The organism is Rhodanobacter sp. OK091 (assembly GCF_900142825.1).
Lineage (GTDB): Bacteria > Pseudomonadota > Gammaproteobacteria > Xanthomonadales > Rhodanobacteraceae > Rhodanobacter.
This window is the reverse complement of sequence record NZ_FRCH01000003.1, coordinates 114303-171818: the sequence shown is the minus strand read 5'-3', so window position 1 is coordinate 171818 and position 57516 is coordinate 114303. Positions and strand designations below refer to the sequence as shown.

Below are 57516 nucleotides of genomic sequence, written 5' to 3'. Positions count from 1 at the left end.
TAAACAATTCTTCCGGGAATGGGTTGAACAACTTACCCGAGCTCAGCCCGCTCTCCAGATGTACGACACGAATACCGCAGCGACGTGCTGCAAACGCAGCTATAAGAGTCGAAAGCGTGTCGCCATGAACCAAAACGTATGTTGTGTTTCCATACATTTTTGCAAAATCGCGCAGTTTCTCTCTTATGCCTCTATAAGCCGTAGGGAGCCAACGTAGCAGGGAAAAAACAGTGGAATGTTCTGCTGATTGCATAATTGGAATCTGCGGCGAGGTGATACCGAATTCGTCGATAAGATCCTGCATTGTTTCATGGTGTTGTCCAGTCATTAACAGAATCGACGGGAGTTTATTGCGCTCACACGCCGCTACGACAGGCGCGACCTTGATCAGCTGCGCTCGCGTGCCCACTACAAAAACCAGCCGCCTTGCCATCGACTTCACACATCACGCCTATATGTCAGTGCCGTAATCTGTTCGGATATAAGTCCAATCAGAAATACGATGACCGCCGCGCTCCACATCAACGTGCTACCGTTGGTAAGCCTGCCCTCGTGCATGAACGTCCATGCGTAATTGGCAAAACCCAGTAAAAAGAACATCGCACTAGCTGGCACAAACAACTTCAATGGCGAATACAGCGTAGCGATCTTGAAGATGATCAACAGAAAGCGCACGCCGTCGCGCAAGGGCTTGATGTGGCTCTTGCCGATGCGCTGGGCGGCCTTGATCGGGACGTAGGCGACCGGGTAGGCGCTGCGGAAGAACGCCATGGTGCTGGTGGTGGGGTAGCTGAACCCGTTCGGCAGCAGATGCAGGAATTCGCGGAACTTGTCTGCGCGCACGGCACGGAAGCCGGAGGTGAGGTCCAACACCGGGTGGCCGGTCATACGGGTGGCCAGCCAGTTGTACAGCGTATTGGCCAAACCGCGTCCCACGCCAGCCTGGCTGCTCCAGTCGCGTGCACCGACGACCATGTCGTAGCCCCGGTTCAGTTGATCGAGCAGGCGCGCGATATCGGCCGGGTCATGCTGGCCGTCGCCATCCATGAACACCAGGATGTCGCCGGTGGCAGCGCGGGCGCCACGCTTGATCGCCGCGCCATTGCCCATCGAATACGGTGACGACAGGCATTCGACACCGCAGCTTTTGCAGATGATGCGGGTGTCGTCGGTGGAGCCGTCGTCGACCACGATGATCTCGGCGTCGGGGTGCGTAGCGCGCAGGCGTGGCAGGAGTGCGGCCAGCGCGGGTGCCTCGTTTTTGGCGGGCAGGATGATACTCAAGCGGTTCAACAGATGGCTCCCCGTGTGAAGGGAGATCATAGCGTGAAGGCCAAGTGGAGGTTGAGGATGGGTTGCAGTTTTCAGGGGATCGCCCTACTGCGCCTCCCCCTCGCGTAAATGGACGGACTGCTGGGCGACCGCAAGCACATACGCAAGCCGGGTGGGTACAGCTTGTGCACCGCATCACCCTGCCACCTCCAGCCCGCAGGGAATGGATGACCTGGGGGCCAGACTGCGGTAGATTCAACCACATACAGGGGCAAGGTCGAGTAGGTTATGTCATCTCAGCTGCAACCATCGCTCGTGGGTCTGTCCGGCATGGCCCGCCGTTTGGTATCCGAAGGGGTGCTGCCGGAGGCTGATGTACGCAAGGCGATGGCCGACAGCGGCCAGCAGAAGGCCTCGCTGGGCGCCTGGTTGCTCGATCACAATCTGGTCGACAGCGGCCGGTTGACACAGATCGCCTCGGCCGAATTCGGCATGCCGATGATGGATGTGGCCACGCTGAATCCGGCGACCATGCCGCTGGATCTGATCAGCGAGGCGCTGATCACCAAGCATATGGCGTTGCCGCTGTTCCGCCGCGGCAAGCGCCTGTTTGTCGGTATTGCCGATCCCATGCAGTCGCATGCGCTGGACGAGATCAAGTTCCACTCCAACTGCATGGTTGAGCCCATTCTGGTCGAACGTAACTCGCTACAGCGGGTGATCGAGGGCCTGCTCAACAGCATGCGCGACACCATGCCTGATATGGGGGGTGGCGATCTGGACGGCCTCGAGCTTGAGGTCGGCGACGAGGAGGCCGAGTCGACCGGTATCGACGCGAACGCCAACGACGATGCACCGGTGGTGAAGTTTGTCAACAAGATCCTGGTCGACGCGATTCGTCGCGGCGCCTCGGACATCCATTTCGAGCCGTTCGAAACCCAGTACCGGGTGCGTCTGCGCATGGACGGCATGCTGAAGGCCGTGGCCAGCCCGCCGATGAAGATGGCCAACCGCATTGCCTCGCGCATCAAGGTGATGGCGCAGCTGGACATCGCCGAAAAGCGCGTACCCCAGGACGGCCGCATCAAGCTCAATCTTTCCAAAACCCGTGCCATCGACTTTCGCGTGAGCTCGCTGCCGACCCTGTTCGGCGAAAAGATCGTGCTGCGTATCCTGGACGGCTCGTCGGCCAGGATCGGCATCGAGAAACTCGGCTATGAACCGGAGCAGCAGAAGCTTTACATCGATGCGATCCACAAGCCGTACGGCATGGTACTGGTCACCGGCCCAACCGGCTCGGGCAAGACGGTGTCGCTGTACACCGGCCTGAATATGCTGAACACCGCCGAGCGCAATATCTCGACGGTGGAAGACCCGGTGGAAATCCGCGTCGAGGGCATCAACCAGGTGCAGCAGAACGTCAAGCGAGGCATGACGTTTGCCAGCGCGTTGCGCTCGTTCCTGCGCCAGGATCCGGACGTGATCATGGTCGGCGAAATCCGCGACCTGGAAACCGCCGAGATCGCGATCAAGGCGGCGCAGACCGGTCACATGGTGCTGTCCACCCTGCACACCAACGATGCCGCGCAGACCATCGCGCGCCTGATGAACATGGGTATCGCCCCGTACAACATCACCTCGTCGGTCACCTTGATCATTGCCCAGCGTTTGGCACGCCGCCTGCACGATTGCAAGAAGCCCCAGAATCTGCCGCCGCAGGTGCTATTGGCAGCCGGCTTCAGCCAGTCCGACATCGATGCCGGACTGACCATCTACGAGGCCGGTGGCTGCGAGGGCTGCAACGAAGGCTACAAGGGCCGGGTCGGCATTTATCAGGTCATGCCGATGCTGGAGGATATTCAGAAAATCATCCTGCAAGGCGGCAATGCACTGCAGATCAGCGAGGTGGCCAAGGCCGCCGGGATCAATGACCTGCGCGCGTCGGCCCTGCTCAAGGTGAAACAAGGCCTGACCAGCCTGACCGAGATCGATCGCGTGACCAAGGAATAAACCGGAAATATGGGACATCCGTAGCATCGAACTTGCGTCCGGCGCCACGGTTTGCAGCCGCAAAAATGACATAAGCTGTACAAATACCTTGTCAGCCGCCCGCTTGGGCGGCTCGGGGACCGAACAACAGGGGGAAGATGCTCATGGCCACGGCTACCGCGAAGCTAAACGCAGACAAGACGCGTGCGCTCGGCGCGCAACGTGCCGCGGTCAGCCAGCTGACCACCTACGAGTGGGTCGCACTGGACAAGCGCGGCAAACGCATGAAGGGTGACATGCCGGCGAAGAACGCTTCGCTGGTCAAGGCCGAATTGCGCCGCCAGGGCATGAACCCGCAGACCGTGCGGGAACGTTCCAAGCCGCTGTTCGGCGCCAGCGGCAGCACGGTCAAACCGGGCGATGTCGCGATCTTCAGTCGCCAGATCGCCACCATGATGGCGTCCGGCGTGCCGATGGTGCAATCGTTCGACATCATCGCCGACGGCCAGAAAAACGTCCGCTTCAAGAACATCCTGCTCGACGTGAAGCAGAACATCGAGGGCGGTGCAGCGCTGCATGAGGCGCTGAGCCGCTATCCGGTTCAGTTCGACGAGCTTTACTGCAACCTGGTGCATGCCGGCGAAACGTCGGGTGTGCTGGATACCGTGCTGGACACCGTCGCCACCTACAAGGAGCGTACGGAAGCGATCAAGAAGAAGATCAAGAAGGCCCTATTCTACCCGATGATGGTGCTGGCAGTGGTATTCATGGTCTGCTTGATCATGCTGCTGTTCGTGGTGCCGGTGTTTGCGAAAACCTTTAAGGACGCTGGCGCGCAGCTGCCCGCCCCAACCCAGATATTGGTCAGTGCCTCGGAGTTCATGCAGAGCTACTGGTGGGTGGTGATCGGCGTGATCGTGGGCAGTATTACTGCACTGGTCATCGCCAAGAAGCGCTCGGTGAAGTTTGCGCACTTCCTCGATCGAATGGCTTTGAAGATGCCTGTAATGGGCAATATCGTGCGCAATTCGGCGATCGCCCGCTTCGCCCGCACACTGGGCGTGACGTTTCGCGCCGGTGTGCCGCTGGTCGAGGCCCTGGACGCGGTGGCAGGGGCCACCGGCAGCGTGGTCTATGGCGATGCCGTCAAGCAGATGCGCGACGACATCTCAGTGGGTCACCAGTTGCAGTTGGCGATGAAGCAGACCGGCCTGTTCCCCAACATGGTGGTGCAGATGACTGCGATCGGTGAGGAATCCGGCTCGCTCGACAATATGCTGTTCAAGGTCGCCGAGTTCTACGAGGAAGAAGTCAGCAACGCGGTCGACACCCTGTCCACCTTGCTCGAACCTATCATCATGGTCGTGCTCGGCACCCTGGTCGGCGGCATGGTGGTCGCGCTGTACCTGCCCATCTTCAAGCTTGCCGGCACGTTCTAGGCCTCAAAAAAAACACGACACGAAAACGGCGGGCATTGCTCGCCGTTTTCGTGTTGTAGGAGCGCACTAGTGCGCAATGCTCCGATGTTGATTACTGCGAAGAGCATCGCGCACAAGTGCGCTCCTACAATAAGCGCCGTACCCTACGCCGTACCCGCTCGATCGCGGGAACCTTAAAACACAAGGCTGACGCATGCCCGATCTCCCCTTTGCCCTGTGGATTGCCCTGGCCGGCGTGCTCGGCCTGCTGGTGGGCAGCTTTCTCAACGTGGTGATCCTGCGCCTGCCTGAGCGCATGGCGGCGGACTGGCGGCGGGAGGCGCGCGATGTGCTTGAGCTTGAGGCCGATGCGACACCGCTGCCGCCGGGCATCGTGCGCGAGCCTTCGCATTGCCCTCAGTGCAAGCATACGTTGTCCGCGATGGACAATATTCCGTTGCTCGGCTGGCTGCTGCTGCGAGGGCGTTGCCGCTACTGCAAGGCGAAAATCTCGATCCAGTATCCGTTGGTGGAGCTACTCAGCGGCCTGTTGAGTGCCGTGATCGTATGGAAGTTCGGGCCGTCGTGGGCCGCATTGGCGGGGCTGGTGCTGACCTGGACTCTGATCGCGCTGTCCGGCATCGACTTCCGCACTCAATTGCTGCCTGACCAGCTGACCTTTCCGCTGTTGTGGCTGGGCTTGCTGCTGGCGCTATTGCCCATGTTCGTCGACGCACCTTCGGCGATTATCGGAGCTGCCGTCGGTTACCTGAGCCTGTGGAGCGTGTACTGGGTCTTCAAGTTGCTCACCGGCAAGGAAGGCATGGGCTACGGCGATTTCAAATTGCTCGCCGCGCTGGGCGCATGGATGGGACCGGTGTCGCTGTTGCCGATGATCCTGCTGTCGTCGCTGATCGGTGCGCTGGTCGGCGGCACGTTGATCGCGTTGCGCAAGCATGAGCGAGAAATTCCGATGCCGTTCGGCCCGTTCATCGCCGCCGCCGGCTGGGTCTGGTTCGTGGCCGGCCATGGCTTGCTGCAAGGCTATATGCAACTGACCGGCCTGCGATGAGCGAGCGGCCACATGCGCTGGTGATTGCGTTGACCGGCGGCATCGCCGCCGGCAAGACGGCCGTAGCGCGGCGCTTCGAGGGGCTAGGCGTAGCTGTGCATGATGCCGACGTGGCCGCCCGTGAAGTGATCGAGCCGGGCACGACCGGCCTGGCCGCGGTGGTCGATGCGTTTGGCGTCGACGTGCTGGATGAGGCGGGACGGCTGGATCGCCCGGCCATGCGCCAACGTGTGTTTGCCGACCCGTCCGCGCGCAAGGTGCTGGAAGCGATCATCCACCCGCGCGTGCGCCAGTGGCTGCGCGAGCGCGCACTGGCCGAACGTGGGCCGTATTGCCTGCTGGCAATTCCGTTGCTGGCCGAAAACATCGCGCATTATCGCTGGGTCGATCGCGTACTGGTGGTTGATGTGCCCGAGTCGGTGCAGATCACACGCTTGATCGCCCGCGACGGCATCGACGAAACCCTGGCGCGGCGGATGTTGGCCCAGCAGGCCAGCCGCGCCGAGCGGCTGGCACTGGCCGATGACGTGATCGAGAACAGTGGCAATGAATCCGCGCTGGACCATGCCGTCGCCGAACTGCACCAGCGCTATTTGGCACTGGCCGGCGTGCGCTGATTTGGCGGGGAACGCAACCGCGCCGATTGGAACGAAGAGCATCGCCCGCGAGCGGGCTCCTACATGACGCGGAGTTGGTCGCTTCTAGAGCCAGAATTCCCGGATGCCCGCCACGCCCTGCCCACTGCACTCGCGAGCCTGTGCGACATGCGAAGGTGCCATGCCGCCGAGCGCATAGACCGGCAAGGCGGCGGCTTCAGTCAATGAATGGAATCGAGACCAGCCCAGCGGCGGCGTCTGCGGGTGACTGAGGGTGGCAGCCACCGGTGACAGCGTGGCGAAGTCCGCACCGATACTCGCTGCCCGTGCCAGGTCCTCTGCACCGTGGCAGCTGGCGCCGACCAACTGCAGCAGCGGCAGTGGGCGTTCTGACACGGCGACCAATTGGGTGCTCTTGAGTTGCACCCCGGTACCCAGTGCCAGCGCACCGTCGATGTCGCCATTGAGCAACAACCGGGCGCCATGCCGGCGGGCCAGCGGCAGCAGTGTTGCTGCCAGTTCGCGCACGAGCTCACGCGGCCACAATGGCAGGCGCAATTGCACCAGTTGCGTGCCGTGTTCGATTGCCTGGCCGATACGCTCGAACCAGATGCCGCGTTGATCCGGGCGCACTTCCGCTGGCGTGATCTGATAACGATGGGGCAGCCGCAAAGCCTGCAGGATGGCCCGATCGGCCGGAGCCAGCATCGCCGGATCGATCTGTGCCGGCGGCAGCCATTGCAGCGCCTGCCCTTCCAGCGATTGCGGCGCACCTTCCCATTGCCCGGTTTGCCAGGTATCCAGCAACAGTTCGCGCTCGACGTAGCGGCACGGCACGCGGATCAACGGCTCGGCATGTTGCAAGGCGATGCCCAGCTCTTCGTGGAGTTCGCGTGCCAGCGCCGCCAGCGGTGCTTCGCCGGGTTCGAGTTTGCCGCCGGGAAATTCCCACATGCCAGCCAGGTGCTTGCCAGCCGGTCGCTGCGCCAGCAGCACGCGTCCGTTGGCGTCACGCATGACCGCAGCCATCACATGCATGACTGGCTTCGGCACGGCGGGAGCAGGCATTAACCGTTGCGCAGATATTCGACCATGTCGAAGTCGTAGGCGTGCTCGGCATCGGCCTTGTGATGCACGCGCGAGACTTCCGTCCAGTCGCTGAAATGCACGCCGGGGAAGAACGTGTCGGCACCGTCGATCGCAGCGCTGACCCAGGTCAGATACATGCGGCGGGCGCGTGGCAACGCTTCGGCGAACACCATGCCGCCGCCGATCACCATCAGGCCGGTGTCGCCGATGCGCGCCTGCGCTTCTTCGATCGAGCGCACCGTGATCTGATCGGGGAACGGCGCCTCGTGGCGACGCGACAGCACCAGGTTGACCCGACCCGGTAACGCGCGGCCAATCGATACGGCGGTGTTGTAGCCCATCAACACGTTCTTGCCGGTGGTCAGTTGCTTGAACCAGCGCAAGTCATCGGGCAGATGCCAGGGCAGCTGACCCTTGCGGCCAATGGCAAAATTTTCGTCGAGGGCGGCAATCAGCGAAATAGCCATAACGAGTCCTTGAAAAGCTTGATCAGTGGTGTGGCCTGCGCCCGCGGATGACGCCGCCGATTGCGTCGAATCTTAACAGGGTGCGGCTACCGCGGCGCTCCGCAGGTAGTTGCGAAAGAGGCCCATGGATGGCCGTTCCGCGCACCTCGCCGCGCTCCTATACGGCCACCTCGGCCTTGATCACCGGATGCGGCTGGTAACCCTCGATGGCGATATCCTCGTAACGGAAATCGAAGATCGAGCGCACCTCCGGATTGAGCTTCAGCTGCGGCAGCGACCGCACTTCGCGGCTCAGTTGCAGCCGTGCCTGCTCCACGTGGTTGTTGTACAGATGCGCATCGCCCAAGGTGTGCACGAAATCGCCCACACCCAGTCCGCAGACCTGCGCGACCATGTGGGTGAGCAATGCGTAGCTGGCGATGTTGAACGGCACGCCGAGGAAGATGTCGCCCGAGCGCTGGTACAGCTGGCAACTCAATTTGCCGTCGGCAACGTAGAACTGGAACAGGCTGTGGCACGGCAGCAATGCCATCTTCGACAATTCGCCCACGTTCCACGCGCTGACGATCAACCGGCGCGAATCCGGGTTGCGTTTGATCTCGTCGATCACCCACGCGATCTGATCGACGGTGCCGCCCTCGGCGGTTCGCCACGCACGCCATTGCTGTCCATAGACCGGGCCGAGATCGCCGTTCGAATCGGCCCATTCATCCCATATGCGTACGCCATGCTCTTTCAAATAGGCGATATTGGTGTCGCCGCGAAGAAACCAGATCAGCTCGTGCACGATCGATTTCAGATGCAGCTTCTTGGTGGTGACCAGCGGGAAACCCTGGTTGAGGTCGAAGCGCAGCTGCCAGCCGAACACGCTGCGCGTGCCGGTGCCGGTGCGATCGGTCTTTTGGGTGCCGTAATCGAGAACGTGGCGAAGCAGATCGAGATAAGCGCGCATGCTTCAGGCCTTCGCGGCAACGGGTGCGAGTGGCAGCGTCGGCGCCCGCCGTGACAGTGCGATCAACACCAGTCCGACCGCGATCAACGGCAGCGACTGCATCTGCCCCATCGTCACCCACTGCGTGCCGAACAGATAACCAAGCTGCACATCGGGCACGCGCACGAATTCCACCGCGAAGCGGAAGCAGCCATACAGCAGCGCGAACAGGCCCGACACCAGGTAACGCGGCCGCGGCTTCAGCGACACCAGCCACAGCACCACGAACATCACCAAGCCTTCCAGCAGCATCTCGTACAACTGCGAAGGATGCCGCGGCAACCGGTCCGGCGCGTGCGGAAAGATCATCGCCCACGACACGTCGCTGGGTTTGCCCCACAGCTCGCCGTTGATGAAGTTGCCGAGCCGGCCGAGGCCGAGCCCGATCGGTACCAGCGGCGCCACGAAGTCGACCGTGTCGAAAAAATGCAGCCGCTGCTTGCGCGACCACCACCAGCCGGCCGCCAGCACGCCGAGCAGGCCACCGTGGAAACTCATGCCGCCGTCCCATACCTTGAACAGTGTCTGCGGCGCGGTCCAGATCCAGTCGATGTCGGCATAGAACAGCATGTACCACACGCGTCCGCCCACGATCACGCCCAACATGCCGTAGAACAGCAGGTCGCCCAGCGCGTCGCGGCTGACAGGCAGGCGCCCGCGCCGGCGCCGGTACTCGCCCAGCACGGCGACAAAGAAAAATCCGAGCAGGTACATCAGCCCGTACCAATGCACCTGGATCGGGCCGAGGTGAAAAGCGACCGGGTTGATATCGACGACGAAAGGCTGGGACATAGAGGATGGGGCTGGCCGGTAAAGTCCAAGTGTAGCGGGCCGGGAATGCCTGGCGTCAGCACCTCTTCCGATCGCGCCCGGACGGGGGCTAGAATCGCCCGCAGACGCTGCCCGAGCCGGGGAAGGGAATCGGGCAGTCGTCGACAGCATCGAAAGGATGCCCGAACCCAGTCAGGTCGTTGCGCTCCAGACGAACCGGCTCATCACACGGAGCGTGCCAGGGGGAAACCGATGTCCTACCGTTTTGCGCGGACCATGCTGTCCGCTGTCTGCCTGTTGTTGCCAGCGGCCGCCATCGCTGCCGATCTGATTCCGGTGGAAGATTTCGCGCTTCACCCACTGCTGACCATGCCGCGGCTTTCGCCGAATGGGCAGTACCTCGCCGTAAACATGAACGACCCCAACGGCGAATCGCACTTGCTGGCCATCTACAAGGTGGACGACATGAAGCAGCCGGTGAGCATGTTGCGCCTGCCCAAATATGAGATTGCCGCCGACATCACCTGGGCCAGCAATACCCGGCTGGTGGTGGACAAAGGCAAGATGTACGGTTCGATCGACGAGCCTTTCCTGACCGGTGAAGTGATTGCCACCGATCTGGACGGCAAGAATCAGGACTATCTCTACGGCTATGACAGCATGAAGTACGGTACGCGAGGGGGGACACGCGGCACTGATCGCGGATGGGGCTTCGTCGAAAGCAAACCGCTGCCAGCCAATGGCCATTTCTACATGGGCACGCAGAGTTGGGAGAACACCGATACCAGCACACTGTACGACGTCGACGCAGGCAAGAACACCCGTCATCTGATCGGTCAGATCAACGTCGGCGGCATGAGTTTCATGGTCGGTGCCGATGGTAAGGCCCACTTTGCCTACGGTCGCAACGACGACTACGACTACGTCGTCTATCACCAGCAGGCAGCGGGCTGGGCCAAGATGACGCCCGCCCAGATCGGAGGCAGCTTTACACCGCGCTCTTTCGCCCCGGACAAACAACGCATCTACGCCGAATACAATGCTGGCGGCGGCCCTACCGAACTGGTGGAACAGGACGAGAACGGGGGCAACCGCAAGGTGCTCGCCAGTGACAGCTTCAGCAGTATTGGCAACGTCGAATGGACGCCGTTTCCGAACCAGCCGTTCGCCACCGTGCCTGCCACCGGCATGCCGACATTCACCTATATCGATCCGAATCTTCCCACGGCGAAACTGCATCGCGCGTTGCGCCTGAAATTCCCCGGCAGCTACGTCCATTTCATCGACTTCAGTGAGGATGGCGGCAAGCTGCTGTTCTCGGTCAACAGTGACCGTGATCCGGGTACCTACTACCTGATCGACACGCACACGTACAAGGTGGCCAAGTTGTTTGCCGCGGAGCCGTGGATCGATCCAGCAAAGATGGCTGAGCGCCGCCCGCTGCACTTCAAAACCAGCGACGGCATGGAGCTGGAGGCGATCCTGACGATTCCGAACGGCACCAACCTAGCCAACCTGCCGATGATCCTGCTGCCGCACGGTGGTCCGATCGGCATACGGGACAACTGGGACTACGACAACGACGCCCAGTTCCTCGCCAGCCGCGGCTATCTGGTGCTGCAGGTGAATTACCGCGGCTCCAGTGGCCGCGGCGAGGACTTCCAGGAAGCCGGCTATCTGAAATGGGGCACCCGCATCCAGCAGGATCTGATCGACGGCGTGAAGTGGGCGATCACCGAGAAATACGCCGACCCGCAACGCGTTTGCGTTTACGGCGGCAGCTTCGGCGGCTACTCGGCCATGATGACGACGATCCGCGCGCCGGGCATGTTCAAGTGCGCGGTCGGCTACGCCGGCGTCTATGACCTGAAAATGATGTATCAGAAAGGCGATGTCCGCGAGAGCAAATTAGGCCGCAACTATCTGAAGATGGTTATCGGCAAGGACGACGCCGACCTCGATGCCAATTCGCCCGACAAACTGGCCGACAAGATCGACGTGCCTCTGTTGTTGATTCACGGCGAGGACGACGTGCGTGCGCCATTCGCGCAGGCCAAGGCGATGCGTGCGGCACTGGATGCCGCGCACAAGCCGTACGAATGGATGAGCAAGCCGGGCGAAGGCCACGGTTTCTACGACGAGAAGAACAATATCGAGCGACTCACCCGCTTGCAGGCCTTCTTCGCCAAATACATCGGGCCTGGCAACGCCGCACCCTGATTGGCCCTATGGCATCACTGGAAGAAAGGCGCCGCTGGCGCCTTTCTTTTTGGCTATTTGCCCGTCATCCCAGCAGAAGCTGGGATGACGGTCCAGATCACGGGTTTTTCGAGGTTCTCTATGTATAGAAGCGGGCGCGCATTCGCCCCGCAAAGCGTGAATCAGAGCAGCACAGGCCGATCCGGCAACTCGTCAGGGTTGGACTGGCCGTCGCCAGGGAAATGGCGGGCCAGCAACGCGTTCGCGGCGGCAATGCCTTCGAGGCTGCCATCACGCCATTGTCCTCGCGCGAAGCGCTCCTGCATGCGGGCGCAGATGTCGTTCCATTCGCTGGTCGCTACTTTCGCCGCGATGCCGCGATCGGCGACGATCTCGATGCGATGCTCGGCCATCAGCACGTAGAACAACACGCCGCTGTTGCTTTCCGTATCCCATACCCGCAACTGGGCGAACACCTGTCGTGCGCGCGCAGCCGAATCCAGGCCTTCAAGCACGGCCAGCGGAGCCAGTCGCGATTCGATCGCGAAGCAGACTTCGCCGAGGTGGCTGCGCTCGCCGGCCACGATGGCCGCGGCCATCTCGTCCAGCAGCGTCGCAGGGAAACGGCGGCGCAGTTGAAACCAGCCGCCGAGCAGATTGATCAGCATTCGCCGCATGCGTGCCATCACCAGCTCCCCGAAGCACCGCCGCCGCCGAAGCTGCCGCCACCGCCGCTGAAACCGCCGCCGCCGAGGCCTCCACCACCGCCGCCACCCCAGCCGCCCCCTCCGAATCCGCCCCAGCCGCCACCGCCGATCGAACGTCCGGCACCGCCGGGCAACAGCATCAGCACGCCGCCGACCAGCGCGCCGATGATGCCGGCGCCCATCGAAATCAGCAGCCACAACAGCCCGCCGACCAGCGCCGCACCCAGCGGCGCCCGAACCCAGGGACCGGCCCGACCCAGCATGCCGCGAAGGAACAGCGCCACGAACACGCCGATCATCAGCCCGTTCTGCAAACCGGGACCGGAGCGCTCGTTGCTGGGCGACCCCTGTACCGGCGGCGGCAACGCCTCGCCGTTGATCAGCAAGGTCAGCGCACCGACCGCGTCGCTGATGCCGCCGAAATAGTCGTTGCTGCGGAACTTCGGTGCGATGTATTCGCGGATGATGCGCGCGGTGGCCGCATCGGGAATCGCGCCTTCCAGGCCATAACCCACTTCGATGCGCACGCGGCGATCATTCTTCGCCACCAGCAGCAACACACCGTCATCGACGCCCTTGCGGCCGACCTTGTTCGCCTCGGCCACGGCCAGCGAATAACTGTCGATGTCCTGCTCCGCCGTGCTGTCGACCATCAGGACCGTCAGCTGTGCGCCCTTGGCCTTCTCCAGCGCGACCAGTTGCGCATCCAGCTGATCGACCTGTTGCGCCGACAACGTACCGGTGAGGTCGGTGACGTGACGGGTCAGCTTCGGCACCGCATCGGCCGCATGCAACAGGCCCGGCGACAGCAAGGCCATCGCCAGCATCAGCCACAGGCGCGGCACGCGCCGAAGCATCATCAATGTGCCGAGGCGGCAGGCGCCGGCGTGCCGGTGCCGAAGTCGACGGTCGGCGCCGTGGAGATCGCCTTCTCGTTGTCCACGCTGAAATTCGGCTTGACCTTGTAGCCGAACATCTTGGCGGTGAGATTGTTCGGGAAGGTGCGGATCATCTCGTTGTACTGCTGCACTGCCTGCACATAGCGGTTGCGCGCCACGGTGACCCGGTTTTCGGTGCCCTCGAGCTGGGCCTGCAGATTCTGGAACAAGCCGTCTGCCTTGAGCTGCGGATAGTTTTCGCTGACCACCATCAGACGCGACAGCGCGCTGCTCAACTGGCCTTGCGCGGCCTGGAACTGCTGAAGCTTCTGCGGATCGTTGAGCGAATCGGCGTTGACCTGCAGGCTGCCGACCTTGGCGCGGGCCTGGGTCACCTCGACGAAGACTTTCTCTTCGTGCTGCGCATAGCCCTTGACCGTATTGACCAGGTTCGGCACCAGATCGGCGCGGCGCTGGTACTGGTTCAGCACTTCGGACCAGGCGGCCTTGACCGCTTCATCCTGCCGCTGCATCGCGTTGTAACCGCAGCCGGTCAGGCTGATGGCGAGCAACAGCAGCACGAGATTGCGCATAAGTTTCATGGGGTCGCTCCGATCCGGTGGTAGATCATTCCATCATCCCATGCCATCCCACGCAATCGTGTCAGCCAGAAGCGCCCTGATCAGCCGAGCAGGCGCGGCCCGAGAATCAGCGTCCAGCTCAGCACCACCACCATCAGCAGCACGAATACCGCCGCCGAACCCATGTCCTTGGCGCGTCCGGCCAGCTCGTGGAACTCCGGGCTGACCTTGTCGACCACCGCTTCGACCGCGGAATTGAGCAACTCGGCCGACAGAACCAGCAACGGGGCCAGGATCAGCGCGAATTTTTCCAGCCCGCCGTCGCCCAGCCACAGGCCTAGCGGCACCAGCACGATCACCAGACAGGCTTCCAACCGGAACGACGCCTCATGGCGCCAGGCGGCCCTGAAACCTTTCATCGACCACTGGAACGCGTTCCAGAGCTGTTTCGGACCCCGAAAACCCTCGGCTGCCATATCTGTGTACCGCTCAGGCAGTCGCCGGCGACGGCGACCCGGCAAGGGCGATGACGACGGCAAGGGATGGCGACAGCGCGACGATCGACATAGGCGACAACTTCTCTTCAGGCAGGCTGATGCAGGCGGTCATGATGCCACAGGTGCCTGCCGCGGCGGCCCCAGGATGTTGGCGTCGACATCCTCGTGTTGGCCGGCGCGGCGGGTTCGTCATGCCGCAGTGCAGCTACACCCTGATGGCGAATCGGTTACGCTTCCTCGGTTGTGATCCGTTCAGGATTGCATGCGATAGACGATACCTCGGCCTCGTCACGGCTTGAATCACGTACGGAAAAAATATGGCAGCCCAGAATCCGCCCGTCTCCCAGACACGCTCCTTCACCACCGTCTTCTTGATCGAGATGTGGGAGCGCTTCGGTTTCTATGGCATGCAGGTATTGATGGTCACCTTCTTGATGAAGAAGCTCGGCTTCGTCGACACCAAGGCCAACCTCGTCTGGGGCGCGGCGGCAGCCCTGATCTACGCCACACCGGCCATCGGCGGCTGGGTCGGCGACAAGCTGCTGGGTACGCGACGCACCATGCTGATCGGCGCGACGGTGCTGGCGATCGGCTACGGCATTCTGTGGATACCGCCGGAGACGCTGGGACTGACCGATGGCGGCAGCGGCCTGATGGCGTTGCTGGCCCCGGCCAACCTCACCTATTTCGCGCTCGGCGTGATCGTTGTAGGCAACGGCTTCTTCAAGCCCAATGCGGGCAATCTGGTGCGCAAGATCTACGAGGGCGACGACACCAAGATCGACAGCGCATTCACCATCTACTACATGGCGGTGAACATCGGCTCGATGATTTCGATGACGGCCACGCCGTGGATTCGCGACGTCGTCGGTAAGCGCTACGGCGACTCGATCGGGTGGCACACCGCGTTCGGCGTCTGTGCGATCGGCCTGCTCCTTGGCCTGGTCAATTACCTGTTCATGCGGCGCGCGCTTCGGCACATCGGCTCGCCTGTGGACGACCTGCCGATGAACATGCGTCGCGCGCTACCGGTCTTCGGTGCGGCCTTCTTGCTGGTTTTCGTCGTAGCGTTCATTCTGCATAGCGAAGCCGTAGCAAAGGTCTGCGTCTACGCCGCCGGCGTGGTGATCCTGGGCGTGTTCGCCCACCTGATCCGCAGCAGCCAGCCGAGCGAGCGCGCCGGCCTGATCGCAGCACTGGTGTTGACGGTGCAGACGATCTTCTTCTTCATTTTCTACTCGCAGATGGCGACGTCGCTGAACCTGTTCGCGCAGCACAACGTGGACCTCTCGTTCAACGTATTCGGCGCACATCTGTTCAACTGGATTCCCGAGCAGTACCAGAACCTCAACGCGATCTGGATCGTCGTCTTGAGCCCAGTGCTGGTGTTTGCCTACAACGCGCTCGGCCGGGTCGGCAAGGATCCGTCGATCGCTTTGAAGTTCGCGCTGGGTTTCGCCGCAGTGGCCATCGGTTTCTTCATGTATGGCGTGGGCGCAAACGCTGCGGTGGCCGGCCAGGTGTCGTCGTGGACCATGATCTGGGGCTATGGCTGGTACTCGCTGGGCGAATTGCTGGTCAGCGGGCTTGGCCTGGCCATGATCGCGCGCTACGTGCCATCGCGCATGGGCGGTTTCATGATGGGGGCGTATTACGTGGCCGTGGGACTGTCGCAATACCTCGGCAGCATCGTGGCCAACTATGCGCACATCCCCGACAACATCACCGATCCCGTGCAGTCGCTGACGATCTATGTGAGCCTGTTCGACAAGCTCGGTTTCGTGGGCATCGCCTGCACGGTGATCGCGCTTGCGATGCTGCCGCTGATGAACAAGCTCTCGCTCAGCCACTCCGATGCGGCGGCCCACCACACTCCGCTGCCGGCCGTGCGCAGCGAGGAATTCAACGCGCCGTCCTGAGCCTTCGCAGTTTTCGCCGGCCTCGATGATCGACATGCCGCCCCACCCTACCCAACGCATCGGCCCGTTCGCACTGGCACGCACACTGGCCTGGTTGCGGCTGTGTGCGATCGCCGGGCAAAGCGTAGCCGTGCTGGTCTGCGCGTGGTGGATGCGACTGCAGATTCCACTGCTACCGCTACTGCTAGGCATCGGCCTGCTCGGGGTATTTTCGATGTTCGCCGCCTGGCGCCTGACTCAGCCATGGCCGGTGCGCGAATGGGAAACCGTCGGCCACATCGCCGCCGATACGCTGGTGCTCGGCTACCTGTTGTACTTCACCGGCGGCGCCAGCAATCCGTTCATCACCTTGCTGCTGGTGCCGATCGCCCTGAGTGCCGCCGCGCTATCGGTGCGCGCCATCCTGGCGGTGGCCGCGCTGGCCGGCATCGCCTATGTGATCCTGCTGTACTGGCATGTGCCATTGCCGATGCCGATGCATGGCGAACTGCACGGCGGCTTCTCGCTGCACGTGGCCGGCATGGGCGTGAACTTCGTGATCAGCGCATTGCTGTTGGGCTTCTTCATCAATCGGTTGGCGTACGCGTTGCGTATGCAGCAGCTGGAAGTGCAGCGTGTACGTGAGCGGGCTTTGCGCGACGAAGGCATCCTGGCGATCGCCACGCAGGCGGCGGGCGCTGCGCACGAACTCAACACGCCGCTGTCGACGATGCGCACCTTGCTGCCGGAGCTGCGCCGCGAGCATGTCGGCGATACGTCGCTTGCCGAAGACCTGGAACTGCTGGAGGGCCAGGTGGACCGCTGCCGCACGATCCTGCGCGAGATGGTCGCCTTCGGCAAGGCGCAACTGTCGCAGGAACCGGAACGGCTCAGCGTCACCGAGTTCATCCATGGTTGCCTGGAGCGATTCCAGTTGCTGCGGCCCGAGGCCGAGCTGACCCTGGAGCTGGAAGACGCCACCGCACAAACCATGCTGCGCACCCCACCGGGCCTGCGCCACGCGCTGCTCAACCTGCTCAACAACGCCGTCGATGCCTCGGCCAGCCGCCACTCGCGCATAGTGGTCTTGCAGGTGTCACGCGATGCGGGCTGGCTGCAGTTGAGCGTGCGCGATAACGGTCCCGGCTTCGGTGTCACCGGTGAGCTGACCCCGCTCGGTCACTCGCAGAAACAGGGCGGGCTCGGCATTGGCCTGGCCCTGGCCGAGGCCACCGCCGAACGCCTCAACGGTGAGATGATCGCGCGCAACACCGACTACGGCGCGGAGGTATGTCTGCGCCTGCCTTTGGCCGTGATCGCCGAAAAATAATTCGCCGGCGGACGTGCAAGCGGCCGCACTTCCGGCAAAAATGGGCCTAGAAGCCTTCAGGAAACACCATCATGACCGAGTTGCCCCATGCCGCCACAGCACGTCCATTGCTGCTGGTCGACGACGACGCCACCTTCCTGCGCGTGCTGGCACGTGCGCTGGGCTCGCGGGGCTTCGAGGTCATCACCGCGAGCAATTTCGACGAAGCCCGTGCGCTGACCCGCCGGCATCAGCCGCGCTATTGCGTGCTCGACCTGAAGCTGGGCGAAGACAACGGCCTGCGCCTGATTCCCGAACTGCACACGCTGGTGCCGGATCTGCGCGTACTGCTGCTGACCGGCTATGCCTCGATTGCCACCGCGGTAGAGGCGATCAAGCGCGGCGCCCATGACTACCTGGCCAAACCCGTCGATGCCGATGCCGTGGTGCGCGCCTTGCTCGATGGCGACAACGACAACGAAGACAGCGACCCGCCGGACGCTCCGGAACAGCCGCTGGCGCTGCGCCGGCTGGAGTGGGAACACATCCAGCGCGTACTGACCGAATGCGACGGCAATATCTCCGAAACCGCACGCCGGCTCGGCATGCACCGCCGCACCTTGCAGCGCAAATTGAGCAAGCATCCGGTACGCGAGCGGCCTGAACGGGACGATTGAGCGTTACGTCGAACGCGATTTCGCAGGACGGGCTCGACCCTTCAGCCTCCTGTCCCCGTCCATCATGCTGAAGGACGACGGACAGTTCCCGCTACGAATGGCTATCGCGTCGCGGCGTCAATGTGGACGCCACCATCAAGGTTGCGCGGCACTCTCGGCCGGTGCCGGCAACTCCGCCGTGCCATCGTCCTCGTCGCCATACAGCGCCACGTGCGGGACGCCGTCGGCGCCGATCCAGCCGCGGTACATCCCGTCGGTGTTGAACGGAATCGAGATCTGGCCGTCCGCATCCAGCGCAATGGCGCCGCCGTTGCCGCCCATCGAGGGAATCTCCTGGTTGACCACCTCGGCGGCCGCACGCTTCAGCGGCACACGCATCTGGGTGACCTCCATGCAGATCTCGTGTGCCGCCACCGTGCGGATATAAAACTCGCCCCATCCGGTCGCGGACACCGCGCAGCCGGAATTCGCATAGGTGCCCGCGCCGATCATCGGCGAATCGCCGATGCGGCCCCAGCGCTTGTCCGTCATGCCGCCGGTGGACGTGCCGGCGGCAAGATGGCCTTGGGAGTCCAGCGCCACCGCACCGACCGTGCCGAAATGTTTGGCCGTCTCGACGTCCGCATGCGGCCGCTTCGCTGCGTCGTCCTTGAGCGCCTTCTGCAGCTGCTGCCAGCGTTCCTCGGTGCGAAAGTACGAGGGATCCACCAGCGACATGCCAATACTCTGCGCGAACGCCTCGGCACCCTCGCCGGACAGCATCACATGCGGCGACTGCTCCATCACCGCGCGCGCGAGCAGGATCGGATTCTTGATCCGCCGCACGCCTGCCACTGAGCCGGCGCGCAACGTATTGCCGTCCATGATCGCCGCGTCCAGTTCGTTCTTGCCGTCGTGGGTGAATACCGAGCCCTTGCCCGCGTTGAAGTTCGGATCGTCCTCCAGCACGGTGATCGCCGCGGCTACCGCATCCAGCGCCGGCTTGCCCGCTTTCAGCTGGGTATAACCGTTCTGCAGCGCCTGGGTCATCGCCGCACGCACCGCCTTTTCCCTGGCCGGCGTCATGTCGCGCTTGATCACGCCAGCACCGCCATGAATCACCAGCACAGGCGAGGCGGCGGCGTGGCTCATGCTGGCGACTCCGAAGAAGGCAAGGGCAACGAACACGCGGCGCGGCTTCACTTCGCTCTCCCAATGGGCGATAGGCGATGGGAAGAGTATAGCCAGCCGCTCCGTTCACTTATTCTCGAAGCGCACCTGCTCGCCGTCCAGCACCAGTTTCATGCCGGCAAGGTCGGCCACTTTCTGCAGCTGCTGGTACCGGCTACCTGCACACACTCAAACCAGCAATCCTTCGCGGCATATTGCGACCGCCCTAGATGACAACATCAAGGTGCCCCGCCTGCGACCTTGGTACAGGGCCGCCTGGAGCCAATCCATCGTATCCTTGGCAGCTGACTCTCCCTGCAGGAAGGCACAGCGATGAACAAGGTTTACCCGAGCGCGGCGAAAGCTCTTGATGGACTGCTGGTCGATGGCATGACGATCGCCGCGGGTGGCTTCGGTCTATGCGGCATTCCCGAAAACCTCATCGGGGCGCTGTTGGAGGCCGGCACCAAGGGCCTGACCATCGTCGGCAACAATGCCGGCGTGGACGATTTCGGCATGGGTCCGCTGCTGAAGACGCATCAGGTGAAGCGCGTCTACGCCTCTTACGTGGGCGAGAACAAGGAGTTCGAGCGGCAGGTGCTGGCCGGCGAACTGGAGCTGCACCTGACCCCGCAGGGCACGCTGGCCGAGAAGTTGCGCGCTGGCGGCGCCGGCATCCCCGGCTTCTATACACGCACCGGCTTCGGCACCAAGCTGGCCGAGGGCAAGGAGATCAAGGTCTTCGGCGACAAGGAATACGTGCTGGAAGAAGCGATCCATGCCGACCTCTCCATCGTGAAGGCCTGGAAGGGCGATGCGCACGGCAACCTGGTGTTCCACGAGACCGCGCGCAATTTCAATCCGATGATCGCCACCTGCGGCAAAATCTGCGTGGCCGAGGTCGAAGAGCTGGTGCCGGTCGGTTCGATCGATCCCGATGGCGTACATGTGCCGGGCATTTATGTCGACCGCATCGTGCAGGGTGCCAAGTACGAGAAGCGGATCGAGTTCCGTACGACGGCCGGCGTGGTCGGCGGCAAGGAAAGCCCGATCCGCGTGGCGATGGCCAAACGTGCCGCGCAGGAGTTGCAAGACGGTTTCTACGTGAATCTCGGCATCGGCATTCCGACGATGGTCGCGAACTACATTCCCGACGGCGTCAACGTCACCTTGCAATCGGAGAACGGCCTGCTCGGCATCGGTCCGTTCCCGACCGAGGCGCAGATCGACCCCGACCTGATCAACGCCGGCAAGCAGACCATTACCACCCTGCCCGGTTCGAGTTTCTTTTCCAGCGCCGAGTCGTTCGCAATGATCCGCGGCGGCCACATCGACCTGTCGATCCTCGGTGGCCTGGAAGTCTCCGCGCATGGCGATCTGGCGAACTGGATGGTGCCGGGCAAGATGGTCAAGGGACCTGGCGGCGCGATGGATCTGGTCAGCGGCGTCAAGCGCGTGGTGGTGCTGATGGAGCACAACGCGAAGGACGGCACGCCGAAGATCCGGACCGAATGCGAACTGCCGTTGACCGGCAAGCAAGTGGTCGACCTGATCATCACCGACTTGTGCGTGTTCAAGGTCAACAAAGGCGAGGGACTGGTGCTGATCGAACTCAACGACGGCGTCAGCCTCGCCGACGTGAAGGCCAAAACCGGCTGCGCGTTTACCGTGGATCCTGCGCTGGCCAGCTGATCCGCACACCGGAGCCTATCGATGCGCTCCGGCGATCAACCGCCGCCTGGCGCGTTCGCCGGCAAAGGGTGCGGGAAGCGGATGCGGGCAATGTTTTCCTCCCCGATACGCGTATGCAGTTCCAGCGGCCAGCCGAAACGGTCGCTGATACGCTGGGCGATCGCCAGTTCGAAGCCGTGACGGTCGGCGCCGTGCACGCGCAGTGGGCGGGAGTTGTCGCCGGGTATGGGCGGATCCGCGTGATTGCTCACGCTCACCGCCCCATGCGTCACGCTGATCACGACGCTGCCCTGTTCGGTCTGTTGGCAGGCATTGCGGATCAGCTGCCAGCACAGCACCGAAAAGGCCTGTGCCGAACCCTCCAGCGCGAACCGCGCCGACTCTTCCAGCACCAGCACGATCGGCCTGCCGGTCAGCAACTCGCGGGCAGATTCCAGCTGCCGGACCAGTACGTCGTTGACGATGAAGCGCTCGTGGTCCGTCACGCTATCCGTCTCACGGGCCAGAATCAGCAGCGCTTCGACCAGCACCTCCATCTCGCGCGCGGCGCGCTTGATCCGACTCACCGAACGGGCACCGAAGTCGCTGAGGCCTTCTTCTTCGGCCAGCATATCGACCGACATCTTGATCACGGTGAGCGGGCTGCGCAGTTCGTGGCTGGCGTCGCGGGTGAAATTGCGCTCGCGCTGGTTGTAGTTGGCGATGCGCGTGGCGAACCCATGCAGTCCGCGCGCCAGCGATGCCACGTCGGCGTCGGTGTGGGTGGACATCTGATCCAGATGCAGCGCGTCCGGATCGAGCTGCTGGCCATCCCAACGATTGACCAGCCGGGCCAGCGCACGCACCGGCCGCCACTCGCGGCGGGTGGCGAACCACGCGATCGCCGTAGTGAGCACGATCACCGCGATCACCAGGGCGGTAGGCGCGACGTTGTAGATGCCCAGGATGCAGACGATCGCCACGATCAGAAACTGCAAACCGAACACCCATGCTATACGCCGCCGGAACGCACCCACACGGAATGTGACTGCTTTCACCCTACTATCCATTACATGTTTTCGCCCAGTCGCAGCAATGTCAGGCTGTCTGTGTCGTCGAAGCCACTTCCGATTCCAGGTCCGCAAGGCGGTAACCAGCCGAATGGATGGTGTGTAGCAGGGGATGTGCGAAGGGTTTGTCTATGACCCGGCGCAGGTTGTACAGATGCGAGCGCAAAGTGTCCGAATCGGGCAGCGTATCGCCCCAGATCTCCCGCTCGATATCGCGCCGGCTGACTACCCGCGGCGATTCGCGCATCAGGATCGCCAGCAGCTTCAGCCCGATCGGCGACACGGTCAGCTCTTGGCCGTCGCGGGTCAGGCGCAGTGTGGCGGTATCCAGGGTCATGTCGCCCACCGTGAGCACCTCGGTGGACACCTGGCGGCGGTCGCGGCGGATCAGCGCGCGCAGGCGGGCCTCGAGCTCGCGTACTTCGAACGGCTTCACCAGATAATCGTCGGCACCCGCCTCCAAGCCCACCAGCTTGTCCTCCAGCGTGTCGCGCGCGGTCAACATCAGCACTGGAGTGGATTTCTTCGCTTCCCGGCGCAGCTTGCGGCAGACTTCCAGCCCGTCCAGCCCCGGCAGCATCAAGTCCAGCACGATCACGTCATAACTGTTGGACACCGCCAGATGCAGGCCGCTGACGCCATCGGCCGCGTAATCGACGGAGTAGCCGCGCCGTTCGAGGAACTCGCCCACCATCTCGGCGATCTGGCGGTTGTCTTCGACCAGAAGAATCAGTCCCGCTTGCTCGTCATGTACGGTCATATCGTCGTCCTCACATCAGGGATCTTCACATATGTGAAGAGATAACCTTTTTGAGGGTGAGGCTAGCGTGAAAATCGGGAACGGACGATTCAGAACCCGTTGGGTTCTAAGGTCATTGCAGCAGCGGCTGCAGCTGCTTCCACACGATATCCAGCACACGCGGCTCGGCGCTGGCCACCGGATGCAGGCCATCGTCCTGCATCAATGCAGGATCGAGTGCGATGCCCTCCAGCAGGAACGGCACCAGCGCGGTGCGCCGGGTTCGGGCCAGGTCCGCGTAAACCGCGCGCAGGCCGTCACGGTACTGCGGACCATAGTTCACCGGCAGTTCGATACCGACCAGCAGTACCCGCACCTTCGCCTGCTGCGCCTGTTCGATCATGGCAGTGAGGTTGTCGCGCAGGGCCGGCAACGGCAGACCGCGCAAACCGTCGTTGGCGCCCAGCTCCAGCACCAAAATCGCCGGACGGTACTTGGTCAGCAGGGCCGGCAGGCGGTTGCGGCCGCTCAACGAGGTTTCGCCACTGATGCTGGCATTGATCGCGGTCCACTTCGGCACCATCTTGCCAAGACGCACGTCCAGCAGGTGCACCCAGCCGGACTCCACCGGTATGTTGTGTGCGGCGGACAACGAGTCACCCAGCACCAGCACGGTTTTCGGCGCCGCCGCCTGGGCGCTGCCGATGCCGCACAGAAAGACCAATAACCATAGGCATCGACGCATGAGTGATTCTTTCCGTCCTCTTCTTGAGGCCTGCGATGTTAGCAAGTCGGTCAGCGGTCCCGAGGGGAGACTGGAAATCCTCAGCAAGGTCAGCCTACGGATTCCGCAGGGCGAGAGCTTCGCCATCGTCGGTGCTTCCGGCTCCGGCAAGACCACCTTGCTCGGCTTGCTGGCGGGACTGGACACGCCGGACACCGGCCACATCGCACTGCACGGTCATGCGCTGGAGCAGTTGGACGAAGAGGCGCGTGCCGATCTGCGCCGCCGGCTGGTCGGTTTCGTGTTCCAGTCGTTCCATCTACTGCCTGCGCTCACCGCCGAGGAAAACGTGATGCTGCCGCTGGAGCTGGAAGGCAGCAGCGCAGCGCGGCAACGCGCACGCGAAGCGCTCGACGCCGTCGGGCTGACCCCGCGACGCCGGCATTATCCGGCCCAGCTTTCCGGCGGCGAGCAACAGCGCGTGGCGATCGCCCGCGCGTTCGTGCATGGCCCCCGCGTGCTGTTTGCCGACGAGCCCACCGGCAACCTCGATCAGCGCACCGGCCACCATGTCTGCGACCTGCTGTTTGCGCTGAACCGAGATCACCGCACCACGCTGGTGCTGGTAACCCACGATGCTGCGCTGGCCGCGCGCTGCGATAGCCGAATAGAACTGGAAGAGGGCCGCGTCGTCACACCCCACGCGAGCGAACACGCATGAAGATGCTGCTGCTCGCCTTGCGCACCTTGCGCCGCGAATGGCACTTGCCGGAGCTGCGTACGCTGGCTGCATCGCTGGTGCTGGCGGTAGTCGCGCTGGGCGTGGTCGCCACGCTGTCGACCCGGATCGAGCGCGGCATGCTGGCCAGCGCCGCCGAACTGATCGGCGGCGATATCGGCGTGTCGTCACCGCAGACCGTGCCGGAAACCTTCATTACCGAGGCCAGGCAGCGCGGCCTGAAGATCACGCAAACAGCCAGCTTTCCCAGCGTGGCATTCGCCCATCAGCAGACCCAGCTGCTCGACGTGCAGGCGACCGACCCACATTATCCATTGCGCGGCACACTGGAGCTGGGCGACGCACATGGACGCTCCTACAACGGTCATGCGCCGGCCGCAGGCGAGGTCTATCTCGATCACCGCGCACTGGTCGCACTGAATCTGAAAGTAGGCCAGGCCCTGCAACTGGGCGGGCGAGATCTGGTCATCACCGCCGAACTGCTGCGCCAGCCCGACGGCGGCGAGTTGTTCGCGCTGGCGCCGCGCGCGCTGATGAATCTGGTCGATGCCGAAAAAGCCGGCCTGCTTGGCACCGGCAGCCGTGCCCGCCATCGCCTGCTGCTGGCGGGCGAACCCGCAGCCGTGCAGGGCTGGCGCGATTGGGCGCAGTCGACGGCGTTGCCGCAAGGTGCCGAGCTGATCACGCCGGAACAAACCCAGGAACGCATGCGTACGTCATTCGATCGGGCCGGCGCGTTCCTGCGCCTGACCGCGTTGCTGTCGGCGCTGCTGGCCGGCATCGCCATTGCGCTGTCCGCGCAACGCTATGCGCGGCGCAAGGTATCGGAGGTTGCGCTGCTGCGCGCGCTGGGTACGTCACGCCGGCGTGTGCTGGGTCTGTTGCTAGGCACACTCGGCGCGCTCGCGCTGCCGGCGGCGACGCTAGGCCTGCTGCTGGCGCTTGGGCTGGCACAGCTGGCGTGGCTGTTCGCCAGCCAATTGTTCGGCAGCCTGCCGACCGTGCTGCCGCTGGCACCGTCGTTCGGCGCCGCGGCGATGGGCATCGCCGTGCTGGTCGGCTTTGCATTGCCGCCGCTGGCGCGACTGGCCGAAGTGTCCCCGGTGGCGGTCTTCCGCCAGAGTGTGACGCGGCGTGTGCGGCGCTTCGACTTGCTGTATCTGATTCCTGTTCTGGTCGCGCTGGGCCTGATCTGGAGCCAGAGCAGCTCGCTACAGCTGGCCGGCATCCTCGCCGCCAGCCTGCTCGGCGTGGCGGTGATCGCTGCGCTTCTGGCGGCTTTGTTGCTGTGGCTGGCACGAAGCATCGCTCCCGGCGCCCATCCGGCGCTGCGACTCGGCCTCGCTGCGCTGGCACGGCGGCGCACGCTGAGCCTGATCCAGGCCACCGCGCTCAGTCTCGGCCTGTGCGCGCTGCTGTTGCTGGCGATCGTCGCGCCTGCCCTGCTGCAAGGCTGGCGTCAGGAACTGCCGGCGAATACGCCCAACTGGTTTGCACTGAATCTGCAGGACGACCAGCGTGTCGGCTTCGAACGCGACCTGGCCCATATCGGCGGCGACCAGCTCAACATGCTGCCGCTGGCGGTAGGCAAGCTCACCGCGATCAACGGCCAGCCGATCGACCGGCTGCAATTCGCCGACGAACGCGCGAAAGACTGGGCGGACCGGCAGTTGCGACTGTCGTGGACCGATGCCTTGCCGCCGTCGAATCAGGTGATCGCCGGCCAGTGGCAAGGCGCGCATCCGGCCCAGGCCGAAGTGTCGATCGACACCATGTGGCGCGACATGTTTGCGCTGAAGGTGGGCGACACGCTGAGTTTCAACGTCGGTGAAGGCAGCATCGACGCGAAGGTCGGCAGCGTGCGCAAGGTCGACTGGAGTTCGTTCCGGGTCAACTTCTTCCTGCTGCTCGATCCGGCCCATGCCGGCGACCTGCCGCATACCTGGCTGGCCAGCTTCCACCTGGCGCGCGGCCATGCCACCCAGTTGGCGCAGCTGTCGCGCGATTATTCCAATCTCAGCCTGGTCGACGTCGACTCGCTGCTCGACCGGGTCCGCGAGATCGTCGATCGCGTCGGCAACGCCGTGCGCTGGATCCTCGGCTTCAGCCTGCTAGCCGGCGCTCTGGTGTTGGCCGCTGCACTCGCCGCCAGCGCGGCCGAACGCCGACACGAGGCCGCGTTGCTGCGCACACTCGGCGCACGCCGCAACCAATTGCGCGTCGCCGCCGCCTGCGAATTCGCCTTGCTCGGCCTGGTCGCCGGCCTCACCGCCGCACTCGGTGCCGCCGGAGCCGGCCTGTGGCTGGGCCATGCCGTGTTCCACATCAACGGCTTCGTGCCGCCCTTGTGGCCGCTTGTGTTCGCTGCGCTCGGCGCTGCCTTCGTGGTGATGCTGCTGGGGCTGGCCGGCACACGGAAGGTGACGAGGACTTCGCCGATGCGCCTGTTGCGCGAAGGGTGAGCCACCGCCAAGATCGCGTGTGCCGAACACGCTGAGGACATCGCATGTATACGCTTTATTACTCCCCCGGCACCGCCAGCATGGTGGTGCATCTGGCGCTGCTGGAGATCGGCGCGCCGCATGAATTGCGGCTGGTCGATTTCGACGCCAAGGCGCAGCGCGATCCGGCTTATCTGAAGCTCAATCCGCGCGGCGTGGTGCCGACGCTGGTGATCGACGGACGGCCGCTATCGGAATCGGCGGCACTGTTGATGATGCTGGCAGAGCGCCATCCGGAAGCGAAACTGGCACCCGCACCAGGTACGCCCGAGCGCGAGGCGTGGCAGCAGTGGGTCGTCTATCTCAGCAATACGCTGATGGCGACGTACCGCTTCTGGTTCTATCCGTCCGAACTGGGCGCAGCGGAGCACACGCCTGAAGTGCACGCCGCTTTGCAGCACAAGATCGAAGGCGTGTGGGTTCTGCTGAATGCGCAACTCGCGGCCCATGGCCCCTACCTGCTCGGCCAGGAATTCTCCGGCGCCGACCTGTTGCTGACCATGCTGATGCGCTGGTCGCGCAACATGCCGCGTCCGGCGACCGAGTGGCCTGCGCTGAAGCGGCTGGCCGACCTGGTGCGCGCCCGCCCGAGCTGGCAGAAGCTTTACGAAGTCGAAGGATTGAGCGAGTGGTGATGTGCGTGTCGGCCGGGTGCTGACGCATGAGTGATGCGAAGCCGTCATTCGGCACGTTATCGTCCGGCAAGTCATCGTCTTGGGTACAAAAACTGCAGGCCGAATGGCTGTTGCTGCTGTTCGCCGCGCTGACGATCGCGTTGGCCGTGCTCGACCCGCAGCCGCTGGCGAACTACCGCCACTGGCTGCAGTTGCCCACGCTGGCCGGCCTGATGGGACTGCTGATCGCGATCCAGGGCATCTGCGACAGCGGGCTGGTGCAGCACGCGGCGGCCGCCGTGGCGGCGCGGGCGCATTCGCTGCGCAGTCTTGGTCTCCTGCTGGTGGCGGCGACGGCGTTGCTGTCGATGGTGCTGACCAACGACGTGAGCCTGTTCCTGATCGTGCCGTTGACGCTGGCGATCGGCGGCATCTCGAATCTGCCCGTGCTGCGCATGGTGGTATTGGAGGCGCTGGCGGTGAACGCGGGCTCCACCTTGAGCCCGATCGGCAACCCGCAAAACCTGTTGCTGTGGCAGCACTCGCAGCTGCCGTTCCTGCATTTCGTGCTGGCGATGCTGCCGGCGGCAACGGTGATGTTCGTGCTGTTGGCGGCATTCACCTGGCTATGGCTGCCGCGTGATCGGGTCTCACTGACTCCGGACAAGATCGATGGCCAGCTGACTTCGATCCGGCTCGGCGTCGGGTCGGTACTCGCGCTGGCCGGCATGGTGCTGCTGATGGAATACCACCGGGCGCCGCTGGGCGCCGGGTTGCTGCTGGTGCTGTTCGCGCTGCTGGCGCGTTCGAGTCTGGCGCGGATCGACTGGTTGCTGCTGCTGACGTTCGCGGCGATTTTCCTGGGCCTGGGCCATGGCACCGAACTGCCGCTGGTGCGCAACGCGCTGGATCGCCTCGACTTCAACCAGCCGTTGACCTTGTATGCCAGCGGCATCGTCGCTTCGCAACTGATCAGCAATGTACCGGCGACCGTGCTGCTGCTCGATCGCACACCGGATGCGATCGCGCTGGCGGTCGCGGTGAACGTGGGCGGCTTCGGCGTGGCGATCGGCTCGCTGGCCAATCTGATCGCGCTACGCCTGGCCAAGCAGCCGCATGGCCTGCGACTGCTGCATCTGGTATCGATCCCGTTTCTGCTGGTGTGCGCGCCTCTGGTGTATCTCGCCTGGCGCTGGCTCCAAGTGTAGGAGCCCGCGAGCGGGCTCCTACATTCAGAGAAAGCCATCAATCATCGTCGTTGTCGTGCGGCACGCTGACCTTGCCCTTCACGCCGGAATGATTGACGTCGCCGCTGCCCTTGGCGCCGAGGCTGAAATCGCCGCCCACATCGCTCACGGTGAGATCGCCCGACCCCAGCGTATCGGCACGCACGCTGCCGCCGACCTGGCGCAGCCCCACATCGCCCGAGCCGATGCTGCCGACCCTGGCATCGCCCTTGATGCCATCGGCCTTGAAGTCGCCGGAGCCGACCGAGCCCAGCTCCAGGCTGCCGATATCGGTCGCGTTGACATCGCCGGAGCCCACGCTGGTGCCGAATTTGCCCGATACCTGGCGCACGTGTAGATCGCCCGAGCCGACGTTGCTCTGCAGTTGCTGCACACCGCTGACATCGGCATCGCCAGAGCCCACGCTCAAGGTCACCGGCAGATTCGCCGGCAGCTGCACGGTGACTTCGAGATTCGCGTAGGAGTTGCCGAACAGGCTCATCGAAAAATGATTGTCGCCGCCGATGTCGAGCAGCAACTGGTCGCCCTGACGCCGCTGGGTGACCTGCAAGCCGTCCAGCGCCCCCTTGTCCGAGGCGCAGGCACGGCCCGTGAGGGTGAGCCCCCGGGCGCTGTCGCCGCCGGTCAGGTGCAGGTCGTGGCTGTGCAGTTCGATCTGCACGGCCCGCACGCCGGCCAGATCGAGCTGGAGGTTGCGCGGCGCCTCGTACTTGCACGGGGTGGCGGCGAAGGCAGCGAACGGCGCAAGCAATAGGCCTGCGGTGAAAAGACGGCGCATAGTGACTCTCCTTGGGTTGTCGACAGGCTTGAGATGCCGCCGGCCGCAAAAAGGTTGCAAGCTCAGGGTTTGCGCTCGGAAGTCTTGGCGCGCTGCCATAGCTGTTGCTGCTCGGTGAGCGTACGTTCGCTGAACGCACCACCATCGGCAGCGGCCAGCTGCTCCATGTGCCGGAAGCGCCGTTCGAATTTGGCATTGGCATGCCGCAGAGCGCGCGAGAAATCGACGCCGGCATGGCGCGCCAGATTCACCATCACGAACAGCACGTCGCCGATCTCGTCCTCCAGTCGCGCCGGGTCGGCGCCATGGAGGAACTCGGCACGCACCTCGTCCACTTCCTCGGCCAGCTTGGCCAGCACCGGCTGCGGGTCGGTCCACTCGAAACCGGTACCGGCTGCGCGTTGCTGCAGTTTCAGCGCGCGCTTCCACTCCGGCAGCCCCGCCGAAATACCCGCCAACGCACTGTCATCGGCCGACTCACCCTTGTCCGCGCGCTCGGTGGTCTTGATGTCTTCCCACGCGCGCGTCTGCTCGCCGAGATCCGCGTAACGCACGTCGCCGAACACATGCGGATGGCGACGCTGCATCTTCGCGCTGATGGCATGGGCGACATCGGCGAAATCGAACAGCCCCTGCTCCTGCGCCATCTGCGAATGGAACACCACCTGCAACAGCAGATCGCCCAGCTCGTCGCGCAGATCGGACCAGTCGCGGCGGTCGATCGCGTCGGCCACTTCGTAGGCTTCCTCGATCGTGTAGGCCGCGATGGATGCGAAATCCTGCTGCACGTCCCATGGGCAACCCCGCTCGGGATCGCGCAGGCGCGCCATGATGGCCAGCAAATCGTCGAGGGTGTGTCGGGTCATGGGTCGAGTGGAGAGTGGAGAGGAGTGAGAAAAGAGAGGAGGCAGCCTGGCATTCACTCCCCGTTCGCCGCCTGCAGCCGTGCCGCCCAATCGACCGACCCGTCGCCGACGGCGATGAATTCGGGATTCAGCAGCGACTCGCCCCGGTTGTAGCGGAACGGCTGGCCGGACAGATCCAGCACGGCGCCGCCAGCCTCGTCCAGCACGCATTGCGCGGCGGCGGTGTCCCATTCGCTGGTGAGGCCAAGACGCAGATAGACGTCGGCCGCACCGCGTGCGATCAGGCAGAATTTCAAGGACGAGCCGAGCGGCACAAGTTCGTAATCTCTGCCTATCAACTGCTGCAGCAAGGTGCCCTGCGAGCCTCCGTGCGAACGGCTGCCCGCCACCAGCGGCGACTGCCCCAGCGGGCGGGTGCGGATGCGCTGCCATTCGCCTTCCGCCTGCGTCTGCAGCCAGGAGCCCTGCCCACGCGCGGCGACATACAGCTCCCCGGTCACTGGAGCCAGCACCACGCCCAGCACGGGCTGGCCTTCGTCGATCAGCGCGATATTGACGGTGAACTCGCCGTTGCGCTTGACGAACTCGCGAGTGCCGTCGAGCGGATCGACCAGCCAGTAACGCGACCAGTGCCGGCGTTCAGACCACGGCAGCGCCTTGGCCTCCTCCGACAATATCGGCAACGCCGGATCGAGGCTGCCCAGACCGGCCAGGATGATCTGCTGGGCGGCCAGATCGGCGGCGGTCAGCGGCGAGGCGTCGGCCTTGGTCTGCACCGCGAAGTCACTGTGGTAGATCGCCAGGATCGCCGCGCCGGCGTCACGAGCGATCTCGCCGATCTGCCGGGCAAAGTCGGGGACGGTACTCATGTGCGCTGAAAGCGCCCGGCGAGGTATTCGCGGGCCATGAACAGCGCAGCGATCGAGCGCCCTTCGGTCACGTCGTCGCGACCGAGCAAGGTATGCAGTTCGGACATCTTCCACGGCACCACCTCGAGCTCTTCCGGCTCGTCGCCTTCCAGCCGCTCCGGATACAGGTCCTGCGCCAGCACCACATGCGCCATGTGCGTCATGTAAGCCGGCGACAGCGACAGGTTGTGCAGGATCTTCAGCTTGTGGGCGCCATAGCCGATCTCTTCCTTCAGCTCGCGCTCGGCGCCTTGCTCGGCAGTCTCGTCCTGGTCGAGCCGGCCCTTCGGCAGGCCCAGTTCGTAACGGCCCACGCCGCCGCCATATTCGCGAACCAGAAGCACGGTGTCGTCGTCCAGCATCGGCACGATGATCACAGCGCCAAGGCCGCTGCCTTTCAGGCGTTCGTAGGTGCGCCGCACGCCGTTGGAAAACTCCAGATCGACCTGTTCGACCTGAAGGAAGCGACTGTCGTGGACGTCGCGCGTCGCGTGGATGATCGGTAATTTTGGCATCGGGGCATTCTAGCGCGGGGCGCTTAGCGCCGCAGGCGTTGCAATGCCTGCGCATGGATCGCCGGCGTGCCGGCCAGCACGCTGCGCGTATCCAGCGTCAATGGCGCGCCGTCGAGATCGGTGAACATGCCACCGGCTTCGCGCACGATCGCCGCGAGAGCTGCGATGTCGAGGATGTTCACGTCCGACTCGATCACCAGGTCCAGGCTGCCGCGCGCCAGCAGGTGGTAATGGCAGAAATCGCCGTAGCCGCGGATGCGGTTGCTGTCGCGGATCAACGCACCCAGCGCATCCCAGCGCGCATCGGCGGTGAGCGTCTTGACGTTGCCGATGGAGATCGAAGTCTCGCCGATCGTGCTGGTGGCGGCCACTTGCACGCGTTCGCCATCGAGCCATGCTCCAAGGCCATTGCTGGCCCACATCGTCTCGCCGTAGATCGGCGCGCTGGACACGCCGAGCACCAGCTCATCGCCATCCATCAGCGCGATCTGGGTCGAGAAGAACGGCGTGCGGCGCACGAAGCTCTTGGTGCCGTCCAGCGGATCGACCAGCCACAGCAGGCCGCCGCGCTCGCCATCCAGACCGAACTCCTCGCCGTAAATGGACGCCTGCGGCAACGCTGCCTGCAGGATTTTCCGGATCGCCTGCTCGGCCTCGCGGTCGGCCACGGTCACCGGCGTCGCATCGGACTTCAGCTCCACTTCGACGCCGCGCCGCCAGTAGTGCCGGATCACCTCGGCAGCGGCCGCGGCGGCCTCGCGTGCGGCGGCCAGGGCCGATGCGGCGATATCTGGATTCATGTCTGTCTCGCGTCCTTAGTTGGGTGATGGCGCCGGCACGCTGCCGGCCAGCCCGCTGCTGCGCCGGATATGCACGCTGCCGTCGGCGGCCGGTTGTCCCAACCCGGCCAGCCATCGACGCAATGCCGGATCAGTCTGTCGGGGACGCAGCATCGCGTCCAGTCGCCAGCCGAGCGGACTCAGCTGCATTTGGCCGTCCGCATGCAACGGCCCCTTCCCGTCATCATGTACTTGTGCCTGAATCACGCCGTTCTGCGCTTGCGCCTGCCATTGCAGATCGCCCAGCGCCACGTCGCCGCCGCGCGTATGCATGACGGCATGGCGCCATTGCGCCTGCGCCTGCAGTTGCAGCGGCCAGCCGCCCTGCAGCAACGCATGATCGATCGTCAGTTGCAGTTCGCCGCGGGGCTGGCCCAGCGGCGATTTCCTGTATTGATTCACCATGTAGGGATCCAGCGCGGCCAGCTCGGCGCGCAGGTTCACTTCGCGCCATGCGGTCTGGCCCCCGGGCAATCGTTGCACCCCACCGGAAAAGGCGAGTTGCGGCCCATCGAAGTCCAGTTGCAGTTGTAGCGTTCCCAGCAGCGCGCGTCGGGACAACTGCCATTGCAAGCGCCCCAGCACGCGGCCATCGACTGCCACGACCTGGCCGGCCCGGCCATCCCACAGCAGTCCCTGCACCTGCTGCAGACGCAGCCCATGCAGTTGCGGCCCGACCCATGGCATCACCCAACGTGCCGGCAGAAACCACAGCAGCAGGGCTGCGGCCAACAGCACCAGGCCGAGACCGGGCAGGTATTTTCGCAGGTACTTCAAACGTCGGTTCCCGGAACGGTTCATGCGCGGGCTTGAGCGCCTATGTCCATGAATGGACTTGAGCGTCCATGGCGCAACGCCGATGATAGCCGGATGAGCAACCCCGCAAGCGGCAACGCCGCGCTCGCCGCGCGCGACCTGAAACACCTGTGGCATCCCTGCACGCAGATGCACGATCATGACATCACCGGCAAAGGCCACGTGCCTATGGTGCCGATCGTGCGCGGCGAAGGCGCCTGGCTGGTCGACGCCGAGGGTCGCCGCTACCTCGACGGCATCAGTTCGTGGTGGACCAACCTGTTCGGCCACGCCAATCCACGCATCGCTGCCGCACTGGCCGAACAGGCGCGCACGCTGGAGCACGTGATCTTCGCCGGCTTCACTCACGAGCCGGCGATAGAGCTCGCCGAGGAGCTGGTGCGCGTCACGCCGCCCGGACTCGATCGGGTGTTCTATGCCGACAACGGCTCCGCGGCGATCGAGGTGGCGCTGAAGATGAGCTTTCACTACTGGCTCAACCAGGGTCATGGCGAGAAGACCCGCTTCATCGCGCTCAGCGGCAGCTATCACGGCGAGACGCTGGGTGCGCTGTCGGTCAGCGATGTGGCGCTGTACCGCAAGACCTATGCGCCGTTGCTGCTGACGCCGTTCCTCGCGCCATCGCCCGATGCGTACGAAGGCGAACCGGGTGAATCGCCGGAACAGACGGCTGCGCGCCGCCTGGGCGAGATGCGCGCCCTGTTGGAGCGTCACGCGCACGAAACCTGTGCGGTGATCGTCGAGCCGCTGGTGCAATGCGCCGGCGGCATGCGCATGTATCACCCCAGTTACCTGACCGGCCTGCGCGCGCTGTGCGACGAGTTCGCGGTGCATTTCATCGCCGACGAGATCGCAGTGGGTTTCGGCCGCACCGGAACACTGTTCGCCTGCGAGCAGGCCGGTGTGTCACCGGATCTCATGTGCTTGTCGAAGGGTCTTACCGGTGGCTTCCTGCCGTTGTCGGCCGTGCTCACCACCGGTCGCATCTATGAGGCGTTCTACGCCGAATACAACGCCGGCAAAGCGTTCCTGCATTCGCACAGCTACACCGGCAATCCGCTGGCATGCCGGGTAGCGCTGGAGACGCTGGCGATCTTCCGCGACGAGCCGGTGCTTGAACGCAATCGCCAGCTCGCCGCGCATCTGGCGCGCCGACTGGAATCCTTGAGTGAGCATCCGCATGTGGCCGAGGTACGCCAGACCGGCATGATCGCGGCGATCGAACTGGTTGCCGACAAGACCACCCGGCGGCCGTTTCCGGCTACGGAACGGCGCGGTCTGCAAGTGTATCTGCACGGCCTGCAGCACGGCGCGCTGCTGCGTCCGCTGGGCAACGTGGTGTATTTCATGCCGCCCTACGTGGTCACCGAGCAGGAGCTGGACCACCTGGTGGACACTGCCATCGCCGGCATCGCCCACGCCGTGGGAAGCCGGTCAGGTCCATAGATCAGACCGAAGACCAGCGTGGCCAACGCCACCACGGATCAGTGTCCGACGCTGACTCTGGGGTCGAGCGCCTGCAAGGCGCGGGCGGTTTCGGGATAGCCGGTACGGCGCAATTCGTCACCGCTGTAGCTGCGACCGGTTACCGGAAGGCATTCACCCTTCCTGGTCCGGATCAGGCTGCCGGTTTCAAGCAGGCAGTTGCGGTCGCCGGGCTTGATGACCCGATGATCCGCCGGCGCCGGTTTCTGCCCAAGCTGGCTGGCCTGGGCGGTGTCCGCTGGCGGGGTGCTCTGAGCGAGCGTCGTCGCGCTGATGCCGAAACCGCTCATCAGGGCGAACGCAATGATGGATGGCCTGGACATGGCGGGAACCTCGGATGTAACCGTGGGGTATCCATGCTGCGCGCTTGCACGGCCGTAAACAAATGCATCGCGGTCATTCGTCTCGCTGGAATTCAGCTTTGCCCCATAGGCGCCAACTCGGCCATGCCGCGCATGCTCGGTTATGCTGGGCTTTTCGCCGAACGACAGCTCCATGCGCAACATCCGTATCCATGTCGACCTGCCGCTGGCCGCCGGCACCGAATGGTCTTTGCCGGCACAGGCCGGGGAACACGTCGCCCGCGTGCTGCGCCTGGTCGCCGGCGACCCGCTGACGCTGTTCAACGGCGACGGCAGCGACTACGCCGCCACCATCCAGAATGTCGGCAAGCGCGAAGTCGCGGTACGGGTGGGGGCCCGGCAGGAGCTCGCCAACGAGTCGCCGCTGAGGCTGACCCTGGCGCAAGGCGTCGCCCGCGGCGAGAAGATGGATTTGATCGTGCAGAAGGCGACCGAACTGGGCGTCGTCCGCATCGTGCCGTTGCTGACCGAACGCTCGGAAGTGAAGCTGGACGCCACGCGCGCGGAAAAACGGCTGGCGCACTGGCGCGCGGTGGCAGCCAGCGCGTGCGAGCAGAGTGGCCGTGCGCGCTTGCCCGAAATCGTCCCGGCATTACCGCTGTCGGGATGGCTGCACAGTCTTGCGGATGATGGCGCCTTGCGGCTGGCGTTGTTGCCGGAAGCCACGCGGGCGTCCCGCGAGCTGCGCTTTACCGCAGCCGGCGGCGTGCTGGTGGTGGGTCCGGAAGGCGGACTGGGCGAGCGCGATATCAGCGCCCTGACCGCCGCCGGTTTTGCCGGACTGCGGCTGGGGCCACGCATCCTGCGCACGGAAACGGCAGGGCTGGCGGCACTGGCGGCGCTGCAGGCCTTGCACGGCGACGGTTAAGCCGTCGCCTGCTTCGGCTCGCCTCAGTCTTCCGCGTCGGACGATTCGGACAATTCGACGGATTCCGTCAATCCAGCCAGCTCGTCGGCATCGAGCAGACTCAGCAGTTCGGTTTCGATCCATTCCAGATCGGGAATCATCGCCACGTCGTCGCGCACCAGCACATGGGCGCGCACACCTGGCGGCAATACGCTGCCGTCATGGGTGGGAATGATCAGCTCGGCATTCAATGTGGTCAGTCGTGGAAAGCCCTGGGTCAGCACGGCGATGAACGGCAGTTTCGGATTGCCGCCGAGCGCCTTGAGCACCGCGACACGCACGCTCAACTCGGCATCGCCTTCCTCGGTACCGGCCAGTTTCGTGAACGACACCAGCGGCACGCGCCAGCCGCGCCAGGCGATACGGCCGAGCAGCCATTCAGGCGCGTCGGCCACTGGCTCGGGTTTGCTCTGGGTGACCACCTCGGCGATGGTGGCATTGGGCAACAGCAGACGCAGGTTGCCTACCGGCACCAGGACGCAGCGGATTTCACGCGGCAGCGGATCACTCATGAAAACACCTCGATCAGGTGCGCCGCCAGCTCGGGCGGCGTACCGGAGAAACTGACCAGTCGTTCGGCGAATATTCCGCTGACCATGTCGGCAAAATGATCGCCGGACGACGACTCTACCCAGACCTGACCGCCGCGATCATGGATCGCCTGCGCTCCGGCGACGGCATCGTTGCCACGTCCGGCGAAGACGATCGCCAAGGCATCGCTACCGAAGGCGTTCGCCGCCATGGTCAGGCTGGCGTCGATCGACGGCTCCTGCACGGCATCTGCGGCACCGTTCGGCAGCAGCTCGATGCTGCCGTCGCGACGCAGCCGCACTTCCTGGCCAGCGGGCACGACGATGACCTCGCCAACCGCGGCACGAATGCCCCGAACGGCCAGTCGCACCGGCAGCGCGCAATGCGCGGCCAACTTTTCCACCAGCGCCGCGCTCGACTGACCACCTTGATGCTGGGTATGCAGAAAGGTCAGGCGCGTGTTCGCCGGCAATGCTCCCAGGAACGAGCAGACCGAGTCGGTGCCGCTGACCGCCGCACCCAGCAATACGACGCGGCTCAACGCCGAACCGAGCACGTCCAGCACCATCTCGTGCTCGTGCACATAGGCTTGCGGCGCGATCGCCTCTTCCATCGACACCAGCTCGAGGCTCATCACCGCCTCCATGCCGTGCGCCACCGGTTCGACATCCGGCGCGAGGAAATCGGCAGCACTCAATTTCTCGATGCCGAACACGGCGGCATCGTGCTTTTCGGCGACCGCCGATGCTGCCGGTACCGCGTCATCGTCCACCAGCGCCCAGGCGGACGGCGCGCGCACGGCCGGGGAGGTATCCCTCGGAACCGGTTCGGCTGCTGCGGCCGGGGTCGTGGCCACGGATGGATCGGTCAGCGACGACAGCTGCAGATGATCGGTCCGGAATGCCGGCGGCGTCACGCCGGACAAGGTTTCGTTGAATCCGGTTTCGTTGAGTCCGGTTTCGTTGAAACCGGCTTCATGGATTCCGGTAGGCGACGACTCGAGCGTGGCAGCGGCAACCGGCTCGCCGAAATTGCCGTCATGCAACGGCGGCAGCTCCTCGTCATCGAAATAGCGCAGACCCGGGCCGGATCCGTCCTTGTCGTCGGGCGACAGCTCGTCGGAGGCCAGCAACGCCTCCAGCTCCGCCGCCAGGTTTTCCGACTCCACCGCTACCGTCTGTTCGTGTTGGCCCGCATCATCGTGAACCAGAAAGTCGGGTTCCAGCTCCGCATCCGGCGCCGGCTCCAGGTCCTGGATCGTGGGTTCCTCGCCAGCCTCGACTGGCGGCGCGTCCGGCGACACCGCCTCGAAAGGCGCCGCCGGCACTTCAACCGGCGCAGCCTCCATCGAGGCTTCGGGTGGCGTGTCGACACCGCGTGCATCATCAGGCCGCGGCGGGTCGATATCGCCCTCGGCCAGTACTTTGACAGCCAGATGGCGTGCCCAGCGGGCGCGATCCCAGCCGATCAGCGCACGACTGGCTTGCGCATCGTTGAAGACCACCCGCGGCCGATCGCCATCGATCACCTCGTACAGCTGATCGAGCGCGTCGTCCGCGCCGTCGTCCAGGTTGACCACCAGCACGTCGGCGCCCACCTGCTGCAGCAACTCGCGGCTGAGACTGGATACGCCCCCTTCGTGCACGATGCGCGCGCCGCGCTCATGCAGCGCCGCCCGCAACTGGCCGCCCAGCTCGGTGTCGTCGAACAGCAGGGCAATCGCCGGAACCGTCTCAGTCATGAACCGGCTCCACCGCATGCTGTTCCAGCACCTCGCCGATCTGCACCAGCAGCTCGGCTTCCTGATACGGCTTGCCGAGATAGCGATCCACGCCGATATCGAACGCCCGCTGGCGGTGTTTATCGCCGCTGCGCGAGGTGATCATGATGATGGGCACGTCACGCAGGCGCGGATCGGCCTTCATGTGGGTGGCCAGTTCATAGCCGTCCATGCGCGGCATCTCGATGTCGAGCAGCATCAGATCCGGCACGCGCTCATGCAGCTTCTCGAGCGCATCGACACCGTCCTTCGCCGTACTGACCTCGTATTCATGGCGCTCCAGCACGCGGCTGGTGACCTTGCGCATGGTGATCGAATCATCCACCACCATCACCAGCGGCCGCACCAGCACTTCTTCGATGATCGGTGCCTGCACCGCGCTGAGACCTTCGGACAGACGCTGATCGCGGCGGATGATGCCGTGACGGACCAGCGGCGCCAGATCCAGAATGATCAGCACCGAACCGTCGCCCATGATCGTCGCACCGAGCAGGCCCGGCACCGAGCTGATCTGCGGACCGACCGACTTGACCACGATCTCGCGCGAACCGAGCACGGCATCGATGCGGATCGCTGCTCGCAGATCGCCTGCACGGGTCAGCAGCAACGGCTGCTGCTCGCCCTCGGCCGGAAGGCCGGGCGGCAGACCGAGCAACTCGGCCAGGTCGTGGATGCCGTATTCCTCGTTGCCGTACTGGAACGATGGCTCGTTCTCCGCCAGCAACGCGGCCAGATCGTCCGGATTGACCCGCGCCACACCCTGCACCGAGGTCATCGGAATCGCGAATGTCGCCTCGCCGATGCGTACCAGGATCGCCTGGGTCACCGCGAGGGTGAACGGCAGGCGCAGCACGAAGGTGGTGCCCTTGCCCTCTTCCGACTCGATCGACAGCGAGCCGCCGAGCTGCTTGATCTCGTTCGCCACCACGTCCATGCCGACGCCGCGGCCGGAAAGCTGGGTAATCGTGCTGGCGGTGGAGAAGCCTGTCTGAGTAATCAGCGAGAGCAACTGGTTGTCGGTCGGCTTGGTTTCAGGACGCAGCAGGCCACGCTCGATGCCGCGCTTGCGGATCGCTGCGCGATCCAGTCCGCGACCGTCATCGCTGACCCGGATCACCACTTCGGTGGCCTCGCGCGCGACCTGGATATGCACCGAACCTTCGGCCGGCTTGCCGGCCTTGCGGCGTTCCGCCGGAGTTTCGATACCGTGCGCGATCGCGTTGCGCAGCATGTGCTCGAACGGCGCCTTGATGCGGTCGAGCAGGTTGCGATCCATTTCGCCGTGCGCACCATCCACGTAGAGCTGGGCGTTCTTGTTCTGCTCCTGCGCCGCCTGGCGCAGGGTGCGGCGCAGGTTCGGCACCATCGTGTCGAACGGCAGCATGCGCGTGCGCAACAAACCGTCCTGCAGCTCGGTACTGACCCGCGACTGCTGGATCAGCAAGGTCTCGGCCTGGCGCGTCAGCTCGTCCAGCATGTTCTGGATGGACACCAGATCGGATACTGACTCGGCCAGCGCACGCGAGTACTGCTGCAGCTGCGAGTAGCGGTCGAGTTCGAGCGGATCGAATGTGGTCAGGCCGGCTTCGCGATGCTCGCGCTGGAAGCGCGCGATGATCTGCGCCTCGGTCTCGATTTCCAGCATGCGCAACTGGCTGCGCAGGCGCGCCACGGTCTGCTCCAGCTCCACCAGGTTGAAGCGGTAGCCGGCGACCTGCTGTTCCAGTCGCGAACGGTAAATCGCCACTTCGCCGGCATGGTTGACCAGGCTGTCGAGCAGATCGGCGCGGACGCGAATCTGCTCCTGCGAGGAGCGCACTTCCTCTTCCACCTCCGGCAACAACTCGGGCAGATCGAGCGTGCCGACCGGAACGGGTATCGTCGGCTGCTGCGCAGCCTGTACCTGGGCGGGTGCAGCCGACGCCGGCATGGCCACCGCGGCCAGCATATCGTCGTCGGCCAGGGTCGTTTCGCCGGCCAACGCGAGCAGGTGATCGATGGTCGCCTGCGGGTAGCCTGGTGTCTGGCCCTGCGAGATCTGCTGCACCAGTGAGTGCAGTTGGTCGAAGCTCGTCTCCAGCGCGGTGATCAGCGTGCTGCTTCTCGCCGTGTCGCGGATCGGCTTTTCGAGCAAGGTCTCGATGGCATGGGACAGATCACCCACCGGCACCAGTCCGGCAATTCGCGCACCGCCCTTGAGGGTATGCAGATCGCGCTGCAACTCGGCCACATAGGCCAGCTCAGTCGGCTCGGCGCGCCATTGCGCCAACACACCGTCGGTGTGATCGAGGATCTCGCGTGCCTCGTCGATGAATACTTCCAGCAAGTCGGCGTCGATCTGGCCGGAACCGGCCAAGGCATACGCCGGCTCTGGCTGTTGCGCCGCCTCGGCACTGACTTCATCCGCTTCGTCGACAGCCGCATGTTCGGCAGCCGCCTGAATCATGGCGGCCTGCTCGGTGGCCAGCTTCTCTGCTGCCGCCTGTTCCGCCGCGGCCTGCTCGGCAGCCAGCTTCTCCGCTGCGGCCTGCTCGGCAGCCAGCTTCTCCGCGGCCGCCTGCTCCGCTGCGGCCTGCTCGGCAGCCAGTTTCTCCGCTGCCGCCTGCTCCGCTGCGGCCTGCTCGGCGGCCAGCTTCTCCGCTGCCGCCTGTTCCGCTGCGGCCTGCTCGGCAGCCAGCTTCTCCGCTGCCGCCTGTTCCGCCGCGGCCTGCTCGGCAGCCAGCTTCTCCGCTGCCGCCTGTTCCGCTGCGGCCCGCTCGGCAGCCAGCTTCTCCGCTACCGCCTGTTCCGCTGCGGCTCGCTCGGCGGCCGCTCGTGCCGTGCTGGCTTCTGCGTGTTCAAATGCGCCCAACGCAGCCACCAGTTCGGCTGCTACCTCGGCGTGATGTGCATCCTCCGGGTTGACCTCCTGCTCCTCGCCTTCCTCGGACGACGCCGCACCGGATGCCTCGCCTGCCTGCGCACCGGTGGCTTTGAGCATGCTGGCATCCAGCGAAGCCGCCATGTCCCTCTCGTCGGCGTCGGCATCCGCCGTGCCCGCGCCTTCCGCCGACTCTGTCTCGTCGGCATGGGGCTCGTACACCACGTGCGCGACCTGCGACTCGGGGTAGCGATCGCGCATGGCGATGATCTGGGCAGTGAGCGCGTCCACGTTGGGCAGTTGCGGTTCGGCGACGTCGAACTGGCCCATCACCTGATCGACCGCGTCGATCGACTGTCCGAGCAGCATCACGCCCTCGGACGACAACGGCAGGTTGGCCGCGCGCAGACGCTTGAACAACCCTTCCAGCGGCGACAGCAGTTGCGTCAGCAACGGGATGTCGACCATCGCGATCGCACCGTGCAGCGTATGCACGGCGCGCAGCAATTCTTCGCCGATCGGCAATTCGTTCTTGGTGCGCTGGATGGCCGCGCGAATGGTCTGCAGGTACTGCGCCACTTCGCTGCGCAGGATCTCCAGCAACACCGGATCCACCGGCGGCATCACCGGCATCGCGATGACGTGCTCGGGCTCGACCTCAACCGGCTCGCTTCCAGCCGCGGCGGTATGCGCATCGGTGAGGCCAGCTTCCGGGACACTCTCCGCTGCCACATCGACACGCGGTACGCGGCGGCGCACGACGCGACGGACGGTTTCCATGGCCGCCGGTGCGTGATCCTCCAGACGTACCTGGTTGCCGGCAGCCAGCTGCTCGGCGGTATGCATGATCGCGCTGAGCGGCGCGTCCGGCGCGCCCTCGCCCTTCAGCGCGGCCAGCAGTTGCGGCAAGGCGTCGATCGCGTGCCGCACCAGCGCCTGCACGTTTTCGCTCGGCTCGATCGTGTTGTCGAGCACTCGGTTCAGCATGTCCTCCACTTTCCACGCGAACTCGCCCAGCACACCGGCGCCGACCAATCGACCCGAACCCTTCAAGGTGTGGAACGAGCGGCGGATACTGATCAGTGACGAGGTCTGGGCGGGATCGGCCAGCCACACCTTTTCGGCGGCGCGCAGGTTATCGATCTCTTCCTGCATTTCTTCCAGGAAGATCTCGCGGATGTCGTCGTCGATACCTTCCGCATTGACGTTGAAGCTGGTGTTCGCCGCCAGGGCATCGCGCACCGGCATCTGCTCGAAGACCTCTTCCTCGATCTCGACCCAGTCGCCGTCCGCCTGCTCCGATGCGTCGCCTTCCAGCATCGCCGGCGCGGTCGCTTCGGTCTGCGCCAGCCGCAATCCATCCAGGTCGTGAACGGGTTCGACACGCGGCTCCATGGTCCCTACAAACAGGTGTCCCAGATCGTCGCCCGGCAGCAGGCTGACGGACTCGGACAGTTCCGGATGCTGCTCGTGCTCGAAGCCGTGACTGGTGGGTGCCTCTACTTCGGGTACGGCCGCCGCCCTGATGGACACTGGGCGTGCGGACGGCATCGGCCAGTAGCCGAGCAGGCCTAGGCTGTGTTCGGCGACGTCGAGGATATGTTCCAGACCGCCGCGATGTTCGCGCGCGGCTTCGAGGTAGTATTCGAGCGCCGCCAGCGCATCGGCCAGATGATCCATCTGCGCGCCGCTGGGCACGCGTCGATCGTCCAGCAGTTCATAACCGATGAAACGGCCCACGCCCTGGGCCAGATCGGCCGGGCGCGGCGACGACAACATGCGCATCGCGCCGGCAACCTCGTCCATCAGAGTCGGTGCACCGGCCAGACGGTCGTGCTCCCAGCCGGATTCGACGAACGCAACGATCGCGTCCTTCACCCTGCCGGTATTGCCGATCGCTTCCTGCATCAAGGTGGTGACGACGCCCAGCGCCTCGCTGCGCGGCAGACCTTGCATGGCGGTGTCGGCGCCCGACTCATCCTCGGAACCCAGGCTCTCGATGTGGTCGTCCAGCGACGCCTCGACATATAGCAACGCGCCAGCTACATCGAGCAAGGTGTCTTCGTCCGCCGCGCGCATGCGATTGGCGATCTCGTCGAGCACCCGCCGCTGTTCGTTGACCACCCGACGCGGCACAGCCAACGCCAGCATGCCCAGCGTATCGCCGACGCGCTCGAGCACTTCACCTTGCGACGCCAGTTGTGCCGGGTCGCCATCCTGCTGACGCAGGAACAGATCCAGCGCTTCCTTGACGCGCAACAAGTCGTCCTTCAGCGCGCGCGATACCGAATCGAGCAGCGCGCGGTTGTGCCCGGCCATCGAACCGCGGGCATGTTCCAGCTCGCCTGCATCAGGCAGCAAGCTGTCCAGGGCGTAAGTGGTGCGCAACAGTTCCATTTGCGGACTGCGCTGCTTGGCCTGAGCCACGATGTACAGCAACTTGCAGGCCACTTCGTCCGCGTCGCCATTGCGCAGGCTGCCCTCGCCATGCTCGATCAGCTGACGGATGTTGCGGTCGACCTTGCCGACCAGCTGACGTATTTCGCCGGCGTGAGCCTTGAGCGAGCCCTGCTCGAGGCCTTCCAGCACTCCGGCGGCAATCCACCACAGGCGCCGGCCATGCACGTGATGGCAGCGCGCGGTAATCGCCAGCAATGTCTTGCGCATGCCGATCAGTTGCTGCGGCACGTTCTGCCCGCGGAACCAGCCCAGCAACTGCTGCTGGAAACGCAGGCGCAGGTCCACCAGTTCGCCATGATGCGCTTCGGCGTACGCCTCGCTCATGGCCGCAGGCGCCTGTTCCGGCAGGAACGCGTCGAGATTGGGATGGAACATCGCCGACTCGGTCAGCGGCTCCTGCTCGCGACTGGCACGCAGGTCGTTGAGCAGCGGCAGCAGCACGATAGGCACGTCGCGATGGCCGCTGGACAGGCGCTCCAGGTAATCGGGCAGCTGCATCAGGCCGCGCATCAGCGCGGCATAGGCTTCCTCGCGATAGGTGACGCGATCTTCGAGCAGCGCGATGGCAAGCGCTTCCATTTCCGCGGTGACCATCGCCGCGCCATACAGCTCGACCATCTTCAAGGTGCCATGCACCTGATGCAGATGATCCGCGCAGGTACGCATGAAGTCGCGCTTGCCCGGATTGTCGACGTAGGACTCCAGTGCCTCGCGGGCGATCGACAAGGTGTCGTCGAGCTCCGGCTTGACCCACTGCAGGGTGGTGAAATCGATGTGGTCTTGAAGTCTCATGCGCCTCTCTCAGTGGTTGCACAACGCAAGCATCTTGCAACCAGCGAGACTGCCCCCCGTCAAATGCTTTTCTCAATCGGGCTGACCTCAGCCCGGCCGATGTCAACCCGGTAGTTTGAAATGCGCCACCGAGCGTCGCAGATCACTCGCCAGCTGTGCCAGCGTACCGATCGAGTCGGCCGTCTGGCTCGCGCCTTGCGAAGTTTGCGAGGTAATTTCCTGAATCGCGTTCATCGAATGTGAAATGTCGGTCGCCGCCGCGGACTGCTGACGCGCCGCGGTGGAGATGCTTTGAATCAGCGACGACAGATCGTGCGAGACGCGCTCGATGTCGCCCAGCGCGCTGCCGGCGTCCTCCGCCTTGCGTGCACCGGCCACCACCTCGGCGGTGGTCTGCTCCATCGAGTTCACCGCCTCGTTGGTATCGGACTGAATCGTCTGCACCAGCGTCTCGATACGCTTGGTCGCGCTGGTTGAACGTTCGGCCAGTCGCTGCACTTCGTCCGCCACCACCGCGAAACCGCGGCCCGCCTCACCGGCCGAAGCCGCCTGGATCGCCGCGTTCAATGCGAGGATGTTGGTCTGTTCGGCGATGTCGTTGATCAGTTCCACGATCGAGCCGATCTCCTGCGAGGATTCGCCCAGGCGCTTGATGCGCTTGGAGGTTTCCTGGATCTGGTCGCGGATCGAGTCCATCCCGGAGATGGTTTCGCGCACCACTTCGGCACCGTGCGAGGCGATCTTCACCGAACGCTCGGCCACGTCGGCCGATTCGGCGGAGTCCTTGGACACGATGTCCATCGAGCTCACGATCTGGTTGATCGCCGAGGTCGCCGAGCTGATCTGCTGCGCCTGCTGCTCGGCCGCGTCGGCCAGGTGGCGGGCGGTGGTCTGGGTTTCCTGCGCCGACGACGACACCTGCTCGGAGGTCTCGTTGATGGTGGTCACCAGTGAGCGCAACTCGTCGATGGCGTAGTTCACCGAGTCGGCGATCGCGCCGGTGATGTCTTCCGACACCGTGGTCTTCACGGTCAGGTCGCCTTCGGCGAGCGAACCCATTTCGTCCAGCAGGCGCATGATCGCCTCCTGGTTGCGCTGGTTCAGCTCAGTACTGCTGGCGAAACGGCGGCGCTGTTCAGTGACCAGGGTGACGACCAGCATCAGTGCGAAGGCCACCGCGGCGATCGCGCCGAGCAGGCCCCACCATACGTTCGGGAACAGCCGGCGCAACGGCAGCTTGCCGATCTGCTCGGACAGGTCGTTCGCGCGCAACAGCACGGTCTGCGAATCCAGTGAGGCCTGGTTGCCTGCGTGTTTCACGTCGGCGATGTTGCCGGCAGCGGCCACCAGCTTGGCGACCGGGTCGACCAGCTTGCCCCAGTTCGCATCCATGTCGGTGAGGATCTTGCGTGCATTCGCGTCACCGATCGGCTTCACGCCGCTGTCGGGACTGCCCTCGATCAACCCTTTCAGCACGCTGCCATACAACTGCGCATCACGGGACAAACCATCGGCCGCCGACTGCGCGGAATCGCCACCTTGCAGCACTTCCTGCACGCGGCGGATGATTCGGTCGGCAGACAACATCTGGCGCGATGTGCCCAGCATCTGGTCGGCGCTGGCACCACGCTGCTGCAGAATGTTGACCACCTGCTCCATGCTCGAGTTGAGCAGCGGCATCTGCTGGGACAAGGTGTTGGCACGCTGGCCGGAGTCGAGCACCACGGCCTTGTTGGAGAGGATTTTGCCGATGTCTCCGTCCAGCTGTTTCCAGGAGTCGTTCAGGGCGCTCACTGCACGGCCCGCAAGGGATGCGTTGCTGTCGGCATAGGCTTGCATGCCGGTGGCCGAGTCGCCCTTGTTCAACCGCTGCACCGCTGAATCGATGGAGTTGCGGGTGGATTCGAGCTCCTTGAACGAGTCGACGTTGCCGCCGGCCGATTCCAGCGCGAACTTTGCCGTCTGCTGCGACAGCACCTGGATCTGCGTGGTCAGCGCGATGGCCTGGCGATCCTCATCGTTCTTGATGTTGAGCCGCCAGAAATCGAACGCCGCCAGCGCGATCGCGATCAGCAGCAGGACAATGAGTGCAGTAGTAAAACCGCGTTCCTTGCTGACGCCCCCTGTAGTGCTCATGTTCACCTCATCCGTCTAACGTATACATTGCCGGCTCCGCAGAGCGGGTACTGGCCAGGAAATGGTTGCCCCAAATTTCCGACCCTGACTGGCGCCGGCCCTTCACATGGCTGCGGTCTGACGCGAGGTCAGGCCGCGGCCTGCCGGAAATCCGGTGCCCGCACCAGCCGGTTCATGCTGAAAATTGCCAATTGCTGCTCACCCACCCGGCTCTCGGCGAAACGGGCAAGCCGCGGATCATCCTCGCGCCCGGCCTCGCGGCGCTGCTCCTCATCCACCGTGCGCTGGCCGAACACCTCGTCCACCAGCAGCGCGACGCTGCCGCCACCTTGACGCACCACCAGCAGGCGGGTTCGGTCCGACTGCTGTGTGCGCTCACCAAACAGGAAGCGGGCAAAATCGACCACCGGCACCAGATTGCCGCGTACGTTGGCTACGCCGAGCAGCCACGGCTGGGTTCCGGGCACCGGAGTAAGCACCGGTACCGCAAGCAATTCGTTGATTTCGTCGATGCCACTGACCAGCAGGCGGGAGCCGACGCGAAAGCCGATGCCGCGCCATAGCCCAGGCGCCTCCAGCTTGTCCTGCGTATCCGAGGCATGCGCCAGCGACAACCGCTCGTAGCGGGCCAGAATCTCGAAAGGAGTGCGATTGACGGACTGGCTCATGTCTCGCTCGACAACAGATCGTTGATGCAACCCAGCAATTCTTTTTCGTTCACAGGCTTGGTGATGAACGCGCGGGCACCTTGCCGCAGACCCCAGACGCGATCGGTTTCCATCGATTTGGTGGTAATCATCACGATCGGTACCACCGCCGTGACGGGATCGCGGGTCAGCGTGCGGGTCGCCTGGAAGCCGTTCATGCCAGGCATGATCACGTCCATGATGATCAGATCAGGCAATTCGGCGCGCACGCGCTCGATGCCTTCTTCGGCACTGCTGACAGCGGCGACCTGATAGCCGGCCCGTTCGAGCAGCGTGGTGAATACGCGCACGTCGGTCGGCGAATCGTCGATGATGAGAATAGTGGCCACAGCTCCCCCTCAGAATCTGCAGTCAGTGGCTCGATACCGTGCTGACATGGCGATGAATGGCACCAAGCAGCTCGTCCCGCGTGAACGGCTTGGTCAGATACTGCTCGGCACCCACGATGCGACCTCGTGCCTTGTCGAAAAGGCCATCCTTCGAACTCAGCATGATCACTGGTGTGGCGCGGAACTGCGGATTGTTCTTGATCAGCGCGCAGGTCTGATAACCATCCAGCCGCGGCATCATGATGTCGACAAAGATGATGGCAGGCTTCTGGTCGGAGATCTTGGCCAACGCCTCGAACCCGTCGACCGCGGTCAGCACCTCGCAGCCCTCTTTTTTCAGCAAGGTTTCCGCTGTGCGGCGGATGGTCTTGGAGTCATCGATGACCATGACCTTGAGACCAGCCAAGTCGTTAGCACTCACGTTCAAATTCACTACTCCCCCTGCGGCCCGCCCCGAGCTCAGGTATAGAAATCATTGCATGCAACAGCCATGCCGTATGGTGCGCATGTAAAAAAATACGAAAACGAACCGCCCAATACGCGCTCTGCGGCGATCATCCGATGCTTTGTTGTTTACTGCCTGCCCGCCGAGACTGTCAAGCAATAATCGCCAGCGTTGCCCGTCGAATGCACAACGTGACCCATATTGGCACCATCTGGTCACAGATGGACAGTCGCGTGTCACGCTTGTCGCCAAAGATGGCCTCGGCGACCATCCACTTGTAGATACCCACTGACGATCGACATCCGCCTGCACTGAAACACCCCCAACGGAGAACCACAATGACCCTTTCGGTCGGCGTGCTGATGGACCCCATCGGCGCGATCAAGATAGCGAAGGACACCACTTTTGCGATGTTGCTGGAGGCCCAGCGCCGCGGCCACTCGCTGCATTACTTCGAGCAGGGCGACCTGGCTCTGCGCGATGGCACACCATGGGCCCGGATCGCGCCTCTCGCCGTGCGCGAGGATCCGCAGCACTGGTATACGCTGGGACCGGCGCAGTGGCGCGACCTGCGCGAACTCGACGTAGTGCTGATGCGCAAGGACCCGCCGGTCGACGCGCAGTTCATCTACGACACCATGGTGCTGGAAGCGGCCCAGCGTGGTGGCGTCATGGTGGTCAACGACCCGCAATCGCTGCGCGATTGCAACGAGAAGCTGTTTTCGCTGGCCTTTCCGCAGTGCATCGCGCCGGCCCTGGTCGCCCGTGATGTGGGCGAACTGCGTAGATTCACTGCCGAACACGGCGAGGTGGTGCTGAAACCACTGGACGGCATGGGTGGCCGCGGCATCTTCCGGGTCAAGGCCGGCGACAGCAACCTCAACTCGATGCTTGAGACCCTGCTAGGCGGCAATGCCCACCGCGAGGGGCGGCAATTGGTGGTCGCGCAGAAATACATCCCGGAGATCAGCGCCGGCGACAAGCGCATCCTGGTCATCGACGGCGATCCCGTGCCGTATGCGCTCGCGCGCATCCCGCAAGGCGACGATTTCCGCGGCAATCTCGCGGCCGGCGGCCGCGGCGTCGGCGTACCGCTGTCCGACCGCGACCGCTGGATCGTGGCCCAGGTGGCGCCGGAGCTGCGCCGGCGCGGCCTGCTGTTTGTCGGTCTGGACGTAATCGGCGACTATCTGACCGAGATCAACGTCACATCCCCGACCTGTGTACGTGAACTGGACGCGCAGTTCGGGCTTAACATTGCCGGTCAGCTGTTCGATGTCATCGAGCAGTACGTCATCGGAAAGCGTATCGCGTGAGCACCACGGCAACTGCCCCTCCTGCACCGAATCCCATCGGTGCCACCATGCTGTTCTCGCTGCTGCTGCACGGGGTGCTGCTGCTGGGCATCACTTTCCATTTTGTGAAACCCAGCCCCAGCCTGCCGACGCTGGACGTGACCCTGGTCAATGTGGCCAATCAGCAGGCGCCGGACAAGGCCGATTTCCTGGCTCAAGCCAATAACAGCGGCGGTGGCCAGAGCGATCGCGCCGCCAGGCCATCGCAGATGTTTTCCGGCGCGCTGCCCAAGCCGGATCCGGGCATCGCGACGCAACCGGTCGAAGCCACCACGCCGCAGCCGCGGGCGGTTACGCCGACCCGCATGGTCACCACCACGGGTGCGACCGACTTCAGCGTGTCCAGCGATACCGCGCAGACCGAGGTCGATCCGCAGGATCAAACCCCGACCGCGGCCGAGCTGAAGCGTCAGCAGGCGATCGCCCAGTTGGCCGCCGAACTGCGCCAGCAGACCGAGGCGCTGGCGAAGCGGCCGAAGAAGAAATTCATCTCGGCCAATACGAAGGAATATGTCTACGCCAGCTACATGCGCGGCTGGTCGGATCGGGTGCAGCGGATCGGCAACCTCAATTACCCGGATGAAGCGCGCCGGCGCAAGCTGTACGGCGATTTGCTGCTCACCGTCGGGCTCAACCGCGACGGCGGCATCAAGAACATCACGGTCATCAAGAGTTCGGGCTATCCGCTGCTGGACGCTGCCGCCGAGCGCATCGTGCGCTTGTCCGCACCGTTTCCGCCGCTGCCGAAAGATGTCAACGTCGACGAGCTCTACATCACCCGTACCTGGCAATTCCTGCCTGGGGACGTATTGCGCAACAAATAGCGCCGCCCTCACCCGCTCTTTGCACGACTCGACGCCGACCGGGCTTACAATAACCGCATGAGCACGACCGCGCCGAGCACCCTCACCGGGCATTTCCTGATCGCCATGCCGAATCTGGCCGATCCGCCGTTCTCGCGCAGCGTGACGTTGCTGTGCCAGCACGACGAGGACGGTGCGGTCGGCCTGCTGGTGAACCAGCTGTCCGAATACCGGCTTGGCGACGTGCTGGCGCAGATGAAGCTCGAATGCATGGACAGCGAACTGGCCGACGCGCCGGTGCTGATCGGCGGCCCGGTACAGCAGGAACGCGGTTTCGTCCTGCACCGCGAGCCCGGCGACTGGGAATCCAGCTATCGCATCAACACCGAGTGGTCGGTCACCACCTCACGCGACATCCTGGTCGCGATGGCTGCCGGCGAAGGCCCGCGCCAGGCCATCATGGTACTCGGTTACGCCGGCTGGGATGCCGGCCAGCTGGAACAGGAACTGATGGCTAACGCGTGGCTCACCGCCGAGGCTTGCGGCCGGGTGGTATTCGACACGCCGCTGGAAGAGCGCTGGAGCGCCGCCGCTGGACTGGTCGGGGTCGACCCACGCCAGTTGTCCGGCTACGCGGGTCACGCATGAGCTGTGTGTTCGGTTTCGACGTCGGCAGCCGGCTGACCGGCGTGGCGATCGGCAACACCTTCACCGCCAGCGCACGGGGATTGACCACTGTCCCGGTGAGAGATGACGGCCCGGACTGGAGCCGGCTCGATGCATTGTGCAAGGAATGGCTGCCGGACACCTTGGTGGTCGGCCTTCCGCTGACCCTCGATGGCGCCGAACAACCCGCCAGCCGACGCGCGCGCCATTTCGCCGCGCAACTGCAACAGCGCTACAGCCTGCCTATCGTCTTCGTCGATGAGCGCCACAGCTCGCAGGAGGCCGCGCAGCGGTTTGCCGCCGCCCGCGCGGCCGGACTCAAACGCCGCCGCGATGCGGCCAGCATCGATGCCGAAGCCGCAGCGGTCATTCTCGAACGCTGGCTGAGCGGTGCCGGATCAGCGGCATCCGACGACACCTCCGGTGACTGAAAACACCGTCCCTTCCACCTCCCGAGTCGCCGCCATGAGCCCTCGCCTGCGCCACCTGACTTCCCTGGAAAACCTTCCGCGCGAAACGATCGAGCGCCTGCTCGACCGCGCCGAGGCACTGCGCGATGCCTGCGCTCATGGCACCCGCAAGCTCGACGTGCTGGCGGGGCGAACCGTCCTGAACCTGTTCTTCGAACCGTCCACGCGCACCCGCACTTCGTTCGAACTGGCGGCGCGGCGGCTCGGTGCGGACGTCATCAATTTCGACATCGGGCTGTCTTCCACCAGCAAGGGCGAGGAGCTGTTCGACACCTTGCACACGCTGGAAGCGATGCATCTGGACGCGATCATCGTGCGCCACAAGCGTTCGGGTACGCCGGACGAACTGGTCCGCCACGCAATGAGCGGGGTATCGGTGATCAACGCGGGCGACGGCAATCACGCGCACCCCACCCAGGGCCTGCTGGATGCGCTGACGATCCGCCAGCACCGGCCGGACTTCGAAAACCTCAGCGTGGTGATCTGCGGCGACATCAAACATTCGCGGGTGGCCCGTTCGGACATCCACGCATTCGGAGTGCTGGGCGTGAAGGACATCCGCCTGTGCGGACCGGCCGAGCTGATGCCGGCACCGGACGAAGTTCCGCAAGGACGCCGCTACACCGATTTCGACGAGGCCATCAACGGTGTCGATGCAGTGATCATGCTGCGGCTGCAGAAAGAGCGCATGACGTCCATCGATCTGCCGGACGAAGCGGCGTACTTCGCCCACTACGGGCTGGATCGGCGCCGCCTGGCGCTTGCCTCCAAGGGCTGCCTGGTGATGCACCCGGGCCCGATCAACCGCGGTATCGAGATCGCGTCGGACGTGGCCGACGGCGCGCAGTCGCGGATTCTCGAACAGGTCGGCAACGGCGTGTTCGTGCGCATGGCCGTACTCAACGAAGTGCTGGCCCGCTGAGCCGCGGCAGCCGGCAAACCAGGTCGCCACCTTCCATGGTTGCGCCTGATTGCATCTGGCCGGCACTCGCCACAGCGCGATGGTCCCCAAGCGGGCATAATGTGCACCGCACCATTCCACCACCTCTGGGGATCAACATGCGATCGACGATGCGATATGTCGCGCTGGGTTTGGCCGGCATCATGCTGGCGGCCTGCGGGCACAAGAACAAGGATGCTCCGCTGGCGTTCGTACCGGCAGACACGCCGTATGTGGTGGCCAATCTGGAGATCATGGACGACAGTACACGCCAAGCGTTACTCGTCCAGGCCGACGCGCAGCTGCCGTCCAATCTGGCCCAGCTCGACGCCGCCGCCGATCGCATGGCCGCGAAGGATCCCGACGGCGCCCGCTTGCTGCGCGCATTGCGGGCCGAATTCAACGGCAAGACCATCGAAACCTTTGCCCAGAGTGCCGGGCTGGATCTCAAGGGCCACTCGGCGCTGTACGGCCTGGGTATGGCACCGGTGCTGCGTTTCGAGCTGAGTGATCCACGGGCGTTCGAGGGTTTCATCAGCCGGCTGGAAACCGCCTATGGCAAGAAACTCGATCTCGCCAATGTGGACAAGCAGAGCTATCGCAAATATGCGTTCGCCGCCTCGGGCACCGAGATGATCCTGGCGATGGTCGGCAAGCAGGCCGTGGCCGCACTGTTGCCGGCCGATGCCTCGCCGGCGCTGCTGCGCCAGGCGCTGGGCCTGGATCGTCCGCAGAAGAACCTGCAGGACGACGGTCGCCTGGCCACGCTGGCCAAGGCCAAGGGCTACCAGCCCTGGCTGGTCGGCGAGCTGGATCTGACCCGCGCACTGCCGCTGGCGGTCGGCGGCGAGGATCCGCTGATCGGCGCGATCCTCAAGGCACATGCCGAAGCCGAGTCGGCCAAGACCGGCGAACCGGTGGCCAATCAGCTGCAGACATCACCAAGTTGCGCGACCGATGCCGCCCGCATCGCCGCCCGCGTGCCGACGCTGAGCTTCGGCTACACCCAGCTCGATCCCAAACACCAGAACGTGCGTTTCGACGTGGCGCTTGCCGACGACATCGGCAAGGCTTTCAGCGGCCTCAAGGTGGAACTGCCGGGACTGGGCAGCGCCGGTACCGCACCGTTCGACATGAGCCTGGCGCTGCCGGTCGCGCAGATGCGCACATTCTGGTCGGCCCAGGCCGATGCCGTGGTCGCCAAACCATTCGCCTGCCCCTCACTGATCGATCTCAACGACAGCTTTGCCAAGCTCGGCCCGGCCATGCAGAAGGCCGCCATCCCGCCGTTCGGCGACATGCTCGGCCTGCGTATTGCGCTGGACTCGCTGGTGCCTGGCCAGAATGCCGGTGCGCCGACATTCAGCGGACGCCTGGTGCTGGGCACCAACAACCCCGCCGGCCTGCTTGCGATGGGCCAGATGATGGTGCCTGCACTGACCCAGCTGAAGCTCACCAGCGATGGCAAACCGCTACCGCTGCCGAAGGACATGACCAGCATGCTGGGCCAGCCGGCGTGGCTCGCCATGAGCGACAAGGCGCTTGCGCTCGGCGTGGGTGCCGGCGAAGACAGCAAGCTCGGCGACACCCTGAAAAATCCGGTCGGCGACGCCGGTCAGATGGCCCGCATGCACCTGACCGGTGCGATGTACATGGGCTGGCTGCAACTGATGGAACAGAAAATCGACAGTCTGGCCGCCGCCACCGCCGCGATCAGCAAGAGCGATGAGCCATCGATCAACGGCAGCGTCGACAACGACGACAGCGCCCAGGCCGCTGCCAACGCGGCGCGCTCGAAGGCGCAATTTGCCGCGATGAAGTCCCAGGCCGAAAGAGTCGACAGCATCAATGCGGAAATGCACGTCGTCGACAGCGGCATGGTGATCACCAGTCAGACCGTCCTGAAGTAGCGCTCATTGCTCAACGAAAAAAAGGAGCGCCGCGGCGCTCCTTTTTTTTTGACTTGCGAGCGTCATCGAACGCCCAGTCAACATCATGGAGACGCTCCCTTCGCATCCGTAATCTTCCGCTGAACCTGCATGGACCAAAGCCACGTGACATTCACGCTGTAGCTGGTGCCATGCAACCTACAAAAGTCAGCTTCTACGGCATCTCGCCGACAGACTTCCATTCCAGCCAAGGAGATTGCCATGCGTACCCCAACGATGATCCGCAACAGCATGCTCGCCACCGGCCTGGTACTCGCTTTCGCGGCCGTACCCTTTGGCCACGCCATGGCGCAGAGCGCCACCCCGGCGCAGACACCGCCGGAAGCCACCCCGATGCAGACACCGGACATGCAGACGATGCATAAGTCGCCCGAAAATCGGACCGTCCCCGACAAGGCGGCCGATGCCTGGATCACCACCAAAGTGAAATCCGAGTTCGGCACGACCAAAGGCATCAAGGCCACGAACATCTCGATATCGACCAACGATGGCGTAGTCACGCTGACCGGCAAGGTTTCGTCAGAGGATGAAAAACAGCATGCCGAACGCGTGGCCCAGCTTGTGAAAGGAGTGAAGAGCGTCGACAGCAGCGGCCTGACCATCGGCGCCATGGCGCCTGGAGAGAAATAGACATACGACGCTTGCCATGTTGCTTCCCCCATCGCCACCCGCGTATGGACGCTGAGTCTTTCGTCATATCCGATCGGCATGCTTGCAAAGGGTCGAATGAAGGCTTGGCGACGCTCTGAAGAATTCAGTCGGCAACGTAACCAGCAACCATAAAAAAAGGCCACCGGAGATACCGGTGGCCAAGGGGGAGTGGGTTCGCGCCGACCGAGATGTCAGGTTGAACCCGCGTTACCCGTTACGTTCAGAAGTCATACCGTGCGGTGATACGAACGTAACGCGGATCGGTGTAATTGAGCTCACGACCGTATAGCGGGTTCGGCGTATTACGCGAGCTGGTTTCGTAACGATAGTTGTATGAACCTGCCACTTGGCGGTTCAACACATTGATCACGTCTGCCTGCAATGTCAGTTTCCTGTTCAGCCAGTTCGGCGTGTAGGCCACGTTGAGGTTCAGCTGATAGCTCATCGGAGCCGTACCATGCGAACCACGCGGTGAGAACGCGTAGCCGGGACCGGCAGGTGCATAGGGGATCGGCATACCCTTGCTATCCACCGCCCCCGGGACGGTACCCGAACCAGACAGGCCACAGAACCAGTAGGCCGCACCCGAATAGAGGCCTTTGTCCGCTGTCGGATAGTGGCTGGTGCAGTTCTTCGGACGACCCGACGCGATCAACACGTTCGCACCGAAACGCCACTCGTCGGTCATCTGAAAGTAGCCGAACGCCTTCAACTGGTGCTTGCGGTTGTTCGGCAACAGACCATTCGAACCAACCATCAGCTGCGGCAGATCCCAGTCCTGGGTGGTCGACACATCCGCCTGACCACCATTGCCGGTATCCAGATCCGAGGCCAGCTGACCTTCAGTGTTACCGTAGTTGCGCGAATAGGTGTAGTCGATGCGGCCGTACCACTTGTCGGCAAACGGATGTTCGACGAACAAATCGAGTGCGTAGTACTTGCGCTTCAGATCAGGCATGCCCAGTTGGGCTTTGGTGTAGGTCACCGTGGTGAAGCTGCCGTCAGGCTGCTCGATCTGGAAGCTGTTCGCCTGACCCGGATTGAACAGGAAGCAGCGTCCGCCGAGGATCGGTGTGCAGGTATCGTCGATGGCGCTGCGCAGTTTGCGGTAGGTCAGCTTGGCACCCCAGTTGTAGCTCGGGGTGAGCTGCTGCTGCATGCCAGCGATGTACTCGTCCTGATAATGCGACTTCAGGCCCTTCGCTGCCACCGTACGCGGATCCGGTGCCGTGCCGCATTCGAGGTTGGACGAAATGGCATTGCCGCCCGGACACGTGTAGCCCTTGCTGGCATCCACAGCGACCGGGGTGAGCCCGGTAGGGGCGCCCGTCGCGGGGTCAACGCCGGTGTAGGTGAAATACTCGCTGGTGTTCAACGAAGCAGCTGCGCCGCGAACCGCGACGTTGTTCGGCATTGCCAGATGGTAACGACCGGCATTGGCAAACACCTTCAACGAGGAATCGCCAAGGACGTCCCATGAAACACCGAGACGCGGTGCCAGCTGATGGCGCTGTGCGGCGTAACGCTGCCCGGCGCCGTTAAAGTTGGTGAACTGCTCGTTGCGCAGGCCGACCGAGAGCAACCAGCGGTCGTTGAGCTGCCAGCGGTCCTCGATGAACTGTGCAGCCTGCTCGGTTTTCACGTTGCCGCTCTTGGTAACGTAGGCACGGGACACGAAATACCCCTTGGTACCCAAGCCGCCGGCCGAGGCTGGTGAGGCGACGCCATGACTGGCGTCGATACCGATGGTCGGGTTCGACTGCCAGCCGTAGATCCAGGCGTATCCGCCGGGATATTGCGAACCTGTCAGCGACTCGGCTTTCTGCGCGTCATAGCCGAGGCGGATATCGTGATCGCCAAGGTGATACTCGACATCAAAGCGCCAGCCGTGGGTTTTGTCATTGGAGCCGGGCAACAGCAACGCGCTGACCGCACTTTGCTGGCAGGCGCCATAGGTCAACCCGGGGGCCTGACTAGTAGTGGACGAAGAGATGTATGGGCAGGAGGGATCGTAGCCTACGGGTGTTTGCACGTGATCGAGCTTCTGCTGGCCGTACAGGGCAGACACCGTCAGGCTCTCCGTGAGATAGCCCGTGTACTTAGCGATGTACAGGTCACCGCCATCCTTGGTGTACACGCCACCGTTTCTGGTCGTGCCGTGCGTGGTGGTCGGATAGGTGAAGGAGTAGCGACTGGAGTCGTACTCGGTCTTGTCCGAAACACCAGTTAATTCGACGATGTGGTTGTCGGTGATGTTCCAGTCGATCTTTCCGGCCCAGCGCGGGATCTTGTACGTGTAAT

General features: G+C 64.0%; 51 protein-coding genes (2 of these 51 running past the window's edge). 22 read left to right on the top strand and 29 right to left on the bottom strand.

Features of this window, described 5'->3' with window-relative positions:
- On the bottom strand, nucleotides 1-433 hold the beginning of the coding sequence (locus tag BUA26_RS15440) for a UDP-N-acetylglucosamine 2-epimerase (RefSeq protein ID WP_072761974.1). The gene continues 686 nt to the left of window position 1, outside the view; 433 of the gene's 1119 nt are visible here — the first part of the coding sequence; it begins with the start codon at nucleotides 431-433; the stop codon falls past the left edge of the window.
- A gap of 5 nt (nucleotides 434-438) precedes the next feature.
- Nucleotides 439-1293: a glycosyltransferase family 2 protein gene (locus BUA26_RS15435; RefSeq protein ID WP_072761973.1), complete on the bottom strand. Its 855-nt coding sequence runs from the start codon at nucleotides 1291-1293 to the stop codon at nucleotides 439-441.
- 267 nt (nucleotides 1294-1560) lie between these two features.
- Here BUA26_RS15435 and pilB point away from each other — a divergent pair, with 267 nt between their 5' ends.
- From pilB to coaE, 4 genes are all read left to right on the top strand, one after another.
- Nucleotides 1561-3282, top strand: coding sequence for a type IV-A pilus assembly ATPase PilB (gene pilB / locus BUA26_RS15430; protein ID WP_072761764.1), 1722 nt, complete (start codon nucleotides 1561-1563; stop codon nucleotides 3280-3282).
- 143 nt (nucleotides 3283-3425) lie between these two features.
- Nucleotides 3426-4700 carry a type II secretion system F family protein gene (locus BUA26_RS15425; RefSeq protein ID WP_072761972.1) on the top strand — a complete coding sequence of 425 codons (1275 nt, stop codon included), beginning with the start codon at nucleotides 3426-3428 and terminating at the stop codon, nucleotides 4698-4700.
- 193 nt (nucleotides 4701-4893) lie between these two features.
- The gene (locus BUA26_RS15420) at nucleotides 4894-5751 is read left to right on the top strand and encodes a prepilin peptidase (protein WP_072761763.1); all 858 of its coding nucleotides are present in this window, start codon (nucleotides 4894-4896) and stop codon (nucleotides 5749-5751) included.
- A complete protein-coding gene (gene coaE, locus BUA26_RS15415; protein ID WP_072761762.1) occupies nucleotides 5748-6368 on the top strand; it encodes a dephospho-CoA kinase in 621 nt (206 codons plus the stop codon). The genes BUA26_RS15420 and coaE overlap by 4 nt, the downstream gene beginning before the upstream one ends.
- 84 nt (nucleotides 6369-6452) lie before the next feature.
- Here coaE and BUA26_RS15410 read toward each other — a convergent pair whose 3' ends face one another.
- The 4 genes from BUA26_RS15410 to lgt form a co-directional block, all read right to left on the bottom strand.
- Entirely contained in the window at nucleotides 6453-7385 is a 933-nt protein-coding gene (locus BUA26_RS15410; RefSeq protein WP_083573041.1) for a Nudix family hydrolase, read from the bottom strand.
- 29 nt (nucleotides 7386-7414) lie between these two features.
- Nucleotides 7415-7903, bottom strand: coding sequence for a dihydrofolate reductase (locus BUA26_RS15405; protein WP_072761760.1), 489 nt, complete (start codon nucleotides 7901-7903; stop codon nucleotides 7415-7417).
- Nucleotides 7904-8060: 157 nt separating this feature from the next.
- On the bottom strand, nucleotides 8061-8855 hold the full coding sequence (locus BUA26_RS15400) for a thymidylate synthase (protein ID WP_072761759.1): 795 nt from the start codon (nucleotides 8853-8855) through the stop codon (nucleotides 8061-8063).
- A 3-nt stretch (nucleotides 8856-8858) separates the two neighbouring features.
- Nucleotides 8859-9686: a prolipoprotein diacylglyceryl transferase gene (gene lgt / locus BUA26_RS15395; RefSeq protein WP_072761758.1), complete on the bottom strand. Its 828-nt coding sequence runs from the start codon at nucleotides 9684-9686 to the stop codon at nucleotides 8859-8861.
- Between the two features lie 231 nt (nucleotides 9687-9917).
- On the opposite strand from lgt, the gene BUA26_RS15390 reads away from it, so the two are divergent.
- On the top strand, nucleotides 9918-11885 hold the full coding sequence (locus BUA26_RS15390; RefSeq protein ID WP_255368384.1) for an alpha/beta hydrolase family protein: 1968 nt from the start codon (nucleotides 9918-9920) through the stop codon (nucleotides 11883-11885).
- Between the two features lie 161 nt (nucleotides 11886-12046).
- On the opposite strand, the gene BUA26_RS15385 is transcribed toward BUA26_RS15390, so the two are convergent.
- The 4 genes from BUA26_RS15385 to BUA26_RS15370 all read right to left on the bottom strand — a co-directional run bounded on the left by BUA26_RS15385 (nucleotide 12047) and on the right by BUA26_RS15370 (nucleotide 14506).
- Nucleotides 12047-12550, bottom strand: a complete 504-nt coding sequence (locus tag BUA26_RS15385; protein WP_072761757.1) for a TPM domain-containing protein — start codon at nucleotides 12548-12550, stop codon at nucleotides 12047-12049.
- A complete protein-coding gene (locus BUA26_RS15380) occupies nucleotides 12550-13428 on the bottom strand; it encodes a TPM domain-containing protein (protein ID WP_178368614.1) in 879 nt (292 codons plus the stop codon). Before BUA26_RS15380 ends, BUA26_RS15385 begins: the two co-directional genes overlap by 1 nt.
- Nucleotides 13429-13430: 2 nt before the next feature.
- Nucleotides 13431-14051: a LemA family protein gene (locus BUA26_RS15375; protein ID WP_072761755.1), complete on the bottom strand. Its 621-nt coding sequence runs from the start codon at nucleotides 14049-14051 to the stop codon at nucleotides 13431-13433.
- An 80-nt stretch (nucleotides 14052-14131) separates the two neighbouring features.
- The gene (locus BUA26_RS15370) at nucleotides 14132-14506 is read right to left on the bottom strand and encodes a diacylglycerol kinase (protein ID WP_072761754.1); all 375 of its coding nucleotides are present in this window, start codon (nucleotides 14504-14506) and stop codon (nucleotides 14132-14134) included.
- 338 nt (nucleotides 14507-14844) lie between these two features.
- Between BUA26_RS15370 and BUA26_RS15365 the strand changes: the two genes are divergently transcribed.
- From BUA26_RS15365 to BUA26_RS15355, 3 genes are all read left to right on the top strand, one after another.
- Nucleotides 14845-16446, top strand: a complete 1602-nt coding sequence (locus BUA26_RS15365; protein WP_072761753.1) for a peptide MFS transporter — start codon at nucleotides 14845-14847, stop codon at nucleotides 16444-16446.
- Between the two features lie 34 nt (nucleotides 16447-16480).
- Nucleotides 16481-17755, top strand: a complete 1275-nt coding sequence (locus BUA26_RS15360; RefSeq protein ID WP_072761970.1) for an ATP-binding protein — start codon at nucleotides 16481-16483, stop codon at nucleotides 17753-17755.
- A gap of 71 nt (nucleotides 17756-17826) precedes the next feature.
- Entirely contained in the window at nucleotides 17827-18411 is a 585-nt protein-coding gene (locus tag BUA26_RS15355) for a response regulator transcription factor (RefSeq protein ID WP_072761752.1), read from the top strand.
- Nucleotides 18412-18546: 135 nt separating this feature from the next.
- On the opposite strand, the gene BUA26_RS15350 is transcribed toward BUA26_RS15355, so the two are convergent.
- Nucleotides 18547-19542, bottom strand: coding sequence for an isoaspartyl peptidase/L-asparaginase family protein (locus BUA26_RS15350; RefSeq protein ID WP_072761969.1), 996 nt, complete (start codon nucleotides 19540-19542; stop codon nucleotides 18547-18549).
- Nucleotides 19543-19893: 351 nt separating this feature from the next.
- Between BUA26_RS15350 and BUA26_RS15345 the strand changes: the two genes are divergently transcribed.
- A complete protein-coding gene (locus BUA26_RS15345) occupies nucleotides 19894-21252 on the top strand; it encodes a 3-oxoacid CoA-transferase (RefSeq protein WP_072761751.1) in 1359 nt (452 codons plus the stop codon).
- Between the two features lie 35 nt (nucleotides 21253-21287).
- Here BUA26_RS15345 and BUA26_RS15340 read toward each other — a convergent pair whose 3' ends face one another.
- The 3 genes from BUA26_RS15340 to BUA26_RS15330 all read right to left on the bottom strand — a co-directional run bounded on the left by BUA26_RS15340 (nucleotide 21288) and on the right by BUA26_RS15330 (nucleotide 23785).
- The gene (locus BUA26_RS15340) at nucleotides 21288-22301 is read right to left on the bottom strand and encodes a sensor histidine kinase (protein ID WP_072761750.1); all 1014 of its coding nucleotides are present in this window, start codon (nucleotides 22299-22301) and stop codon (nucleotides 21288-21290) included.
- A 28-nt stretch (nucleotides 22302-22329) separates the two neighbouring features.
- Nucleotides 22330-23061: a response regulator transcription factor gene (locus BUA26_RS15335; protein ID WP_072761749.1), complete on the bottom strand. Its 732-nt coding sequence runs from the start codon at nucleotides 23059-23061 to the stop codon at nucleotides 22330-22332.
- A 112-nt stretch (nucleotides 23062-23173) separates the two neighbouring features.
- Nucleotides 23174-23785 (bottom strand): arylesterase, encoded by a 612-nt coding sequence (locus BUA26_RS15330; RefSeq protein ID WP_072761748.1) that lies wholly within the window; start codon nucleotides 23783-23785, stop codon nucleotides 23174-23176.
- Between BUA26_RS15330 and BUA26_RS15325 the strand changes: the two genes are divergently transcribed.
- The 4 genes from BUA26_RS15325 to BUA26_RS15310 are packed head-to-tail and all read left to right on the top strand — an operon-like array spanning nucleotide 23784 to nucleotide 28826.
- On the top strand, nucleotides 23784-24485 hold the full coding sequence (locus BUA26_RS15325) for an ABC transporter ATP-binding protein (protein WP_072761747.1): 702 nt from the start codon (nucleotides 23784-23786) through the stop codon (nucleotides 24483-24485). The two genes, BUA26_RS15330 and BUA26_RS15325, sit on opposite strands and share 2 nt — an antisense overlap.
- A complete protein-coding gene (locus BUA26_RS15320) occupies nucleotides 24482-26965 on the top strand; it encodes an ABC transporter permease (RefSeq protein ID WP_072761746.1) in 2484 nt (827 codons plus the stop codon). Before BUA26_RS15325 ends, BUA26_RS15320 begins: the two co-directional genes overlap by 4 nt.
- Before the next feature lie 44 nt (nucleotides 26966-27009).
- Nucleotides 27010-27639: a glutathione S-transferase family protein gene (locus tag BUA26_RS15315; RefSeq protein WP_072761745.1), complete on the top strand. Its 630-nt coding sequence runs from the start codon at nucleotides 27010-27012 to the stop codon at nucleotides 27637-27639.
- Between the two features lie 26 nt (nucleotides 27640-27665).
- Nucleotides 27666-28826, top strand: a complete 1161-nt coding sequence (locus BUA26_RS15310) for an SLC13 family permease (RefSeq protein WP_072761744.1) — start codon at nucleotides 27666-27668, stop codon at nucleotides 28824-28826.
- A gap of 37 nt (nucleotides 28827-28863) precedes the next feature.
- Here the strand turns inward: BUA26_RS15310 and BUA26_RS15305 are convergent, their stop codons facing one another.
- The 6 genes from BUA26_RS15305 to BUA26_RS15280 form a co-directional block, all read right to left on the bottom strand.
- Complete coding sequence (locus BUA26_RS15305; protein WP_072761743.1) at nucleotides 28864-29643, bottom strand: DUF4097 family beta strand repeat-containing protein; 780 nt, start codon at nucleotides 29641-29643, stop codon at nucleotides 28864-28866.
- Between the two features lie 62 nt (nucleotides 29644-29705).
- Nucleotides 29706-30509, bottom strand: coding sequence for a nucleoside triphosphate pyrophosphohydrolase (gene mazG, locus BUA26_RS15300; protein ID WP_072761742.1), 804 nt, complete (start codon nucleotides 30507-30509; stop codon nucleotides 29706-29708).
- Nucleotides 30510-30562: 53 nt separating this feature from the next.
- The gene (cysQ, locus tag BUA26_RS15295; protein WP_072761741.1) at nucleotides 30563-31378 is read right to left on the bottom strand and encodes a 3'(2'),5'-bisphosphate nucleotidase CysQ; all 816 of its coding nucleotides are present in this window, start codon (nucleotides 31376-31378) and stop codon (nucleotides 30563-30565) included.
- On the bottom strand, nucleotides 31375-31932 hold the full coding sequence (gene nudE, locus BUA26_RS15290) for an ADP compounds hydrolase NudE (RefSeq protein WP_072761740.1): 558 nt from the start codon (nucleotides 31930-31932) through the stop codon (nucleotides 31375-31377). Before nudE ends, cysQ begins: the two co-directional genes overlap by 4 nt.
- Before the next feature lie 23 nt (nucleotides 31933-31955).
- Nucleotides 31956-32732: an inositol monophosphatase family protein gene (locus BUA26_RS15285; protein ID WP_072761739.1), complete on the bottom strand. Its 777-nt coding sequence runs from the start codon at nucleotides 32730-32732 to the stop codon at nucleotides 31956-31958.
- Nucleotides 32733-32747: 15 nt separating this feature from the next.
- Entirely contained in the window at nucleotides 32748-33548 is an 801-nt protein-coding gene (locus tag BUA26_RS15280) for a type II secretion system protein N (RefSeq protein WP_072761968.1), read from the bottom strand.
- A 93-nt stretch (nucleotides 33549-33641) separates the two neighbouring features.
- Here BUA26_RS15280 and BUA26_RS15275 point away from each other — a divergent pair, with 93 nt between their 5' ends.
- Nucleotides 33642-35033 (top strand): adenosylmethionine--8-amino-7-oxononanoate transaminase, encoded by a 1392-nt coding sequence (locus tag BUA26_RS15275; RefSeq protein ID WP_072761738.1) that lies wholly within the window; start codon nucleotides 33642-33644, stop codon nucleotides 35031-35033.
- A gap of 38 nt (nucleotides 35034-35071) precedes the next feature.
- Here the strand turns inward: BUA26_RS15275 and BUA26_RS15270 are convergent, their stop codons facing one another.
- On the bottom strand, nucleotides 35072-35569 hold the full coding sequence (locus tag BUA26_RS15270; protein ID WP_255368383.1) for a hypothetical protein: 498 nt from the start codon (nucleotides 35567-35569) through the stop codon (nucleotides 35072-35074).
- Between BUA26_RS15270 and BUA26_RS15265 the strand changes: the two genes are divergently transcribed.
- Nucleotides 35568-36302: a 16S rRNA (uracil(1498)-N(3))-methyltransferase gene (locus BUA26_RS15265; RefSeq protein WP_072761967.1), complete on the top strand. Its 735-nt coding sequence runs from the start codon at nucleotides 35568-35570 to the stop codon at nucleotides 36300-36302. The genes BUA26_RS15270 and BUA26_RS15265 overlap by 2 nt on opposite strands.
- A 23-nt stretch (nucleotides 36303-36325) precedes the next feature.
- Here the strand turns inward: BUA26_RS15265 and BUA26_RS15260 are convergent, their stop codons facing one another.
- The 7 genes from BUA26_RS15260 to pilG form a co-directional block, all read right to left on the bottom strand.
- Entirely contained in the window at nucleotides 36326-36853 is a 528-nt protein-coding gene (locus BUA26_RS15260) for a chemotaxis protein CheW (protein WP_072761736.1), read from the bottom strand.
- The gene (locus BUA26_RS15255) at nucleotides 36850-38613 is read right to left on the bottom strand and encodes a chemotaxis protein CheB (protein WP_072761735.1); all 1764 of its coding nucleotides are present in this window, start codon (nucleotides 38611-38613) and stop codon (nucleotides 36850-36852) included. The genes BUA26_RS15260 and BUA26_RS15255 overlap by 4 nt, the downstream gene beginning before the upstream one ends.
- Nucleotides 38606-44764, bottom strand: coding sequence for a FimL-related protein (locus BUA26_RS15250; RefSeq protein WP_072761734.1), 6159 nt, complete (start codon nucleotides 44762-44764; stop codon nucleotides 38606-38608). Before BUA26_RS15250 ends, BUA26_RS15255 begins: the two co-directional genes overlap by 8 nt.
- A 102-nt stretch (nucleotides 44765-44866) precedes the next feature.
- Complete coding sequence (locus BUA26_RS15245; RefSeq protein ID WP_072761733.1) at nucleotides 44867-46900, bottom strand: methyl-accepting chemotaxis protein; 2034 nt, start codon at nucleotides 46898-46900, stop codon at nucleotides 44867-44869.
- 128 nt (nucleotides 46901-47028) lie between these two features.
- A complete protein-coding gene (locus BUA26_RS15240; protein ID WP_072761732.1) occupies nucleotides 47029-47568 on the bottom strand; it encodes a chemotaxis protein CheW in 540 nt (179 codons plus the stop codon).
- A complete protein-coding gene (locus tag BUA26_RS15235; RefSeq protein WP_072761731.1) occupies nucleotides 47565-47936 on the bottom strand; it encodes a response regulator in 372 nt (123 codons plus the stop codon). Before BUA26_RS15235 ends, BUA26_RS15240 begins: the two co-directional genes overlap by 4 nt.
- 22 nt (nucleotides 47937-47958) lie before the next feature.
- Nucleotides 47959-48324, bottom strand: a complete 366-nt coding sequence (gene pilG / locus BUA26_RS15230; protein WP_083573040.1) for a twitching motility response regulator PilG — start codon at nucleotides 48322-48324, stop codon at nucleotides 47959-47961.
- A gap of 395 nt (nucleotides 48325-48719) precedes the next feature.
- Here pilG and gshB point away from each other — a divergent pair, with 395 nt between their 5' ends.
- The 7 genes from gshB to BUA26_RS15195 all read left to right on the top strand — a co-directional run bounded on the left by gshB (nucleotide 48720) and on the right by BUA26_RS15195 (nucleotide 55194).
- Complete coding sequence (gene gshB / locus BUA26_RS15225; protein ID WP_072761730.1) at nucleotides 48720-49697, top strand: glutathione synthase; 978 nt, start codon at nucleotides 48720-48722, stop codon at nucleotides 49695-49697.
- Nucleotides 49694-50560: an energy transducer TonB gene (locus tag BUA26_RS15220; RefSeq protein ID WP_072761729.1), complete on the top strand. Its 867-nt coding sequence runs from the start codon at nucleotides 49694-49696 to the stop codon at nucleotides 50558-50560. Before gshB ends, BUA26_RS15220 begins: the two co-directional genes overlap by 4 nt.
- A gap of 57 nt (nucleotides 50561-50617) precedes the next feature.
- Entirely contained in the window at nucleotides 50618-51187 is a 570-nt protein-coding gene (locus BUA26_RS15215) for a YqgE/AlgH family protein (RefSeq protein ID WP_072761728.1), read from the top strand.
- Nucleotides 51184-51636 (top strand): Holliday junction resolvase RuvX, encoded by a 453-nt coding sequence (ruvX, locus tag BUA26_RS15210; protein WP_083573039.1) that lies wholly within the window; start codon nucleotides 51184-51186, stop codon nucleotides 51634-51636. The genes BUA26_RS15215 and ruvX overlap by 4 nt, the downstream gene beginning before the upstream one ends.
- Before the next feature lie 34 nt (nucleotides 51637-51670).
- The gene (locus tag BUA26_RS15205) at nucleotides 51671-52597 is read left to right on the top strand and encodes an aspartate carbamoyltransferase catalytic subunit (RefSeq protein WP_072761727.1); all 927 of its coding nucleotides are present in this window, start codon (nucleotides 51671-51673) and stop codon (nucleotides 52595-52597) included.
- 137 nt (nucleotides 52598-52734) lie between these two features.
- Complete coding sequence (locus BUA26_RS15200; RefSeq protein ID WP_072761726.1) at nucleotides 52735-54525, top strand: hypothetical protein; 1791 nt, start codon at nucleotides 52735-52737, stop codon at nucleotides 54523-54525.
- 255 nt (nucleotides 54526-54780) lie between these two features.
- A complete protein-coding gene (locus BUA26_RS15195; RefSeq protein WP_343124227.1) occupies nucleotides 54781-55194 on the top strand; it encodes a BON domain-containing protein in 414 nt (137 codons plus the stop codon).
- A gap of 241 nt (nucleotides 55195-55435) precedes the next feature.
- On the opposite strand, the gene BUA26_RS15190 is transcribed toward BUA26_RS15195, so the two are convergent.
- Nucleotides 55436-57516 carry the 3' portion of a TonB-dependent receptor gene (locus tag BUA26_RS15190; RefSeq protein ID WP_072761724.1) on the bottom strand. The gene runs 1060 nt beyond the window's last position, so the window shows 2081 of its 3141 coding nt (coding positions 1061-3141); the start codon falls outside the window, past its right edge — the gene reads right to left on this strand; it ends in the stop codon at nucleotides 55436-55438.

Bases quoted from the DNA above. Each gene is read 5' to 3' on its own strand.
- pilB (WP_072761764.1), top strand. From the start codon at position 1,561: ATGTCATCTCAGCTGCAACCATCGCTCGTGGGTCTGTCCGGCATGGCC.
- BUA26_RS15425 (WP_072761972.1), top strand. From the start codon at position 3,426: ATGGCCACGGCTACCGCGAAGCTAAACGCAGACAAGACGCGTGCGCTC.
- BUA26_RS15420 (WP_072761763.1), top strand. From the start codon at position 4,894: ATGCCCGATCTCCCCTTTGCCCTGTGGATTGCCCTGGCCGGCGTGCTC.
- coaE (WP_072761762.1), top strand. From the start codon at position 5,748: ATGAGCGAGCGGCCACATGCGCTGGTGATTGCGTTGACCGGCGGCATC.
- BUA26_RS15410 (WP_083573041.1), bottom strand. From the start codon at position 7,385: ATGCATGTGATGGCTGCGGTCATGCGTGACGCCAACGGACGCGTGCTG.
- BUA26_RS15405 (WP_072761760.1), bottom strand. From the start codon at position 7,903: ATGGCTATTTCGCTGATTGCCGCCCTCGACGAAAATTTTGCCATTGGC.
- BUA26_RS15400 (WP_072761759.1), bottom strand. From the start codon at position 8,855: ATGCGCGCTTATCTCGATCTGCTTCGCCACGTTCTCGATTACGGCACC.
- lgt (WP_072761758.1), bottom strand. From the start codon at position 9,686: ATGTCCCAGCCTTTCGTCGTCGATATCAACCCGGTCGCTTTTCACCTC.
- BUA26_RS15390 (WP_255368384.1), top strand. From the start codon at position 9,918: ATGTCCTACCGTTTTGCGCGGACCATGCTGTCCGCTGTCTGCCTGTTG.
- BUA26_RS15385 (WP_072761757.1), bottom strand. From the start codon at position 12,550: ATGGCACGCATGCGGCGAATGCTGATCAATCTGCTCGGCGGCTGGTTT.
- BUA26_RS15380 (WP_178368614.1), bottom strand. From the start codon at position 13,428: ATGCTTCGGCGCGTGCCGCGCCTGTGGCTGATGCTGGCGATGGCCTTG.
- BUA26_RS15375 (WP_072761755.1), bottom strand. From the start codon at position 14,051: ATGAAACTTATGCGCAATCTCGTGCTGCTGTTGCTCGCCATCAGCCTG.
- BUA26_RS15370 (WP_072761754.1), bottom strand. From the start codon at position 14,506: ATGGCAGCCGAGGGTTTTCGGGGTCCGAAACAGCTCTGGAACGCGTTC.
- BUA26_RS15365 (WP_072761753.1), top strand. From the start codon at position 14,845: ATGGCAGCCCAGAATCCGCCCGTCTCCCAGACACGCTCCTTCACCACC.
- BUA26_RS15360 (WP_072761970.1), top strand. From the start codon at position 16,481: ATGCCGCCCCACCCTACCCAACGCATCGGCCCGTTCGCACTGGCACGC.
- BUA26_RS15355 (WP_072761752.1), top strand. From the start codon at position 17,827: ATGACCGAGTTGCCCCATGCCGCCACAGCACGTCCATTGCTGCTGGTC.
- BUA26_RS15350 (WP_072761969.1), bottom strand. From the start codon at position 19,542: ATGAGCCACGCCGCCGCCTCGCCTGTGCTGGTGATTCATGGCGGTGCT.
- BUA26_RS15345 (WP_072761751.1), top strand. From the start codon at position 19,894: ATGAACAAGGTTTACCCGAGCGCGGCGAAAGCTCTTGATGGACTGCTG.
- BUA26_RS15340 (WP_072761750.1), bottom strand. From the start codon at position 22,301: ATGGATAGTAGGGTGAAAGCAGTCACATTCCGTGTGGGTGCGTTCCGG.
- BUA26_RS15335 (WP_072761749.1), bottom strand. From the start codon at position 23,061: ATGACCGTACATGACGAGCAAGCGGGACTGATTCTTCTGGTCGAAGAC.
- BUA26_RS15325 (WP_072761747.1), top strand. From the start codon at position 23,784: ATGAGTGATTCTTTCCGTCCTCTTCTTGAGGCCTGCGATGTTAGCAAG.
- BUA26_RS15330 (WP_072761748.1), bottom strand. From the start codon at position 23,785: ATGCGTCGATGCCTATGGTTATTGGTCTTTCTGTGCGGCATCGGCAGC.
- BUA26_RS15320 (WP_072761746.1), top strand. From the start codon at position 24,482: ATGAAGATGCTGCTGCTCGCCTTGCGCACCTTGCGCCGCGAATGGCAC.
- BUA26_RS15315 (WP_072761745.1), top strand. From the start codon at position 27,010: ATGTATACGCTTTATTACTCCCCCGGCACCGCCAGCATGGTGGTGCAT.
- BUA26_RS15310 (WP_072761744.1), top strand. From the start codon at position 27,666: ATGAGTGATGCGAAGCCGTCATTCGGCACGTTATCGTCCGGCAAGTCA.
- BUA26_RS15305 (WP_072761743.1), bottom strand. From the start codon at position 29,643: ATGCGCCGTCTTTTCACCGCAGGCCTATTGCTTGCGCCGTTCGCTGCC.
- mazG (WP_072761742.1), bottom strand. From the start codon at position 30,509: ATGACCCGACACACCCTCGACGATTTGCTGGCCATCATGGCGCGCCTG.
- cysQ (WP_072761741.1), bottom strand. From the start codon at position 31,378: ATGAGTACCGTCCCCGACTTTGCCCGGCAGATCGGCGAGATCGCTCGT.
- nudE (WP_072761740.1), bottom strand. From the start codon at position 31,932: ATGCCAAAATTACCGATCATCCACGCGACGCGCGACGTCCACGACAGT.
- BUA26_RS15285 (WP_072761739.1), bottom strand. From the start codon at position 32,732: ATGAATCCAGATATCGCCGCATCGGCCCTGGCCGCCGCACGCGAGGCC.
- BUA26_RS15275 (WP_072761738.1), top strand. From the start codon at position 33,642: ATGAGCAACCCCGCAAGCGGCAACGCCGCGCTCGCCGCGCGCGACCTG.
- BUA26_RS15265 (WP_072761967.1), top strand. From the start codon at position 35,568: ATGCGCAACATCCGTATCCATGTCGACCTGCCGCTGGCCGCCGGCACC.
- BUA26_RS15270 (WP_255368383.1), bottom strand. From the start codon at position 35,569: ATGGAGCTGTCGTTCGGCGAAAAGCCCAGCATAACCGAGCATGCGCGG.
- BUA26_RS15260 (WP_072761736.1), bottom strand. From the start codon at position 36,853: ATGAGTGATCCGCTGCCGCGTGAAATCCGCTGCGTCCTGGTGCCGGTA.
- BUA26_RS15255 (WP_072761735.1), bottom strand. From the start codon at position 38,613: ATGACTGAGACGGTTCCGGCGATTGCCCTGCTGTTCGACGACACCGAG.
- BUA26_RS15250 (WP_072761734.1), bottom strand. From the start codon at position 44,764: ATGAGACTTCAAGACCACATCGATTTCACCACCCTGCAGTGGGTCAAG.
- BUA26_RS15245 (WP_072761733.1), bottom strand. From the start codon at position 46,900: ATGAGCACTACAGGGGGCGTCAGCAAGGAACGCGGTTTTACTACTGCA.
- BUA26_RS15240 (WP_072761732.1), bottom strand. From the start codon at position 47,568: ATGAGCCAGTCCGTCAATCGCACTCCTTTCGAGATTCTGGCCCGCTAC.
- pilG (WP_083573040.1), bottom strand. From the start codon at position 48,324: ATGGTCATCGATGACTCCAAGACCATCCGCCGCACAGCGGAAACCTTG.
- gshB (WP_072761730.1), top strand. From the start codon at position 48,720: ATGACCCTTTCGGTCGGCGTGCTGATGGACCCCATCGGCGCGATCAAG.
- BUA26_RS15215 (WP_072761728.1), top strand. From the start codon at position 50,618: ATGAGCACGACCGCGCCGAGCACCCTCACCGGGCATTTCCTGATCGCC.
- ruvX (WP_083573039.1), top strand. From the start codon at position 51,184: ATGAGCTGTGTGTTCGGTTTCGACGTCGGCAGCCGGCTGACCGGCGTG.
- BUA26_RS15205 (WP_072761727.1), top strand. From the start codon at position 51,671: ATGAGCCCTCGCCTGCGCCACCTGACTTCCCTGGAAAACCTTCCGCGC.
- BUA26_RS15200 (WP_072761726.1), top strand. From the start codon at position 52,735: ATGCGATCGACGATGCGATATGTCGCGCTGGGTTTGGCCGGCATCATG.
- BUA26_RS15195 (WP_343124227.1), top strand. From the start codon at position 54,781: ATGATCCGCAACAGCATGCTCGCCACCGGCCTGGTACTCGCTTTCGCG.